The organism is uncultured Massilia sp., assembly GCF_913773735.1.
Taxonomy (GTDB): Bacteria; Pseudomonadota; Gammaproteobacteria; order Burkholderiales; family Burkholderiaceae_D; genus Telluria.
The window spans coordinates 171,448-227,816 of the sequence record NZ_CAJYEB010000010.1 but is presented as its reverse complement, the minus strand read 5'-3'; the positions used below and the strand labels follow the sequence as shown (position 1 = coordinate 227,816).

The window sequence follows — 56,369 nt, the reverse complement described above, 5'->3', positions numbered from 1 at the left end:
CCATCGCCGCGCCGGGCCATACGCCGGGCCACACGATCTACCTGGTGCAGAGCCGCGGCCAGAAGCTGTTGCTGATCGGCGACCTGATCCACGTGGCCGCCGTCCAGATGGACAACCCACAAGTGACGATCGGCTTCGACAGCGACGAAAAGGCCGCCTACGCCGCGCGCAAGAAGGCGTTCGACGCGGCCGCGAAGGACGGCGAACTGGTCGGCGGCGCGCACCTGCAGTTCCCGGGCCTGGGACACCTGGTCGCGCAGGGCAAGGGCTACAAGTGGGTGCCGGTGAATTACACGCAGATGCGTTGAACGACACATCACCGGCTCCATCGACCGGATGCGGCCCATGCGCCGCACCGCCGTCGCCCCGGCGCAGGCCGGGGCGACGGGCGGGTAGCGGGGAGCCGCCTATCCCCGCCCCGCCTCGCTCCCTCCCCCGCTCCCTGCCTCGCCTCCTGCCTCGCTCCCGGCTTCGCTCCCCGCCCCGATCCCCGCCAGCAGCCCCGCCAGCCGCTCCATGTCCACCGGCTTGACCAGGTGATGGTCGAATCCGGCCTCGAACGCCGCGCGCCGGTCCTGTTCCTGGCCGTAGCCGGTCACCGCGACCAGCACGATGCCCGCCGTGCGCGGATCGGCGCGCAGGCGGCGCGCCAGCGCGTTGCCGTCCATCTCGGGCAGGCCGATGTCCAGCAGCGCCACGTCCGGCGGCTGGCGCCGCGCCGCCGCCAGCGCGGCCGGCGAATCGTTTTCCACCGCGACCGCGTAGCCGCAGGCTTCCAGCAGCATGCCCAGCGTGGCGGCGGCGTCGGCGTTGTCGTCCACCACCAGCAGGCGCAGCGGGCGCGCGGCGCCGCCGGGCGACGGGGCGGCATCCGGCCCGCCCTGGTCCGGCGCCGACGCCATCAGCGGCAGCGCGACTTCGAAGCGGCTGCCCTGCCCCAGGCCGGGGCTGGAACAGGTCACCGTGCCGCCATGCAGCTCGACCAGGTGCTTGACCAGCGCCAGCCCCAGGCCCAGGCCGCCCTGCGAGCGGTCGGACGAGCGCTGCGCCTGGGTGAACAGGTCGAACACGTGGCGCGTCAGCGCGCGCTCCATGCCGATGCCCTGGTCGCGCACCGCCAGCAGCAGGCGGCCGGCGCGGCCGTCCGCGCCGGCGTCGACCGCGGCCGAGACGTCGATGCGCAAGCCTTCCGGCGTGTACTTGGCGGCGTTGTTGAGCAGGTTGGACAGCACCTGCACCAGGCGCGCCTTGTCGCCCAGCACCGTAGCGCGGGGGTCGGCCAGGCGCACGACCAGCGACTGGCGGCGCGCCTCGAACATCGGGCGCACCTGTTCGATCGCCTCGTCGACGATGGTGCGCGCCGCCACCGGCGACTGCGCCAGCGTCACCAGGCCGCGCGTGACGCGCGAGACGTCCAGCAGGTCGTCCACCAGGCTGGTCATGTGGCGCACCTGGCGCCCGATGATGGCGCTGCTCTGGCGCACGCGCGCCTCGTCCAGGCGGCCGATGCGCAGCAGGTCGGCGGCGGCGCTGATCGGCGCCAGCGGGTTGCGCAGCTCGTGCGCCAGCATGGCCAGGAATTCGTCCTTGCGCTGGTCGGCCGCGCGCAGCTTTTCCTCGGCCTGCCTGCGTTCGCCGATGTCGAGGAAGCAGCACACCAGGCCGCCGCCGCTGGTCGGATAGGCGCGCACTTCCAGCCAGACCGCGCCGCCGCCGGGCAGCGGATGCAGGTATTCGGTGCGCCCGGCCACGCGCTCGCGCATCGCGCGTTCGTACATGTGGCCGGCCGTCGTGTCGCGGGCCTCGGGCCAGACGTCCCAGTGGTGGCGCCCCAGCGCCTGCTCGGCAGTGCGGCCGGACAGGCGCTGGCCGGCGGCGTTCATCTGCAGCACGGTCCAGTCGGGGCCGATCAGCACGAAGCCCTCGGCGATGGTGTCGAACACCAGCCGGCTGCGGTCGCGCTCGGCGCGCAGCGCGGCGTGCGCATGGGCCACGTCGGCGGCGGTGCGGATGCGCTCGGCCAGGCTGCGCGCCAGCGCGATCTCGGCCGCGCTCCAGCGGTGCGCGTGCGCGTGGAGCAGCGCCAGGAAGGCCGGCTGGCGGCCCGTGCTCACCAGCGGCACCACCAGCAGCGCCGTCGCGTCCAGCGCCGCATAGGCGCCCTGGCAGGCGGCCGTGCGGTCGTCCTCGCGCACGTCGGCGATGGCGACGACGGCGCCGGCGCGCCCCGCGCGCACCACCTCCGGCCCGAACGCGTCGACGCCGAAGCCGCGCCCCTCCAGGGCCGCCAGCCCGTGCCGGCGCCAGTCGCGCGGCACGTGGAACGTGGCGCGCACGGCGTCGACCTCGCCGTACAGCACGCGCGCCAGGCCCAGCTCCTCGCCCAGCAGGCGGCTGGCGACGCCGATCGTCTCGCGCGCGCCGCCCGCCGTGCGCAGCGCGTCGGCCACCGCCAGCTCGAAGGCGGCGTGGCGCTCGGCCTGGACGCGCGCGGTGGTCTCGATGCAGGTGCAGTACATGCCGACGACGCATCCCTGCCCGTCGTGCAGCGGGGCGAACGACAAGGTGAAGCTGGCCGCCTCGGGGTAGCCGCGCCGCTCCAGCGTCAGCGCCAGGTTCTCGCAGTAGACGGGCTTGTCGGACAGGGCGCGGTCGACGAACGGCACCAGCACCGGCCAGACCTCGCTCCAGACGTCGCGCAGCGGCGCGCCGAGCGCGCGCGGGTGCTTGTCGCCCAGGATGGGGATGTAGGCGTCGTTGTACAGCAGGGTCAGGTCCGCGCCCCAGGCGACGAACATCGGGAAGGCGGAGCTGGCCGCCATCGATACGGCGGTCGCCAGCTCGGGCGGCCAGGCGTCGGGCGGACCGAGCGGCGACGCGCTCCAGTCGCGCGCGCGCAGGAGACGGCGGACTTCGCTGTCGCCGGCACCGGCGATGGTACGGAGAATGTCGGCCATGGCGTCATTCTCGCACACCGCCGGGGCTGGCGATACACAATTACAACATCGTGTCGCGCCAGCGGCAGGATTTTTACAGTTTGATGAAATGCTCGCGGTAGTAGCGCAGTTCCTCGATCGACTCGATGATGTCGGCCAGCGCGGTATGCTTCTGCGCCTTCTTGAAGCCCGACGCCAGTTCCGGCTTCCAGCGGCGGCACAGTTCCTTCAGCGTCGACACGTCCAGGTTGCGGTAGTGGAAGAACGCCTCCAGCTTGGGCATGCCGCGCGCCATGAAGCGGCGGTCCTGGCAGATCGAATTGCCGCACATCGGCGACTTGCCGGCCGGCACCCACTGCTTCAGGAAGGCGATCAGTTCCTGCTCGGCCCGGGCCTCGTCGACGGTCGACGCCTTGACGCGGTCGATCAGGCCGGACTTGCCGTGCGTGCCCTTGTTCCAGTTGTCCATCTTGTCCAGCGTCGCGTCGCTCTGGTGGATGGCGAACACCGGGCCCTCGGCCAGCACGTTCAGGTCCGGATCGGTGACGACGACGGCCACTTCGATGATGCGGTCGTTGTCCGGATCCAGGCCGGTCATTTCCATGTCGAGCCAGATCAGGTTGAACTCGTTGGGGCGGGGGGTGGCTTGTGACATAATTCTCTCTTTACGCTTTGAATATTGGCGGAACCGGGCGAGTCGTCATCGCCGCGCAGGCGGGGGCGACGCCGGGCGGATCGGTTCCCAAATGTTGGATTTTCTCACAGGCACAGAATGCTTTCATCCGGGTTTTCGCTCGTCTTCGTATTTTTCTTCTTGCTGACGCTGGCGCTGCGTTATTGGCTGGCGCGGCGCCACATCGGGCACGTGCTGCGCCACCGCGCCGCCGTGCCCGCGGAATTCGCCGCGAAGATCCCGCTGGCCGCGCACCAGAAGGCGGCCGACTACACGGTCGCCAAGACCCGCTTCGGGCTGCTCGCGGCGCTGTGGAGCGGCCTGGTGCTGGTCGGGTTCACGCTGCTGGGCGGGTTGCAGGCGCTGTCGCAGGCGCTGCTGGCGCTGGCCGGGCCCGGCATGGGCTACCAGATCCTGCTGGTGGTCGCCTTCTCCGTGATCTCGGGACTGCTCGACCTGCCGTTCTCGTACTGGCGCCAGTTCGTGCTCGAGCAGCGCTTCGGCTTCAACAAGATGCGCGTCGGGCTGTGGATCGCCGATGCGGTCAAGGGCAGCCTGGTGGGCGCCGTCATCGGCCTGCCGCTACTGTGGATCGTGCTGGTGCTGATGGACAGGACGGGCGCGCTGTGGTGGCTGTATGCCTGGCTGGTCTGGAGCGGGTTCCAGCTTTTGATGATGGTGCTGTATCCGAGCGTGATCGCGCCGCTGTTCAACAAGTTCACGCCGCTGCAGGACGCCACGCTGAAGGACCGCATCGAAGGCCTGATGGCGCGCGTCGGTTTCGCCTCGAAGGGCCTGTTCGTGATGGACGGCAGCAAGCGCTCGGCCCACGGCAACGCCTATTTCTCGGGCTTCGGCGCGAACAAGCGCATCGTGTTCTTCGACACCCTGCTGGAACGCCTGGCGCCGCCGGAGATCGAAGCCGTGCTGGCGCACGAACTGGGCCACTTCAAGCTCAGGCACATCGTCAAGCGCATCGTCGTCCTGTTCGCACTGTCGCTGGCCTTCCTGGCCCTGCTCGGCTGGCTCAAGCAGCAAGCCTGGTTCTATACCGGCCTGGGCGTGGAACCGCTGCTGAACGGCCCGAACGACGCCATGGCCCTGCTGCTGTTCGTGCTGGTGCTGCCGGTGTTCACCTTCCCGTTCTCGCCGCTGTCCTCGTTCACCTCGCGCAAGCACGAGTTCGAGGCCGACGCCTTCGCCGCGGAGCACAGCGATGCGCGCGACCTGGTCTCGGCGCTGGTCAAGATGTACGAGGACAACGCCTCGACGCTGACGCCGGACCCGGTCCACTCCGCGTTCTACGACTCGCACCCGCCGGCCTGGGTCCGCGTGCAGCACCTGCAGGCATCGGGGGCCGTATGAGCACGCTCCCGAACCTGCTGGAACGCCATTGCGCCCACGGCGCCCCCGCGCTGGACGCCGCCGCCGTCGCCGCCCTGCACGCCCAGGTGCCGGACTGGTCCATCGACGGCGACGCGCTGGCGCGCCGCTTCGCCTTCCGCGACTTCCACGAGACCATGGCGTTCGTCAACGCCCTGGCCTGGATCGCCCACCGCGAAGACCACCACCCCGACCTGCACGTGGGCTACGACCGCTGCACGGTGCGCTTCACGACGCACTCGGCCGGCAATGCCCTGAGCGCGAACGATTTCATCTGCGCCGCCAGGACCGATGCGCTGTTCGCCCAAGGGAGCGCGACATGAGCAAGGGGAGCAAGCCGGGCAAGCCGGCCGGCGCCGCGGAATTCACCGGCACCATCGTCGCCGCCCACGGCCGCCACTACCTGGCGGACGTCGACGGCGCCCTCCTGCAGTGCGTCACGCGCGGCAAGAAGACCAATGTCGCGGTCGGCGACCTCGTGCACCTGAAGCGCACCTCGGCCGACCAGGCCGTCATCGAGAAGATCGCCGAGCGCAGCACGCTGCTGTACCGCTCCGACCAGTACAAGAGCAAGCTGCTGGCGGCCAACATCACGCGCCTGTTCGTCGTCATCGCCACCGAACCCGGCTTTTCCGACGACCTCGTGTCGCGCGCGCTGGTCGCCTGCGAGGCGGCCGGCGTGGAGGCGCACCTGATCCTGAACAAGGTCGACGTCGAGGAACCGCTGGCGCGGGCGCGCGAACGCGCGGCGCTGTACACCGGCATGGGCTATCCGCTGCACGAGGTGTCGGCGCGCGCGCGGCCCGAGGAGGCGGTCGCCACGCTCATGCCGCTGCTGGCCGGCCAGTCGTCGATCTTCATCGGCCAGTCCGGCATGGGCAAGTCGTCCCTCATCAACCTGCTGGTGCCGGACGCCGACATCGCCACCCGCGAAATCTCGGAAGCGCTCGACACCGGCAAGCACACGACCACGTTCACCCGCCTGTACCGCCTGCCGGGCACGGCCGGCGGCAACATCATCGATTCGCCGGGCTTCCAGGAATTCGGCCTGTACCACCTGTCCGAGGGCATGCTGGAACGCGCGTTCGTCGACTTCCAGCCCTACCTGGGCGGTTGCAAGTACTACAACTGCCGCCACCTGGCCGAGCCGCAGTGCGCGATCCTCGAAGCGGTGGCGCAAGGCAAGATCGCCAGGCTGCGCCATACGCTGTATGCGCAGCTGCTGCACGAATCGGCGCAGACGCTGTATTGATCGCCGTCGATAATTTCTTGGAAGATAAACAAAACCGCTTATAATCAAAGAGATCGAAGACAAGGGATTCTTGCATCCCGAAGGTATAACATGGCTGTCAACACTCCCATCAAGCATTTCCTGCAGATTTCCGACTTCACCCGCGACGAGTTCGAGTACCTGATCGAACGCGCCACGGTCATCAAGCGCAAGTTCAAGGCCTACGAGGTGTACCACCCGCTGGTCGACCGCACGCTGGTGATGGTGTTCGAAAAGAGCTCGACCCGTACCCGCCTGTCCTTCGAGGCCGGCATGCACCAGCTGGGCGGCGCCGCCATCTACCTGAACACGCGCGACAGCCAGCTCGGCCGCGGCGAACCCGTCGAGGACGCCGGCCAGGTCATGTCGCGCATGTGCGACATCATCATGGTGCGCACGTTCGGCCAGGACATCATCGAGCGCTTCGCGGCGCACTCCCGCGTGCCGGTGATCAATGGCCTGACCAACGAGCACCATCCCTGCCAGGTGCTGGCCGACATCTTCACGTACTGGGAACACCGCGGCTCGATCGCCGGCAAGACGGTGGCCTGGGTGGGCGACGCCAACAACATGCTGTATTCCTGGCTGCAGGCGGCCGAGGTGTTCGGCTTCCACCTGAACGTGTCCACGCCCAAGGGCTACGACCTCGACCCGGCCCTGGTGTCGACGACGAACTACACTTTCTTCGAGAACCCGTCCGACGCCTGCGCCGGCGCGCACCTGGTCAATACCGACGTCTGGACCAGCATGGGCTACGAAAAGGAAAACGCCGAGCGCCTGAAGGCCTTCGACGGCTTCATCGTCGACCAGGCCAAGATGGCACGCGCCAGCAGCGACGCCCTGTTCATGCACTGCCTGCCGGCGCACCGCGGCGAGGAAGTGGCGGCCGAGGTCATCGACGGCCCGCAATCGGTCGTGTGGGACGAGGCCGAGAACCGCCTGCACGTGCAGAAGGCGCTGATCGAATACCTGCTGCTCGGTCGCATCGCCGACAAATAAACCCGTATCATCGCAAACGCTTGATCGTCGGCCCGGGACTGCCGGGCCGGCTGACCATCACCTCCTCCTCCACGTACCACATCATTGGAACTTCCATGAGCGACATCAAGAAAGTAGTCCTCGCCTACTCCGGCGGCCTCGACACCTCGGTCATCCTCAAATGGCTGCAGGACAACTACAAGTGCGAAATCGTCACCTTCACCGCCGACCTCGGCCAGGGTGAAGAGCTGGAACCGGCGCGCGCCAAGGCCATCAAGTTCGGCATCAAGCCGGAAAACATCTACATCGACGACGTGCGCGAGGAATTCGTGCGCGACTTCGTGTTCCCGATGTTCCGCGCCAACACCGTCTACGAAGGCGAGTACCTGCTGGGCACCTCGATCGCGCGTCCGCTGATCGCCAAGCGCCTGATCGAGATCGCCAACGAGACCGGCGCCGACGCCGTCTCGCACGGCGCCACCGGCAAAGGCAACGACCAGGTGCGCTTCGAGCTGGGCGCCTACGCGCTCAAGCCGGACGTCAAGATCATCGCCCCGTGGCGCGAGTGGGACCTGCTGTCGCGCGAGAAGCTGCTGAAGTACGCCGAGGACGCCGGCATCGAGATCGACATGAAGCACAAGAACGGCGGCGCGCCGTACTCGATGGACGCGAACCTGCTGCACATCTCGTTCGAAGGCCGCCACCTGGAAAACCCGAGCGCCGAAGCCGAGGAATCGATGTGGCGCTGGACCGTGTCGCCGGAAGCGGCGCCGGACCAGGCCGAGTACCTCGACATCGAGTACGAGCACGGCGACATCGTCGGCCTGAACGGCGTCAAGATGACCCCGGCGCAGGTGTTGACCGAGCTGAACCGCCTGGGCGGCAAGCACGGCATCGGCCGGCTGGACCTGGTGGAAAACCGCTACGTCGGCATGAAGTCGCGCGGCTGCTACGAAACCCCGGGCGGCACCATCATGCTGCGCGCCCACCGCGCGATCGAGTCGATCACGCTGGACCGCGAAGTGGCGCACCTGAAGGACGACCTGATGCCACGCTACGCTTCCTTGATCTATAACGGCTACTGGTGGGCGCCGGAACGCGTCGCCCTGCAGACGCTGATCGACCACACACAGAAGAGCGTCAACGGCTGGGTGCGCGTGAAGCTGTACAAGGGCAACGTGATCGTCGTGTCGCGCGATTCGAAGACCGACTCGCTGTTCGACATGAACATCGCCACCTTCGACGAAGACGGCGGCGCCTACAACCAGGCCGACGCCGGCGGCTTCATCAAGCTCAATGCGCTGCGCATGCGCATCGCGGCCAAGGCGCGCGCCAAGCGCGGTCAATGATGGTCGCCATATAACATAATCAAGCTGCTTGGTCTTGATTATTATCAACAAAACCGCCCTTGAGGCGGTTTTGTTGTTTTTACATCCGTGCAATTGTTTATGTAATATTTTTACATTAGTCTCCATTGGGCCGGATGCATAAATATTTCATCAAGGCATCAAAATGCGTGCTTGCCCGTGGCATGGAACGCAATGGATGCCGCATCCGGAGGTGCCCGCAGGGGTACCGGCGTGCCTCACTTCGACAGTTCGAAACGCATCCTTTTGGAGAACGACATGGAAATGCCCGTTGCAGGAAAAGACCCGTCCCCACCCGCCACCAAACGCCCCCTCGCCAAGCTCGCCGACGACACCGCCGCCCTGTACGCGATCGCCCAGGCGGCCGTCGAGGTCGAGCTGTTCACGATCCCGCTCTACATGAGCACGATGTACTCGATCCAGGGCACGCACCAGATCAATTCCAAGTGGCTCAGCTACTACAAGGGCCGCCAGTGGCCGGGCATGGGCACCGGCGTGCGCGCCGGCGCCGGCACCGACGCGCCGAACCAGAAAGCCTTCAACATCATCTTCAGCGTGTTCATCCAGGAGATGCTGCACCTGCAGATCGCCGCGAACCTCGCCACCGCGATCGGCGCCAGCCCCTGCTTCACCGGCAACGCGCTGCAGGACGACCAGCACGGCTGGACCTGCTACGGCCCGACCAAGACCTTGATCCCGCACATCGTCGACCTGCAGCACACCGAGAACTACAAGCACGTGCGCGTGGCGCTCGAGGAACTCAACGCCAACCAGTGCGACCTGTTCCTGGCGATCGAGCAGCCCGAGGACCAGTTCCAGGGCGAACTGGCGGCCTTCCACGCGGCCCATCCGCAGACCTACTTCCCGCAAGTGCCGTTCGAAAACTGGACCCCGGGCATGACGTCGGCCGACCTGCCGCTGTTCGGCACCATCGGCCACATGTACCAGTGCTACGCCCAGTACATCAGCATCGAGTACGAAGATGGCGAGACGTTGTGGGACAAGCTGTACAAGCCGGGCACCGTGCAGCAGGACATGTTCAACAGCACCGTGCCGGGCCACGCGAAGGCGGAATTCCCGCATTTCGCGACGCTGTTCGCCAAGGACGACCCCAACACCATCGCCACGTTCGACAAGGCGATCGACATGATGGCCGCGATCACCGACCAGGGCGAGGGCAACGAGAGCGCGATCAAGCGCTACCGCCGCGGTGCCATGCTCAAGGCCGTGCAACCCGACTACCGCGAAGACCGCGCGGCGCTCGAGGCAGACTACCCGTCCTACACCAATGCCGGCGGCCACGCGCGCTCGGCCGACGCCGCCGCGCGCGCCGACTACGCCGCCTACGACCACTACGAGCGCTTCGGCCAGGTCAAGGACATGCTCGCCGACGTGACGACCTGGGCGCACTGGCACGCCGATCCGGCCAGCACCTGGACCGACGCCATGCTGACCAACAGCGAGTACGACGCCGCCGCCGCGCCGGACAACATCCCGACGCCGGCGCAGGTGGCTACCGCGCTCAACAACCTCAAGCAGGGCACGGACACGCTGGCGATGCTGAGCACCGTCGCCACCGGGGCCGTGTACGGCATCACCTCGGTGCTGGACCAATACTGGAAGGACCAGGACCTCGGCTTCCCCTATCCGTCGATGGTCGGCGCCGGCGACCGCTTCTCGATCTGCTGGGCAGTGCTGGGCAAGTCGCCCGACCTGTCGGTGGGCGTGCCGCTGCCGGACCAGTCCACGCTGTACCACGCCTGCCAGGGCCTGAGCCTGGACGGCGACCCGCAGGGCAGCAACGGCAATGCCTGCGCGGCGCTGGCGGTCTACCACACCTGCCGCGGCTCGAACGGCTGCCACGCCCAGGGCGGCTGCGGCTTCGCCCAGCTGGATACCGGCGGCGGTTCCTGCGGCCACGCGGTGAAGGCGGCGCCGCTGCCCACCGCCGCCAACCTGTGCGGCGGCCCCAAGCCGACGCCCGTTCCCTCGTTCTACAGCGCGCCCTCGGACAACAAGTGCAAGACCTTCGGCGGCTGCGCCGTGCCGATCTCGGCCTCCCAGCTGTATCCGGCCGCCGGCACCATGACGCTGTACGAGTTCGGCGCCGCCCCGGACCACGGCGCCGTCTCGATCAAGGAGACGCTCAGCTTCTCGCTCGGCGACAGCGTCTACGACACCGCCTGGGAAGCCTACAGCAAGGTGATGAGCGCGCGCCACCAGGACCCCGGCGCGAAACCCGCGCCGAGCGACCTGCGCATCGCCCTGCCGCCGTCGACCTGATGGCGGCGCCGACCACCGGCGCGCCCGCGCGCCTGGGCCTCCCGAACCTGGGCCTGGGCGTGGGCCTGCGCAACGTGCACTTCCAGGACATCCTCGCGCATGGCCCGCGCGTCGACTGGTTCGAGATCATCAGCGAGAACTTCATCGACAACCACGGCTGGGCGCGCGCGGTGCTGGACCGCATCGCGGCCCGGGTGCCGATCGTCATGCACGGCGTCTCGCTGTCGATCGGCAGCAGCGATCCGCTCGACATGGCCTACCTGGCCAGGCTGCGCGCACTGGCGGCCGAGCTGCGTCCGGCGTGGGTGTCCGACCACCTGTGCTGGACCGGCGCTGCGTCCGTCAACAGCCACGACCTGCTGCCGCTGCCGCTGCACGAAGCCAGCCTGCGCCACGTGGCGGCGCGGGTGCGCGCGGTGCAGGATTTCCTGGGCCGCCCGCTGATCGTGGAAAACCCGAGCAGCTATGTGGAATTCGCCGGTTCCAGCATGCCGGAATGGGAATTCCTCGGCCGCCTGGCCGAGGACACCGGCTGCGGCCTGCTGCTCGACGTGAACAACGTCCACGTCTCGTCCGTCAACCACGGCTTCGACGCGGAGCGCTACATCCGCAGCCTGCCGCCGCGCCACATCGTGCAGATCCACCTGGCCGGCCCCACCGACTGCGGCGGCTACCTGGTCGACACCCACGACGCGCCGGTGCCGGCCGCCGTCTGGCGCCTGTATGCGCTGGCCCAGCGCCTGACCGGCGGCGTGGCCGCCATGCTCGAATGGGATGCGAACATCCCCCCCTACCCGGAGCTGCTGGCGGAACTGGACAAGGCGCGCGCGGCGCTGCGCGGCGAATTCGCCGAGGCGCCGGTGCGCCGCGCCGCGCCGGAGCGGGAGACCGTGCTGGCCGGGCCGCTGGGCTTTCACCTCGGGCCGGCGCACGCCGAGGCGGTGCCGCCATGACGGCGCCGCTGGCCGAGTCGCAGGCGTGGTTCCTGGCGGCCATCATGACACCGGGCGGCGCCGCGCGCGGCCTGGCCCTGGCCCAGGCGCGCCACGGGCTGGCCGAGCACGAGGTGCTGCGCCCCGCCCCCGGCCTGCCGGCATCGCGCCTGCACGTCTACGCCGACGGCTACGTGCTGCGCCTGCTCGAATGCATGCGCGCCGACTTTCCGGTGCTGCACCGGGTCATGGGCGGCGCGCTGTTCGACTTCTTCGCGAAGGCCTATGTCTGGCGCCACCCTTCGCGCTCGCCGACGCTGTACGACCTGGGCGCCGGCTTCGCCGGCTTCCTGGCGGCCAGCCAGCCTGCGACGCGGGACCCCGAGGCCACCCGGCGCTTCGCCTTCCCGGCCCAGCTGGCGCGGCTGGAACGGGCGCTGGGCGAAGCGGGGCGGGCGCGCGGCCTCGAAGGCGCCGCCCCGGCGGACCGCCCCGGCATGCTGGACTGGCTGTGCCGCCCGGATGCGCGCGTGACGCCGGCGCAGTGCACCCGCCTGCTCGCGCTGGACTATCCAGTGCACGCCTACTGGCAGGCGGCGGCGCGCGCGCGGGACGACGCCGACCTGCCGCTGCCGCCCGCACCGGCGCCGACGCGCCTGGCCGTGGGCCGGCTGCACTACCGCACCGCCGTGCACGTGCTCGAACCCTGGCAATTCCACTTCCTGCAGGCCGCGCAGGAAGGCGCGCCGGCCCACGCCTGCGCCCTGCACGCCGCGACGGCCTGCGCCCTGGCGCCGGAACGGGTGCTGGCCGATGCGCTGCTGTGGGTGCCGCTGGCGGCCGGGGCCGGACTGGTGGCTGTCGGCTGACATGAAAAAAGCCGCCCTTCCCCGACGGGAAAGGGCGGCGCGGACCCGGGCTGCACGGTCCCGGGAGCGTCCGGGACCGGCTACGGTCAGAAGTGGAAGTTGGCGGTCAGGCTGGCCCAGCGCGGCGCGCCCGGCGTGTAGCGGTAGCCGCTCTTGTTGATCGCCGCGACGTACTCCTTGTCGCCCACGTTGTACACGTTCAGCTGCAGGTCGACGTGGCGGTTGATGCGGTAGGCGGCCATCAGGTCCACCACCGTGTAGTCTTCCGCGTACGCCGGGGTGCCAACGGCGCCGTCGGTGCCGCGCAGCAGCTTGCCCTGGTAGCGCACGCCGCCGCCCACCTTCAGGCCGAACGGGAACTGGTACGTGGTCCAGCTGGTGAAGGCGCTCTTGGGCGTGTAGCTCAGCGCGTTGGCCGCGGCCGCCGTGACCAGCTTGCCCGATTCGATGCTGGTGTCCATGTAGGTGTAGCCCGCATTGACCATCCATTCGCGGGTGATCTCGCCCGTCACGCTCAGCTCGATGCCCTGCACGCGCTTCTTGCCGGTCTGGTAGTACTTCAGGTCGACCGGATCCTGCTCGACCTCGTTCTTGACGTCGGTGCGATAGATCGCCGCGTTCAGGCCCAGCTTGCGGTTCATCAGCTCGAGCTTGCCGCCGATCTCGGTCGTGGTGCTGACCTGCGGATCGTAGATCGGATTCGACGCGCTGTTGGCGCCGGTGCTCAGCGTCAGGTTCGAACCCGGCGGCTGCTTCGAGTTGGCCCACAGCGCGTACACGCTGCTGTTCTCGGTCGGCTTGTACAGGGCCGAGACCTTGCCGCTGACCAGGTGGTCGGACAGCTCGACGTGGTTCGGGATCTGGGTGCCCACCGGCAGCGTCGGGTTGGCCGTCGCCGTCGACAGCGTCACGGCATCGTATTCGGTGTCGAAGCGGTCCACGCGCACCGAGGCGCCGAACAGCCACTTGTCGCCCAGCTTGACGGTGTCGAGCAGGTAGCCGGACTGGGTGGTCGTCTGGCCCTGGGTGCGGGCGCCGCTGCGCACCAGGTTCAGGCCGACCGGCTGGATCGACGGGTCCGGGTGATAGAAATTGGCCGGGGCCAGCGTGCCGCCGCCGGTATAGCTGAAGTTCTTCTGCTTCTCGTCGGTCAGGTCGAGGCCGGCGACCAGCGTGTGGTCCAGCGCGCCGGTGGCGAATTCGCTGGTCAGCGTGGTCTGGTTGGCCAGCACCGTGTTTTCCTGGTCCTTGATGGTGCGGTTGGTGCGCGCCAGCGTCCAGGTCGACGGGTCGCCGGTCGTCACCAGGTTGGCGGCGGTGCCCATGAAGGCGCTGAGCAGGTAGTCCTGCTTGGTCTTGCCGTAGCGGCTGGTGTTGCGCAGCTTCATGCGCGGGCTGAACTCGTGCTCGATGATGGCGGTGGCCATGTCGGCCTTGACCTTGTCGTAGTCGGCCGTCGAGCCGTAGAAGTTGCGCGGATCGACGCGCGCCGCCGTGTTCAGCGCCGGATCGGTCTTCGCGTCCGGGCTGGTGTAGCCCGGCAGGCCGACGGTCGGCACGCCGCCGTCCGGGGTATTGTCCTGCTTGACGTGCAGGTAGTCCAGGTACAGGCGGGTCGCGCCGTTCAGGCCGAACGCCAGCGACGGCGCCACGCCCCAGCGCTTGTCGCGCACGACGTCGCGGCCCGGGGCGCCGTTGTCCTGGTCCAGCAGGTTCAGGCGGAAGGCGGTGCCGCTGGCGTGGTCGATCACCTGGTTGATGTCGGCGGTGGCGCGGCGGCGGTGTTCCTCGCCGACGGTGACGCTGGCGCCGGCCGCGCTCTTGAGCGTCGGCTGCTTGGTGTTCAGGTTGATCGAGCCGGTCGGCGCGCCGCGGCCGGTGTCGGTGCCCGCCGGGCCCTTCAGGACGTCGATCTGCTCGATGTTGAAGACGTCGCGCGAGATCGAGCCGATGTCGCGGATGCCGTCGACGAACAGGCTGCCCGAGGTGTCGAAGCCGCGCATGTAGATCGCGTCGCCGGTGTTGGTGCTGCCGTTCTCGCCCAGGAAGAAGGTGCCGACGCCCGGCGTGTTGCGCAGCGCCTCGGTCAGCGTGGTCGCGCCCTGCTGCTCGAACAGTTCCTTCTTGATGACGATGACGGTCTGCGGCGTGTCGACCAGCTTTTCGGTGTACTTGGCGGACTGGGCGTGGTCGGCCTTGAAGTCGTTTTCCTTCTCGCCGCGGATGTGCACGCGGCGCGGCACGTCGCGGCCCTCGTTGAATTCGGGCGCCGGCGTGGCGGCCGCGCTGGCCGTGGCGGTCGCGGTCGCGGTGGCGGCAGTGGCGGCGGCGGCGGCATCGTCGGCCGCATGCGCGGCCAGCGGCAGTACCAGCATCGACAGCGCGAGCTGGGCGGCGCTGGCGGGACGGCGGATCGGGGTGGAATGCTTGCGGCTCTTGATCATGGCTTTCATGGAATGGTCTGGCATCCTGCTTGGAAGTTTTTTATGAAATGTTTCCGGCAACGCAAAGACTTTACCAAACTTTATGCCTTAAGTAAACGCGAATCATTCTCATTTGTTTTATCAGTACTTGCGCTTTGCATGTTGTTGCGTCCGCGCTACTATTCTTCATCCACCTTGCATTCATTCGACCGTGCCGATGGACGACAATCCCTGCCTTGCCTGCGGCGCCTGCTGCATGCGTTATCGCGTCTCGTTCTACTGGGCCGAGGCCGACGAGCGCGGCCTGCCGGCCGGCTGGACCGAGCAGGTCAACGCCCACTACGCCTGCATGGCCGGCACGCATGCCGCGCAACCGCGCTGCGCGGCGCTGGAGACTGGCCCCGGCGGCGCCGTGGCGTGCCGCGTCTACCCGCACCGTCCGTCCCCCTGCCGCGAGGTCGAGCCCGGCGACGAGACATGCCGGCGGGCGCGGGCGCGCCACGGGCTGGCCCCGCTGCCGGTCGCCGCCCTTTCGTAGCACCGGGCAACATGCTACAGTCGGCCCGAATCCAGACACAGGAGCCTCCATGTTTCGCAACCTGAGCATCAAGAACAAGCTGGTCGCCGGCTTCGGCGCGATCGTCGCGATCATCCTGTTCCTGCTCATCCTCGCCTACCAGAACTTCGCCCGCCTGTCCGAGGCCAACGGCTGGAACCGCCACACGCTCGAAGTGCTGCTGGAAACCGACCAGGTCGCGACCTCGGTGCTGCAGGTGCAGGCGTCCACGCGCGGCTACCTGATCACTGGCAACGAGACGCTGGTCGCCCCGATCCGCACCGAATACGCGAGCGCGCGCGGCCATCTCAAGCGCGCCCAGGACCTCACCGTCGACAACCCCGTGCAGCGCCAGCGCCTGGACCGGCTGGACGCGATGATGACGGCCTGGATGGACCAGCTGATCGGCCCGCAGATCGAGGCGCGGCGCGCGAACGGCGCGGCCGGCGTGGCGTCGAACGAGGCCGCAGTGCTCAAGGGTACGGCCACCGTGGCCGCGATGCGCGCGCTGCTGGGCGACGTCGAGGGCGAGGAAAGCCGCCTGCTGGCGCGCCGCCAGCAGGACACCGCAGCGTTGCGCGAATCGATGAACCTGCTCATCACCGGCGGCGGCGTCACCTGCGTGGTGCTGGCGATCCTGATCGCCACGCTGCTGGTGCGCGCGATCTCGCGCCCGCTGGCCAGCCTGGCCGACGCCAGCCGCCAGATCGCCGGCGGCGCCGGCGGCGCGCGCGCCGAGGTGATGTCGGGCGACGAGGTGGGACGGGTGGCGCTCGAATTCAACCGCATGGCCCAGGCCATCGAGGACAACCAGGCCAAGGAACTCGCGGCCTCGCGCGAACTGCGCGCCAAGGTCGACGCCCTGCTCGACACCGTGTCGAAGGCGGCGCGCGGCGACCTCACCGGCGCCATCACCGTGCGCGGCGAGGATGCCATCGGCCGCATGGGCGAAGGCCTGGCGGCGATGTTCGGCAACCTGCGCAGCCTGCTCAACAACGTCCAGCGCGCCGGCATCCAGGTGACCACGTCGGCGACCCAGATCGCGGCGTCCGCGCGCCAGCAGGAGGCGACCGGCATCGAGCAGGCCCAGACCAGCGTCGAGGTGCTGTCGACCACGCGCGAGATCTCGGCCAACACCTCGCAGCTGCTGCGCACGATGGAGGAAGCCACCGAGGTCGCCGACTACACGACCAACGCCACGGCCGAGGCGCAGGACAACCTGGAGCGCATGGACCAGACCATGCAGCAGATGGTGGCGGCCACCGACTCGATCGGCGCCAAGCTGGCCGCGCTGTCCGAGAAGGCCAACAACATCACCGGCGTGCTGGTCACCATCACCAAGGTGGCCGACCAGACCAACATCCTGTCGCTGAACGCCGCCATCGAGGCGGAAAAGGCCGGCGAGGCGGGACGCGGCTTCGCCGTGGTGGCCGCCGAGATCCGCCGCCTGGCCGACCAGACCTCGGTGTCGACCTGGGACATCGAGCAGATGCTCAAGGAGATGCAGTCAGCGGTGGCGGCCAGCGTGATGGGCATGGACAAGTTTGCCGAAGAGATCCGGCGCAGCGTGGGCGAAGTGCGCCGCGTGGCCGGGCAGCTGTCGGGCATGACCGACCAGGTGCGCAAGCTGGCGCCGCGCTTCGACCTCGTGCTGCAGGGCATGCAGTCGCAGGCCGTGGGCGCCTCGCAGATCACCGAGACGATGACGCAGCTGTCCGACGCCAGCCAGCAGACCGTCGAATCGCTCAAGGCCACCAGCGAGGCGGTGCACCAGCTGCAGTACGCCGCCGGCGACCTGCAGCAGTCGGTCGCGACCTTCGCGGTCACGATGTAGGGCGGCGCATGAAGGCGATGCTGTTCCACATCGGGCGCGAGCGCTATGCGCTGCCGCTGGCGGCCGTGCAGCGGGTGCTGCCGGTGGCGCGCCTGAAGGCTCTGCCCGGCGCGCCGCACTACGTGCCCGGCCTGCTGGACCTGCATGGCGAGCCGGTGCCCGTGATCGACCTGTCGCGCCTGGCCGGCAGCCCGCCGGACGCCGTGCGCTACGACACCCGCATCCTGCTGGTCGAGGTGGCGGCGCTCGGGCGCATGCGCCGCCTGGGCCTGAAGGCCGAACGCGTCGCGGGCGTGGCCGACCTCGGCGCCCGGCTGGCCGAGGGCGGCGTGGCGGCGGCGCCCTGGCTGGGCCGCATCGCCGCCGTCGAACCCGGCCTGGTGCAGCTGCTCGAGCCCGCGCGCCTGCTGGCGCCCGAGGTCGAGCGCCAGTTGTTCGGGGATGCCGCCCCATGAGCCTGCGCCACGCGCTCGAACAGGCCACCGGCCTGCTGCTCGACGCGGCCAGCGTCGAACGCGCCGTGCGCGAGCGCCTGGCCTGCGGCGCGGCGCCGGCGCGCGCGGCCTATTCGCCGCAGCCCGGCACGGCGGAATTCGACGCCCTGGTCGACCTGGTGGTGGTACCGGAATCCTGGCTGTTCCGCGATCCCGCCGTGTTCGACGCCGCCCTCGCCTTCGTGCGGGTGCGCCTGCAGGCGCGCCCGGGCCAGCCGGTGCGCATCCTGTCCCTGCCCTGCGCCGGCGGCGAGGAACCGTATTCGATGGCGATGGCCCTGCTCGACGCCGGCATCGATGCCCGCCAGTGCCGCATCGACGCCGTCGACCTGTCCGCCGGCGCCATCGCGCGCGCCCGCGCCGGCCGCTACGGACGCAATGCCTTCCGTGGCGCCGACCTCGAGTTCCGCGCGCGCCACTGCGTGCGCGACGGCGACGAATGGGTCGTCTCGGCGGCGGCGCGCGCCTACGTCGACTTCGCCCAGGGCAACCTGTTCGCGCTGGACACGCTGGCGCAGGCGGGCCGCTACGACCTGGCGTTCTGCCGCAACCTGCTGATCTATTTCGACGCCGCCGGCGGCGCCCGCGCCGCCGCCGTGCTGCACGCGCTGCTGGCGCACGACGGCCTGCTGCTGTCCGGCTACGCCGAGGCGCCGACGTTCTGCCGCAACGGCTTCTTGGCCGATGCACCCGAGGCGCCGTTCGCCCTGCGCCGGCTGGCGGCCGGCGCCGCCGCGCGGCCGCGCCGGCCCGCGCCGTCCGCCGCGAACGATGCCGCGCCCGCCGCGCCCATGGTTGCGCCGGCCGCGCCGGGGTCCGCGCCGGAGTTTGCACCGACCCGGCCAGCGCCGCGCCCGCGCCCGGCACCGGCCGACCTGCTGGCCCAGGCCCAGCGCCACGCCGACGCCGGGCGCCTCGCGCAGGCGGAGCAGGCCTGCCGCGAGGTGCTGGCGCGCCTGCCCGAGCATGCGGGCGCCTGGTTCCTGCTCGGCATGGTGCACGAATGCGCGCACGATGCGCGCGCGGCGGAACGCTGCTGGCGCCGCTGCATCTACCTCGACCCGGACCACTACGAGGCGCTGTGCGGCCTGGCGCTGCTGCACGAACGGCTCGGCGACGCGGCCCGGGGCGCCGACCTGCGCCGGCGCGCCGCGCGCATCTTCGAACGGCGCCGGAGCGGCGCGGCATGAGCGCCATGGACACCACGGGCGCCATCGATCCCGGCCGCGACGACTGCTGGCGCCGCATCGGCGTGAGCGGCGACCGCAGCTGCCCCGAACTGGAGCGCCACGCCCACTGCCGCCACTGTCCGGTGTACGCCCAGGCGGCCCAGCGCAGCCTGCAGCGCCCCGTCGACCAGGGCTACCGCGACGCCTGGGCGCGCGAACTGGCGCGCCAGGCGCCGCCCGCGCCGCACACCGACAGCGCGGCCATGGCCTTTCGCATCGGCCACGAATGGCTGGCGGCGCCACTGGCACTGGCCGCCTCGGTCGCCCCGCTGGCCCCGGTGCACCGGCTGCCGCACCGCAGCCGCGGCGCGCTGCTGGGCATCGTCAACGTCGGCGGGCGCCTGCTGCCGGCCGTGTCGCTGGCGCGCCTGCTCGAGATCGACGCGGCGGCGCCGCCGCCGCTCGGCCGCCACGCCTTCCCGCGCCTGCTGGTGCTGTCCACCGGCGCGCACGGCTTCGCCCTGCCGGTGGACGAGGTGCACGGGGTGCTGCGCCACGCCGCCGCCGACATGCGCCCGGCCGCCGCCACCGTCGGCCACGCCCCGTCGCCGCTGCTGGCCGGCGTGATCCGCGACAGCGCGCTCGAGGCCGGCCTGCTCGACGCCGCGCGCCTGCGCGAACGCCTGGAAGGATTGCTGCGATGAGCCGCGACCACGACGGCAACGGTCCGGGCGACCTCAGCGGCGACCTGAGCGGCATGTCGATGCTGGACCTGTTCCGGCTCGAGGCCGAGGACCAGGCGCGCGCCCTGACCGACGGCCTGCTGCTGCTCGAGCGCGGCGCCGCCGGCCCCGACACGCTGGAAGCGCTGATGCGCGCCGCCCACTCGATCAAGGGCGCGGCCGCCATCGTCGGCCTGGAGACGGCCGTGCGGCTGGCGCACGCGATGGAAGACGTGTTCGTCGCCGCCCAGCGCGGCCGCCTGCGCCTGGGCGCGGCCGACGTCGACGCGCTGCTGGCCGGCGTCGACCTGATGCAGCGCCTGGCCGCGGGCACGGACGCCGCCGCCGCGACCGCCGTCGACGCCGCGGTGGCGGCACTGGGCCGCCTGCGCGGGCGCGGACCGGGCCCGCTGCTGCGCCCGACCGCCGCGCCCGATGCCGCGCCGGCGGCGATGGCGCCACCGACCGCCACGCCGGCGCCCACGCCAGTCCCGCCCGCCCCCGCCACCCCGATCCCCGCAGCGCCCGCAGCGCCCGCCGCCGCGCCGGCCACGCCCGCCGCCGCCGCGGCCAGCGACGAGCTGCTCGCGCTGGCCAGCCAGGCGCGCCTGCACGCCGGCCAGATGCGGCCGTGGATCGCGGCCCTGCAGCGCGACAAGCGCCAGCAGCGCCTGCTGGCCGAGACGCTCGGGCAGTTGCAGGAGGCGGCCGCCGCGTCCGGCGATCCGGCCGTGCTGGAACTGGTGCGCCAGGCCCTGGAGCGCGCCCGCCCGCTGCAGGGCGGCCTGCAGCGCGCCATCGCCGATGCCGAGACCTACGAGCACCGCGCGCTGAACCTGTCGGCGCGCCTGGCCGACGGGCTGCTCGGCCTGCGCATGTGCCCGTTCCGCGAGGGCGTGCACGCGCTGCCGCGCATGGTGCGCGACCTGGCGCGCGGCCTGGGCAAGGACGTGCGCGTGGAAATCGCCGGTGCCGGCACGCTGGTCGACCGCGCGGTGCTGGCGAAGGTCGAGGGGCCGCTGAACCAGTTGCTGCGCAACGCCGTCGACCACGGCATGGAGGATCCGGACGAGCGCCGCGCCGCCGGCAAGCCGGCGCACGGCACCATCCGCCTGGAGGCGCGCCACCGCGGCGGCATGCTGGCGATCGAGGTCGCGGACGACGGGCGCGGCGTCGATCCCGCGCGCATCCGCCAGGCCGTGCTGGCGCGCGGCCTGGCGGCGCCGGCGGTGGCGGAGGCGCTGTCCCAGGCCGAGCTGATGGAATTCCTGTTCCTGCCCGGCTTTTCGCTGAAGGACGGCGCCACCGAACTGTCCGGGCGCGGCGTCGGCATGGACGTCGTGCACGAGGCAGTGCGCGCGCTGAACGGCAGCGTGCGCGCCGAATCGCAGCCGGGCCGGGGCTTCTGCACGGCCATGACGCTGCCGCTGACGCAGTCGATCGTGCGCGCCCTGGTCGTCGACGTGGCGGGCGAGGCCTATGCGCTGCCGATCGCGCGCATCGGGCGCGTGCTGCGCGTGGCGCGGTCGGCGGTGCGCACGCTGGCGGGACGCCAGTACCTGGAACTGGACGGCGGCCAGGTCGGCCTGGCGCCGGCCGCCCAGGTGCTCGACCTCGGCGAGGCCGCCGCCGCCGACCTGCTCGACGTGGTCGTGATCGGCGCGGCGCGCGAGCGCTACGGCCTGGTCGTGGATGCCGTGCGCGGCGAGCAGAGCCTGACGGTGCAGCCGCTCGAACCGACCTTCGGCAAGCTGCGCGACGTGGCCGCCGCCGCCCTGCTCGACGACGGCGCCCCGGCGCTGGTGCTGGACGTGCCCGACCTGCTGCTGTCGATCGCGCGCCTGCTCGGCGAGGGCGCGCCGCTGCGCCTGGCCGCGGGCGCGGCGACGCGCCAGGGACGCCGGCGCGTGCTGGTGGTCGACGACTCGCTCACGGTGCGCGAGATGCAGCGCAAGCTGCTGGCCGCGCGCGGCTACGCGGTGGAGGTGGCGCTGGACGGCATCGACGGCTGGAACCAGTTGCGCGCAGGCGCCTTCGACCTGGTCGTCACCGACGTCGACATGCCGCGCCTGGACGGCATCGGCCTGCTGGAACGGATCCGGCGCGACCCGCGCCTGCACAAGCTGCCGGTGATGATCGTGTCGTACAAGGACCGCCCGGAAGACCGCGCGCGCGGCATGGAGGCCGGCGCCGACTACTACCTGGCCAAGGGCGCCTTCCACGACGCCACGCTGCTGGAGGCGGTGCAGGACCTGGTCGGCGGCCCGTCCTTCGACACCGGGGAGGCGCCGTGAGGATCGGCATCGCCAACGACAGCCCGACCGCCGCCGAGGCCCTGCGCCGCGCGCTGCTGGCCGGCGGCGAGCACCAGCTGGCGTGGACCGCGCGCACCGGCATCGATGCCGTGCGCCTGTGCGCCGACCTGCCGCCCGACCTGGTCCTGATGGACCTGGCCATGCCGCTGCTGGACGGCGTCGAGGCCACCCGGCGCATCATGGCCGCGTCGCCGTGTGCGATCCTGGTGGTGACGGCGCGGCCGCAGGACAACGTCAACATGGTGTTCCGCGCGCTCGGCGCCGGCGCCCTCGACGTCACCGCCACGCCGGTGCTGCTGGGCCAGGGCGGCGACGACGCGCTGCTGGCCAAGATCCGCACGATCGGCAAGCTGATCGGCAAGAACCTGCCGCAGCCGGGCACGCCGGGCCATCCCGCCGCCGTGGTCAACCACCTGGTGGCGATCGGCGCCTCGACCGGCGGACCGGTGGCGCTGGCGCGCCTGCTGGAACGCTGGAAGCCGCCGGCCGACACCGCGGCCGTGATCGTGCAGCACATCGATCCCGCCTTCGCCGTCCACCTGGCGCGCTGGCTGGGCGACCAGTGCCGCCTGCCGGTGCGCGCGATCGCCGACGGCGACGCGCTCGAGGGCGGCGTCGTGCAGGTGGCGGCCACCGACGACCACCTGCGCCTGGCGCCCGACCGCAGGCTGTGCTACGACGAGCATCCGCGCGACGAACTCTACCGCCCGTCGATCGACGTGTTCTTCCATTCGGTGGCGCGCCACTGGCAGCGCACGGCGACCGGCATCCTGCTCACCGGCATGGGCCGCGACGGCGCCAACGGCCTGCTGGCGATGCGCCGCGCGGGCCACGCCACCATCGCCCAGGACGAGGCCAGCAGCGCCGTGTACGGCATGCCGCGCGCGGCGGCGCAGGTGGGCGCCGCGGCCAGGATCCTGCCGCTGGATGACATTTCATCCGCGTTGTTGGGTAAAATGGTTGATTCGCCATGATTCCGCCGGCTTCTTTTTGTTTTTATCGAATTTCCGATGCTTGAAACCCGCCAAAGCGCACCCGATACCGTGGAACACGCCGACGACCAGGTGCGCGTGCTGCTGGTCGACGACCAGCGCATCATCGCCGAGGCCGTCCGCCGCATGCTCGCCGCCGACCCCGACATCGCTTTCCATGCCGTCGCCGACCCGCGCGCGGCGGTCGCCGCGGCGCTGGCGCAGCGCCCGACCGTGATCCTGCAGGACTTGGTGATGCCGGACGCCGACGGCTTCGAGATGATCGGCGCCTACCGCGCCGAGGAAGCCCTGCGCGACGTGCCGGTGATCGTGCTGTCGACCAAGGACGAGCCGAGCCTGAAGGCGCACGGCTTCGCGGTCGGCGCCAACGACTACCTGGTCAAGCTGCCGGACCGCCTGGAACTGGTGGCGCGCATCCGCCACCATTCGTCCGGCTACATCAGCCGCCTGCAGCGCGACGCCGCCTACCGCTCGCTGCGCGCGAGCCAGGAAGCGCTGGCGCGCGCCAACGAGGAATTGCAGAAGCTGGCCGCGCTGGACGGCCTGACCGGCATCGCCAACCGCCGCCGCTTCGACGAGGCCGCGCGCTACGAATGGCAGCGCGGGCGGCGCCACGGCATGCCGCTGTCGCTGCTGCTGTGCGACGTCGACAGCTTCAAGCTGTACAACGACCATTTCGGCCATCCGGCCGGCGACCTGTGCCTGAAGAAGGCGGCCGCCGTGCTGACCAACCAGCTCAAGCGCCCGGCCGACCTGGCGGCGCGCTACGGCGGCGAGGAATTCGCCCTGCTGCTGCCCGAAACGGACCTGGACGGCGCGCTGGCGCTGGCCGAGGCCTGCCGCGCCGAGCTGGAACGGCTGCTGCTGCCGCACCCGCGCGCCGAATGCGGCGTGGTCACCATGTCGATCGGCGTGGCCTGCACCGTGCCCGGCGAGAACCGCTCGCTGGAAGACCTGATCGAGGCCGCCGACGCGGCGCTGTACGCGGCCAAGCGCGGCGGACGCAACCGGGTGCAGGCGACGATCCGGGGCCAGGCGGTGCCGGGGTGACGCTCAGCGGTCGCCCTGGCGCACCGACCCCAGGCCCGACGCCTTGTTGTTGACCACGCGCGGCCGGCCGAAATAGGTCAGGCTGCCCATGCCTTCGACCTGCGCATCGAGCCGGTTGCGCGCATACACGCGCGCCTCGCCCACGCCCTGGAAACGGATGTCGACGTCGTCGGCGATCAGGTCCTTGGTGTCGACCACCCCGACGCCCTCGGCGCGGATGCGGAACGCCTTGACCTCGCCGGTGATGCGCAGCTCGCCGGCGCCGCGGTAGCCGACTTCGAAGCGCTCGCCGCGGATATGGTTCAGCCGGATCTCGCCGGCGCCTTCGGCCTTGAACGCGCGCAGCTGCGGCACGGTGACGACGACGTGCTGGTCGCCGCGCAGCGTGCCGTAGTTGCGGTCGCGCATGCGCACCACTAGTTCGCCATCGACGACGTCGCTGGCCACGCCGCCCACGAACTTGTCGCTGCCGCGCACGGACAGCGACTGCGCCTTGCCGGCTTCGACGATGACGTTGAACGGTCCCTGCACGCTGATCGCGGTGAACGGCGGCACGGTGCGCGCCTGCTCGGCGGCGTGGGCGGCGCCGGCGCCGAGGCAGGCGAGGGAGACAGCGAGGGCGAAGGCGATTCTTGGCATGGTCGTTCCCGGTGTGGTGAAAGTGAAACCATTGTAGGCAATGGCTTCCGGCGGGGAGTCGCTTTTGCGATGGACGGCAGGAAACGCCGCCTGGGCCGTCGCGCCGCCCGCTCAGACCATGACGGGTTCCGGCTCCAGCTCCACGCCGAAGCGCGCACGCACGTCGTCCTGGATCGCGCGCGCCAGCGCCCGCACCTCGGCGCCGCTGGCGCCGCCGAGGTTGACCAGCACCAGCGCCTGCTGCGGATAGACGCCGGCGCGGCCCAGGTTCCTGCCCTTCCAGCCGCAGCGGTCGATCAGCCAGCCGGCCGCCAGCTTTTCGGCGCCGTCGGGCTGGCGATGGTGCACCAGGTCCGGCCACGCCTGCAGCAGGCGCGCGCACTGCGCGGCCGACACCACCGGATTCTTGAAGAAGCTGCCGGCATTGCCGATCTCGGCCGGATCGGGCAGCTTGCGCCGCCGGATCGCGATCACGGCGTCGGCCACGGCGCGCGGCGTCGGGGCGGCGGTGCCGGCCAGCGCATTGGCCAGCTCGGCGTAGCGCAGGTTCGGCGCCCAGGCGCGCGGCAGCGCGAAGGTGACGTCCAGCACCACCAGCTGCGCGCCTTCCGGGTGCTTGAACACGCTGTCGCGGTAGCCGAAGCGGCAGTCGGCCGCGGTCATCGTGCGCACCGCGCCGGTGGCGAAGTCGAACGCGCTCAGCGAATGGAACAAGTCCTTCGTCTCGGCCCCGTAGGCGCCGACGTTCTGGATCGGCGCCGCGCCCACCGTGCCCGGGATCAGGGCCAGGTTCTCCAGGCCGCCCAGGCCCCGGGCCAGCGTCCACTCGACGAAGCCATGCCAGGACTCGCCGGCACCGGCGCGCACGAGGATGGCGTCGGACGTCTCGCCCACGACCTCGCGGCCGGCCAGGCCCATGTGCAGCACCAGCGCCGCGACCTCGTCATTGACGAGCAGCAGGTTGCTGCCGCCGCCCAGCACCAGGCGCGGCAGCGCGGCCAGGCGCGGGTCGGCCGCCACCTGCGTCAGCTGCGCCGGGTCGGTCACGCGCAGGTAGTGGCGCGCGCGCGCCGCGATGCGGAAGGTGTTGAAGGGCTGGAGCTGGACGTCGCGGGAAAGGGGCAGGTCGGCTGGCATGGCTGGGGACGGAAGTTTTCCGCGATTATAGAGGACGGCCTCGGGCACGGGCGTTGTCCGTTAAAATATCGCCATCCCGTATTTGCAAAACAAAGGAACAACAAGATGCCATCGTTTGATGTGGTCTGCGAAGCAGACATGGTCGAAGTCAAGAACGCCGTCGACCAGACCAGCAAGGAAATCGAGACCCGCTTCGACTTCAAGGGCAGCTCGGCCAGGGCCGAGCAGAAGGAACGCGAGATCACCCTGTTCGGCGATTCCGACTTCCAGATCGGCCAGGTACGCGACGTGCTGCTGAACAAGATGACCAAGCGCAAGGTCGACGTGCGCTTCCTGGACGAAGGCAAGATCGAGAAGATCGGCGGCGACAAGGTCAAGCAGGTGCTCAAGGTGCGCAACGGCATCGAGACCGAGGACGCGAAGAAGATCACCAAGCTCATCAAGGAGAGCAAGCTGAAGGTGCAGGCCTCGATCCAGGGCGATGCCGTGCGCGTCAGCGGCAAGGACCGCGATATCCTGCAGGAGGCGATCGCCCTGCTGCGCAAGGACGTCAAGGACCTGCCCCTGCAGTACAACAACTTCCGCGACTGACCGCGCAAGTCCTTGTCCGCACGGTCTTTTTCGAACGATCGTGCGGACCGCGTGGGACAAAAAGCCCTCTCGACCCGGCCCCGCACTGGGGTAGAATGCGGGCTTGCGCAGTCACGCCATCCGTGGGCGAACGCGCGCCGGGAGCGAATTTGTGGTGTTAAGGAGTGCAATGAAACGTGTTGATGATTTCTGCCTGCGTCTGGGCAACAAGGACTACGTGCCCATCATGATCGGCGGAATGGGCGTGGACATTTCGACGTCCGAGCTGGCCCTCGAGGCGGCCCGCCTGGGTGGTATCGGCCACATTTCCGACGCCATGGTCCAGGACGTGTCGGACCGCAAGTTCGACACCACCTTCGTCAAGGACAAGACCAAGCTGTACAAGGCGAACATCAACAACATGGACAAGTCGGCGGTCAAGTTCGACCTCGACCGGCTGGCCGAGGCGACCCGCCTGCACGTCGGCGCCACCATGGCGGCGAAGAAGGGCGACGGCCTGATCTTCGTGAACTGCATGGAAAAGCTGACCATGAACGCGCCCAAGGAAACCCTGCGCACGCGCCTGTCGGCGGCGTTGGACGCGGGCATCGACGGCATCACCATGTCGGCCGGCCTGCACCTGGGCTCGTTCGAGCTGATCAAGGACCACCCGCGCTTCCGCGACGCCAAGCTGGGCACCATCGTGTCGTCCGTGCGCGCGCTGCAACTGTTCCTGCGCAAGGTCTCGCGCCTGGATCGCCTGCCCGACTTCCTCGTCGTCGAAGGCCCGCTGGCCGGCGGCCACCTGGGCTTCGGCATCGACGACTGGCAGGAGTACGACCTGCACACGATCATGGACGAGCTGCACGCGTTCATGAAGCAGGAACAGCTGGACATCCCGCTGATCGCGGCCGGCGGCATCTTCACCGGTACCGACGCGGTCGGCTTCCTGGAAAAGGGCGCCGGCGCCGTGCAGGTGGCGACGCGCTTCACCGTCACGCACGAGTGCGGCCTGCCGGACAGCGTCAAGCAGGAATACTTCCGCGCTTCCGAGGACGACATCATCGTCAACGGCGTCTCGCCGACCGGCTATCCGATGCGCATGCTCAAGCAGACGCCGGCGATCGGCTCCGGCATCCGCCCGGGCTGCGAATCCTACGGCTACCTGCTGGACGCCACCGGCAACTGCGCCTACATCAATTCGTACAACCGCGAAGTGATGGCGAACCCGGACAAGAAGGCCATCCAGGTGTTCGACAAGACCTGCCTGTGCACGCACATGCGCAACTTCAACTGCTGGACCTGCGGCTCCACTACCTACCGCCTGAAGGACACCACGCACAAGCTGGCCGACGGCAGCTATCAGGTACTGTCCGCCGAGCATGTGTTCAAGGACTACCAGTTCAGCGTCGACAACCAGATCGCCCTGCCCCCGCGCCAGGACGAAGCGGCGGCCTGAGCGGCCTGTCCCCACCGCAGACGGCGTGCCACGGCACGCCGTTTTTTTTGGCGCTGTTCGCGTTCATTGTGCGAACCATCCGCTGCGCTGGCAGTCTCACCCATTGTCGAGGTAACTCATGGGGAGGCAGCAATGCAGGCTCTGGCGTTCGACGACGTGCTTGCCGCAATCAAGGCGTTGCCGCTGTGCACGCGGGATCTCGCACGCCTGCGCAGTTTGCTGGCCTCCATCGCGGATCCCGGCGAATGCATCGCGCTGATCGAACAGGCTGCCGGCCGTCCACCTTGCCCACGTTGCCGCCATACGCGCGTCCACCGCTGCGGCAGCGCCAGCGGCTTGCAGCGCTATCGCTGCTGCCGCTGCGGGCGCAGCTACAACGCCTTGAGCGGCACGCCGCTGGCGCGCCTGCGCCTCAAGGAGAAATGGCTGGCGTACCTGCAGTGCGTGCTGGAATCGCGTACCGTGCGCGACGCCGCGGCCGTCACCGGCGTGCACCGCACCACCAGCTTTCGCTGGCGCCACCGCTTCATTCCGGGCGCCATGCACGAACGCGTGCCGACGCTGTCGACCATCGTCGAGGCGGACGAAACTTACCTGCTCGAATCGCAGAAGGGATCGCGCACGCTGGACCGCCCAGCGCGCAAGCGTGGCGGCATCGCCAGGCGCCGCGGCATCAACCGCGACCATGCATGCCTGCTGGTAGCGCGCGACCGCAGCGGACAAACGCTCGATTTCCATACCGGGCGTGGGCCGGTGACGGCGGCGCAGCTGGAACGGTGCCTGCGGCCCGTGCTGGCGCCGGATGTGCTGCTGGTCAGCGATGCGGCGCAAGCCTACAAGACCTTTGCTGCCAGGGCGGGCATCACGCACGAGGCGGTCAACTTGCGGGCGGGCATCCGCACGCGCGGCGTGATCCACCTGCAGAACGTGAACGGCTGGCACAGCCGGTTCAAGACCTGGCTGTTGCGCTTTCGCGGCGTGGCCAGCCGCTACCTGATCGACTACTCGGGCTGGCAGCGGATGCTGGACGACAAACGGCTGACGACGCCGGCGCTGCTGTTGCGGGCAGCGGTCCAGTTCGGCAAGCGGCTGGACAGGAAACGCAATTAACGCGAACAGCGCCTTTTTTTTGGTGATGTGGTTTCGGATGGAACACGAAGCGCCTGCCGCTGTCCAACGGCAGTTGACCCCGAAACAGGAGCCTGACAGCATGGCCGAGACCGAATCTCCCATCCGGGTCGTATTCCTGACCGACGAAGCGGGCCACATCCTGACCTGGAACACGGCGTGCGCGACCCTGTTCGGCCTGGCGCCCGCGCAGGCGCTGGGGCGCCCCGTCACCACGCTGTTCTCGCCGTCGGGCCGCGACGCCTGGCATGCCGGCTGGGCGGCGCTGACGCGCAATCCGGACGGCGCCGAAGTGCGCGTCGACATCGACTGCGCCGGGCGCATGCTGGCCGCCTGCCTGACCCTGGCGCCGCAGCGCGACGCCGCCGACGGCTTGCGCGGCTGGGCCGTCGCGATGGACACCGGCGGCGCGCGCGACGCGCCGGAAGCGGCGCGGGTCGCGCGCACGCCGCTGTCGTCCATCGTCAACATGTTTCCTGGCACCTTTTACGTGGTCAACCGCGACGGCCGGCTGGTGCTGTGGAACCGCAACCTGGAACGCCTGACCGGCATGGCGCCCGAGGAGCTGGCGGCGGCGCGCACCACCGACATGCTGGAACTGGACGAGCGCGCGCTCTGGGAAGGCGCGATGCGGCGCGTGTTCGACACGGGCGCCGAGTTCAGCCTCGAGCTCGACTACGTGTCGCGCAGCGGCCGCGAGACACCGCTGCTGCTGTGCGGCGCGCGCCTGCGCTGCGACGGCGACGACTACCTGGTCGGCATGGGCATGAACATCGCCGAACGGCGCGCGCGCGAACAGCGCCTGCGCCTGCGCGAGCGGGCGCTGCACGCGGCCAGCAACGGCATCCTGATCACGCGCTGCGACGACAGCCGGAACGTGATCGAATACGTCAACCCGGCGTTCGAGCGGATCGCCGGCTACCCCGAGGCGGACGTGCTCGGGCGCGATCCGCGCATCATGGCCGCGCCCGGCATGGATACCGTTGAGCGCGCCCAGCTGCGCGACGCCATCGCCGCGCGCCAGGGCGCCAGCGTGGTGCTGCGCAACCTGCGCAAGGACGGCGAACCGTACTGGGCGGACCTGAGCATCACGCCGGTGCAGGACGAGCACGGCGCGGTGACGCACTACATCGGCGTCATCACCGACGTCACGGCGGCGCGGCTGCGCACCGCCCACCTGGAGCACGAGGTCAACCACGATCCGCTGACCGGCCTGGCCAACCGCAACCTGCTGTGGGACCGCCTGGAGCAGGCGCTGCACCTGGCGCAGCGCCAGAAATCGCTGGTGGCGACCGTGCTGATCGACCTCGACAAGTTCAAGGCCATCAACGACACCCACGGCCACGAGGCCGGCGACGTGGTGCTGAAGGTGGTGGCGCGGCGCCTGCAGGCGTCGGTGCGCGACAGCGACACGGTGGCGCGCATGTCCGGCGACGAGTTCGTGCTGGTGCTCGCCAACCAGCCGTCGCTGCGCTTCACGCTGCGCATGGTCGAGCGGCTGCGCCAGAGCTTCGCGGTGCCGGTCTCGTTCAACGGCCAGGACATCCCGGTCGGCGCCAGCCTCGGCGTCGCCATGTACCCGCACGACGGCGCCACCGCGCCCGAACTGGTGCGGGCGGCCGACCTGGCGATGTACCAGGGCAAGGCGAACGGCCGCAACGACGTCCACTATTTTTCCGCCGACATGCGCGCCGGCACCGAAGCCAAGCGGCGCCTCCAGGCGGCGCTGCGCGAGGCGCTCGACCGGAACGAACTGTTCCTGGTCTACCAGCCGCGCATCGCCGTGCGCAGCGGCAAGGTCAGCGGCTTCGAGGCGCTGCTGCGCTGGCGCCACCCGGAACAGGGCGTGCTGCCGCCGGCCGGCTTCCTCGCCGAGGCGGAAGAAATGGGCATCATGGTCCAGATCGGCGGCCAGGTGCTGGACCAGGCCTGCGCCTTCGCCGCCGCGCTGCGCGCGTCACACCTGCCCGACGTGCCGGTGGCCGTCAACGTTTCCTACCGCGAATACAGCCAGCCGGGCTTCCTGGCCGGGCTGGCGGAACGCCTGGCGCGCCATGGCCTGCCGCCGCACGCGTTGCAGCTCGACCTGCAGATCGACGGCCTGATCCGCAACCCGTCGCTGGGCCGCGAGCTGGCCGGGCAATTGCGCGACATGGGCGTGGACCTCTCGGTGGACGGGTTCGGCGCCGGCTTGTGCGACCTGGGTTTCCTGCAGCAGCTGGCGGCCCGCCAGGTGCGGCTGGCGCAGAGCGCCGTGCACGCGATCGCCGACGGCGGCGCGGCGCTGGCCAAGAGCCTGATCGACATCGGGCACAACCTCGACATGGAAGTGATCGGCGCCGCCGTGGAAACCCGGCCGCAGCTGGACTTCCTGGCGTCCAACGGCTGCGACCAGGTGCAGGGGATGTGGTTCAGCGAGCCCCTGCCGGAAGACGCGGCGCGGCAGATGCTGAAGGAGCATCTGCCGGCCTGACGGACCGGGGGACCGGGGAACCGGCGAACCGGGGCGCCGCGCAACCGCGAGGGGGCGCGACGGCCCGCGCCCTACCCTTCGCTGGTGATGCGCTTGACCAGCGCGCCCAGCACGTCCTCGGCCATGTCGTTCGACACCTGGCACGTGCCCGCGTTCTCGTGCCCGCCGCCGCCGTATTCCAGCATCAGCGCGCCGATATTCGTCTTCGACGTGCGGTTCAGGATCGACTTGCCGGTGGCGAACACGGTGTTCTGCTGCTTCAGGCCCCATAGCACGTGGATCGAGATGTTCGTGTCCGGGAACAGCGCATAGATGATGAAGCGGTTGCCGGCATAGATCGTCGGTTCGTCGCGCAGGTCGAGCACGACCAGGTTGCCGGACACCTGCGCGCAGCGGCGGATCTGGTCCTTGCACAGGGCATCGTGCTCGAAGTACAGCTTGACCCGTTCCTGCACGTCCGGCAACGCCATGATCTGGTCGATCGTGTGGTTGCGGCAGTAATCGATCAGGTCCATCATCAGCTGGTAGTTCGAGATGCGGAAGTCGTGGAAGCGGCCCAGGCCGGTGCGTGCGTCCATCAGGAAATTCAGCAGGTTCCAGCCTTTCGGATCGAGCACCTCCTCCTGCGAGAAGCGCGCCGCATCGCCCTTGTCGACGGCATCCATCATGTCGCGCCAGGCCGCCGGGAAGGCGCGCGTGCCGCCGTAGTAGTCGTAGACGACGCGCGCCGCCGACGGCGCGCGCGGGTCGATCACGTGGTTCGCGCGCGGGCCGCCGGTGCGCAGGGTTTCCGACAGGTGGTGGTCGAACGCCAGGTGGGCCCCGGCCACGTACGGCAGGTTGGTCGTGATGTCGTCGGCATGGATGGCGATCTTGCCGTCCTGCATATCCTTCGGGTGGACGAACAGGATCTCGTCGATCAGGTCCAGGTGCTTGAGCAGGACCGCGCAGACCAGTCCATCGAAGTCGCTGCGGGTGACCAGGCGGTAACGTTTCGGAACGGCGGACATCGGCATACCCCTTTCATGGATGGGAAGAACGATGGGCTGGCGCGGCCAGGAAGTCTTCCATCATACGCTGCAATATTTCCAATTGACAGTTTTTCCACATCTGGCGGTCATGGCATGCGCGGCGCATGCCGTGCGTGCCGCCGTCCAGTCGCCGATTTCTGCAGGCTGTCGCACGGGGATGGCGGCGCGGCGCCGCCCGTCCTAGAGTTGCAACATGCCAAAGGATTTCCTCAGGCCCGCGTGCCAGCGGTTACACTCGCCCTGTCGTCCCCGTTCATTACCGTCTCGTTCAACCGGCTTTTCATGCAAACTCGGCAATCCTCGACCCAGCAAGTCATCTCGAACAGCCTGTCCTCGGCCTACCGCGTTTTCGATGCGGTCGCGACCTGGGTGACGCAACTGTCGTGGTGGAAGTTTTTCCTGTTCGCCGCGCTGATGCTGATCGCCGGCCAGATCCTGCAGGACGAACTGTTCTCCGGCAGCGAGGAGGACATCGCCAACATGGAGCGCAGCACGCGCCGGGACGAGCCCAGCATCATCATCGACGACAACGGCATCCACATCAATCCGCGCAAGGGCCAGCGCCACGGGGCCACGATCAACATCGATCCACAGGTCGAGGCCGCCAAGGCCGAGGCGCTGGCGAAGACCGAAGCGGCGCGGGCGGCCAGGGACGCCGGGGCGGCGGCCGCGGACGGCGCCGAGACCGGGCGCACCCTCCCGCCGCCGCTCACGCCGGCCACCCCGGCCACCCCGGCCACCCCGGCCACCCCATCGGGCCACACGATCACCAAGACCATCCGCGGCGCCAACGGCGAGGAAGTCCACATCGACCTGCCGCCGCAGATCGGCGAGGAACTGTCCGACGCGATCGAGGCGGCCGTCGACGACGCCGCCGAGGCCAAGGCGCGCAGCTACCACAAGCAGGCGTCGACCTGGTTCACCAGCTTCGTCTGGCTGCTGGTGCTGGCGCTGTTCGGCACCAAGGCGCTGGTCGGCGGCAAGAAGCGCGCCGAGGCCGAGATGCAGACGGCGACCGCCGCCGCCGAGCGCGAATCGATGCAGCGCCAGCTGTCCGAGGCGCGCATGCAGGCCATGCAGGCCCAGGTCGAGCCGCACTTCCTGTTCAATACCCTGGCCTCGGTCGAGCACCTGATCGAGACCGACCCGCCGCGCGCCTCGGCCATGCAGCGCACGCTGATCCAGTACCTGCGCGCCGTGATCCCGCAGATGCGCGACGCCAACCTCACCACCAGCCTCGGGCGCGAGCTCGACATGGTGCGCGCCTACCTCGACCTGCTCAAGATGCGCATGGAAGAGCGCCTGACGGTCACGCTCGACGTGCCGGACGGCCTGCGCAGCGCCGCCTTCCCGCCGATGATGCTGCAGTCGATGGTCGAGAACGCCATCAAGCACGGCCTCGAGTGCAAGCCCGAGGGCGGCCGGCTGGCGGTCGGCGCGGAAGTGGTCGACAGCCGGCTGCGCGTCACCGTCACCGACGACGGCGTCGGCTTCGGCGTCGTGCCCAGCAAGGGGACCGGCCTGGGCCTGTCGAACATCCGCGAACGCCTGAAGTTGCTGCACGGCGAAGCCGGCCAGCTGCACATCGCCGCCAACAGCCCCAGCGGGGTGATCGCGACGATCGAGGTGCCTTACCAGCTCGCACCGAAATAAGCGCCCCGGGTATTGCCTGGCGCGCCGAATCGTTGAATAATCGACACTCTGCCACTGGCGCCACCGAAGCGATCCGACCATGCCTACCGCAATCATTGCCGACGACGAAAGACTGATGCGCGACCTGCTGCGCACCCGCCTGTCCCAGGTGTGGCCGGAACTCGAGATCCTCGGCGAAGCCAAGAACGGCGACGAGGCGGTGCAGCTGGTCGACGAGCTGAAGCCCGACCTCACCTTCCTCGACATCCGCATGCCGGGCAAGACCGGCATGGAAGCGGCGCGCGACATCGGCGCGGCCAGCCAGGTGGTATTCGTCACCGCCTACGACCAGTACGCCGTCGAGGCCTTCGAGCGCGGCGCCATCGACTACGTGCTCAAGCCGCCCGAGCCAGAGCGCCTGAAGATCACCGTCGAGCGCCTCAAGGAACGGCTGGCCTCGCCGGCCGCCGTGGCGGCCGCGCCGGTCGCCATCAACGACACCGTCACCGCCATGCTGTCGCAGCTGGCCGAGAAGATCGCGGCGCCCAAACCCAAGTACCTGCAATGGATCCAGGCCAGCATCGGCCAGGACCTGCGCATGATCCCGGTCGAGGAAATCCTGTTCTTCCGCTCCGACGAAAAGTACACCTGCGTGCAGACCGAGAAGTTCGAGGCGCTGATCCGCAAGCCGGTGCGCGACCTGGCCGAGGAACTCGACCCGTCGCTGTTCTGGCAGATCCACCGCGCCACCCTCGTCAACGTGAATGCGATCGAAGGCGTGACGCGCGACATCCGCGGCCGCCACCTCGTGCTGGTCAAGGGCCGCCCGGAAAAGCTCGAAGTCAGCCGCAGCTTCCTGCACCTGTTCAAGCAGATGTAGCCTGCCCGCCCGGCACGATTGTCGGGCCTCAATTCCCGCCGGCGCGCGGCGCGTAAGGTAGATGCCGGACCCATGCCGGGTCCCCGATCGCCTTTCGAATGAACCGACCGCGCCCCCGTCGTCCCGGCAGGCCAGCCTTGCGCCCCGCGGCATCGCGCGCCCTCGCGTGCGCGGCCTGCCTCGCGCTTGCGGCGGCGGCCGGCTTCCGGCTGGGCAGGCGCCCACGCCAGGAGCCAGAAACCGTGCCGGCCAGCCGCCAGATCGTCCACCACGCCAGCGACGCCATCATTTCCGCCGACCAGTCCAACGTCATCGTCATGGCCAACCCGGCGGCCGCCGCGCTGTTCGACACCAGCGTCGAGCAGATGGTCGGCAGCCCGCTGGGGCGCTACATCGAGGCGGCCGACGGCGATGCCGGCGAACCGGCCGGGTATTTCCGCGCCGGCAGCGGGCGCGCGGGCCGCCGCGCCACCGACTACGCCGTCACCGGCCTGCGCAGCGACGGCCGGCGCTTCCCGATCGAAGGCTCGATCTCGCGCACCAACGAGGGCGCCCCGTTCTACACCGTGATCATGCGCGACGTCTCCGAGCGCCGCCGCGTGCAGGAAAAGCTCACGCGCTCGCACGACCAGCTGCGCCAGCTCTCGGCCGCGCTGCAGACCATCCGCGAGGAAGAACGCACCCATATCGCGCGCGAGCTGCACGACGACCTCGGCCAGCTGCTGGCCTCGCTGCGCATGGACCTGGCGCTGCTGCAGCAGGCCGCGGGGACGCCGCCCGACAGCCTGCACCTGATGCGCGGCATGGACGCCAACCTGCTGACGGCCATCGCCTCGCTGCGCCGCATCGCCAGCAACCTGCGCCCGCGCGCGCTCGACGAAGGCGGCCTGTACTTCGCGCTGCAGGGCCTGCGCGACGACTTCGTCGAGCGCTACGGCATTCCCTGCACCCTGCTCGCCGACGAGGCCGAGCTGCGCCTGGACGACGCGGCCAGCACCGCGATCTTCCGCATCGTGCAGGAAGCGTTGACCAATATCGCCCGCCATGCGGATGCCACCAGCGTCCACATGAACCTGTTCCGCCTGAACCACGAACTCTTGATCACGATCCGCGACAACGGCCGCGGGATCCACCCCGGGGACATGGAAAAGGCCGAGTCGCTGGGGCTGGTCGGCATGCGCGAACGGGTCTGGGCCATGCACGGCGACATCGGCATCGGTCCCGACGACGAGGGTGGCACGCGCATCGACGTCGTGCTGCCACTCGAAGGCCACCTCGTCCAGGCATGAGGGATACCGACGTTCCGGCCGTGACGACAAGGCAAATGTGGCGCATTAACAACATTTCGTTTTGTCATTAAAACGACATACTGCTCCGATAAGATGCCTGCCGATGACAGGGATCGTGACAAAAAGAAACGATCCCGGACGATCGAACGACATCCAAAGGAGAATCCTGAATGCAAGTCAAACGTCTGGCAGTTGCCCTGGTAGCCGCCGCCCCCCTGTTCGCCGCCGCCCAAACCAATGTGACCCTGTACGGCATCCTGGATGCCGCCATCTCGTCGCAGGATACCGGCGGTCCGGAAGGCCGCACCACCGTGGTCAACTCGGGCAACCAGTCGAGCAGCCGTTTCGGCTTCCGTGGTAGCGAAGACCTGGGCAATGGCTTGAAAGCCATCTTCAACCTGGAAGCCGGTACCTCGATCGACACCGGCGCCGGCGACTCGGCCCTGTTCGGCCGCCGCGCCGTGGTCGGCCTGGAAGGCGACTTCGGTACCATCACGCTGGGCCGCGAATACTCGCCGATCGCCGCGATCGCCGCCGCCAGCGACGCCTTCGGCCAGGGCTTCTACGGTTCGAACCTGTCGGCCTTCTCGAACGCCTTCCCGAACGCCAGCGCCACCACCACCAACCGCCTGACCCGCCGCCTGGGCAACTCGGTCAACTACAAGAGCGCCTCGTTCGGCGGCCTGAAAGTGCTGGCCGCCTTCGCCGCCGGCGAAACCGCCGAGACGGCCACCCTCGAGAAGGGCAACCTGTGGGGCGGCGGCGTCGAATACACGCTGGGCGGCCTGTACCTGGGCGCCGCCTACCAGCAGATCAAGCGCGTGCCGGCCGACGAAGACAAGGAAACCGCCATCGGCGGTGCCTACAAGTTCGACCAGCTGGGCGGCTTCGAGATCAAGGCCAACTGGATGAAGGCCGAGCGTCCGGCCCTGGTCGACTACAAGCAGACCAACATCGGCGGCTCGATGCCGTTCGGCGCCAGCCGCGTGTACGCCAACTTCCAGCAGCAGAAGCAGGGCGCGGCCAAGGGCAACACCTGGGCGCTGGCCTACTCCTACTCGCTGTCGAAGCGCACCAACCTGTACGCGTCGTACGCCGACCTGAACAACAACGGCGCCGCCCTGTTCGGCCTGACCTCGTCGTCGGTCAGCGTGACCCCGCCGGCCGGCCGCAACGGCGCGGATCCGAAGGTGCTGTCGCTGGGCCTGCGTCACTCGTTCTGATGGCGTGAATGGGCACATGGTGCCCATTCCGCAAAACAACGCGGCGGCGGGGTATTTCCCGTCGCCGCGTTTTCATTTGCTATATCGGTCAGGCATGGGCGGCGCCAACCTCGCGTATCACCGCGTGGACGGCAAAGCCGTCCACCCTACTTCAACCGGCAGGTCAGCACCCACACCGTGTCCCAGCGCGCCACGCGCACCTCGCGCGCCACATTGCCCAGGCGCTTCTTGAGCGTGCTGTCGGTCGGATAATTCTTCGGCAACTCCATGCGCTCGCCATCCGGCGTCGTCACCATCTGCCAGGTATTGCCTTGCGCATCGGTACGCGCCACCGGCAGGCGCACGCCTTCGATGTCGTTATCGTCCAGCACGACCAGCAGCACGTCCTTGCCCAGCCGCGCGCGCAGCGCCGCCAGCAGGCCTTCCTGGTGGGCCCGGGTCAGGTGCGACCACCAGAAGCCGATGAACACCGCCTTCACCGGCGCCACGCCCTCGGGCACCAGGTCAGCCGGCAGGTCGAGCGCGTCGGCCTGCACGAAGGTCACCAGGTCTTCGTCCAGGCCGCGCGCGCGCGCCTGGTCCAGCATCGCCGCGTTGATGTCGACGGCGATCACGTGGCCGGCCACGTCGGCCAGGATCTCGGTCCAGCGGCCGGTGCCGCAGGCCAGTTCCAGCACGGTCATGCCTTCCACCAGGCCGGCGACGCCGTCCGCGACCTCGTCCAGGTCCTCGGTGCGCTCCTCGTCTTCCTCGATGGCGTCGTAGCCGTCGGCGACGAGGGCATAGTAGCGGGCGACCGCGGCGCGGTCCTTGTCGTTCATATCGTTCATTGCTCGTGACTCGTTGATGCGTTAAAGCTCGTAGTTGTCGCTGCTGCCGCGCATGGCCGCCTCGACCATCTTGCGGTTGAGCGTGGGGGCCAGCAGCTCGATGAAAGTATAGATATAGCTGCGCAGGTAGGCGCCCTGCTTGACGGCGACGCGCGAGACGTTCATGCCGAACAGCTGGCCCACGGAAATCGCGCGCAGGTTGCGGTCGCGCTCGGGATCGAAGGCCATGCCGGCGATGATGCCGACGCCCATGCCCAGCTCGACGTAGGTCTTGATCACGTCGGCGTCGATCGCTTCCAGCAGCACGTCCGGCTTCAGCTGGCGCAGTTCGAAGGCATGGTCGACCTTGCTGCGCCCGGCGAAGGCGGCGTCGTAGGTGATCAGCGGGTATTCCGCGATCTCTTCCAGCGAGATCGCCTTGGAGCGCGTCAGCGGGTGCTCGTGCGGCACCACCAGCACGTGTTCCCACTGGTAGCACGGCAGCGTGATCAGGCCGTCGACGGCCGCGATCGACTCGGTGGCGATGGCAAGGTCGGCCTGGTCGTTCTTGACCATGTCGGCGATCTGGCGCGGATTGCCCTGCAGCAACGACAGGCGCACCTTGGGGAAGCGCTGCATGAACGCCTGCACGACCTTGGGCAGCATGTAGCGCGCCTGGGTGTGCGTGGTGGCGATCGTGAAGCTGCCGCTGTCCTGGGCCGCGTACTCCTTGCCGATGCGCTTGAGGCTGTCGATCTCCTGCATGATCAGCTCGACCGAGCCCAGCACGAGCCGGCCCGGCTCGGTCAGGCCGCGGATGCGCTTGCCGTGGCGGGTGAAGATGTCCACGCCGAGCTCTTCCTCCAGCTCGATGATGGCTTTCGACACACCGGGTTGCGACGTGAACAAGGCCTTGGCGGCATCGGTCAAATTGAAGTTCTGGCGAACCGCTTCCCGAACGAAGCGTAATTGATGGAGGTTCATTGCTCTTATGTATTGATCAAGCCCTACCCGCCATTTTACAAGCTTGCTTATGCCGCAGGCTCATATAAGCAAATAAATTCTCGGTAGTTTGGAATAAAGCTCCATTTTATTAATATTCAGGTAGTCAGGGTCAGGATTGGCCCGCCCCCACAGGATTTCCACGCAAGGCTCCCGACCATGTATCGCTACGACCAGTACGACCACCTCATCGTCCGCGAGCGCATCGCCCAGTACCGCGACCAGGTACGGCGCCGCCTCGCCGACGAGCTGACCGAAGAGGAATTCCTCCCGCTGCGCCTGCAGAACGGCCTGTACATGCAGCGCCACGCCTACATGCTGCGCATCGCGGTGCCCTACGGCCTGCTGTCGACGGCGCAGATGCGCATGTTCGCCCACATCGCCCGCAAGTACGACCGCGGCTACGGCCACTTCACGACGCGCCAGAACATCCAGTTCAACTGGATCGAACTGGAGCGGACGCCGGACATCCTGGCCGACCTGGCCTCGGTCGAGATGCATGCGATCCAGACCTCGGGCAATTGCATCCGCAACATCACGACCGACGAATTCGCCGGCACGGCCTTCGACGAGCTGATCGATCCGCGCCCCTTCGCCGAGATCCTGCGCCAGTGGAGCACCTTCCACCCCGAATTCATCGCCCTGCCGCGCAAGTTCAAGATCGCCATCAACGGCGCCGTCGAGGACCGCGCCGCCATCGCCGTGCACGACATCGGCCTGACCGCGGTGCGCAACGCCGCCGGCGAGATCGGCTTCAAGTTCATGGTCGGCGGCGGCATGGGCCGCACCCCGATCCTGGGCAGCGTCATCAACGAGTTCGTGCCCTGGCAGGACCTGCTGACCTATACCGAAGCCGTGATGCGCGTGTACAACCAGTTCGGCCGCCGCGACAACAAGTACAAGGCGCGCATCAAGATCCTGGTGAAGGCCGTGGGCGCCGAGGAATTCGCGCGCATGGTCGAGCAGGAATTCGCCGACCTCCGGGGCGGCCCGGAAACGCTGACCCAGGACGAGCTCGACCGCGTCGCCGCCTGGTTCAACCCGAAGCCCTACCGCACGCTGGACGCGATCGACCCGCGCGCCGCCCACGAGGGCGACCGCGCCTTCGCCAACTGGCTGCAGCGCAACGTCAAGCCGCACAAGGTGCCTGGCTACGCGTCCGTCATCCTGTCGCTGAAGAAGACCGGCGTGCCGCCGGGCGACGCCACCGCCGAGCAGATGGACTTCGTGGCCGACCTGGCCGACCAGTACAGCTTCGGCGAACTGCGCGTCACGCACGAGCAGAACCTGGTGCTGGCCGACGTCGAGCAGTCCCGGCTGTACGACGTCTGGCAGCTGGCCAAGGCGCGCGGCCTGGCCACGCCGAACATCGGCCTGCTGACCGACATCATCGCCTGCCCCGGCGGCGACTACTGCTCGCTGGCGAACGCGAAGTCGATCCCGATCGCCGCCGCCATCGCCGAGCGCTTCGACGACCTCGACTACCAGCACGACATCGGCGACATCGAACTGAACATCTCGGGCTGCATCAATGCCTGCGGCCACCACCACGTCGGCCACATCGGCGTGCTCGGCGTCGACAAGGACGGCGCCGAGTGGTACCAGGTGTCGATCGGCGGTTCGCAGGGCAACCAGGCCGCGATCGGCAAGATCATCGGCCCGTCGTTCTCGGCGCCGCAGATGCCCGAAGTCGTCCAGCGCCTGCTCGACGTCTACGTCCGCGAACGCATCGAGGGCGAGCGCTTCGTCGACGTCGCGCAGCGCCTCGGCATCGCGCCGTTCAAGGAACATGTGTATGCCACGCCGATCCCGGCCGGCGAACTCGTCGGAGAAGACCACTATGCTTAATGCCCATCCACAGATCATCAAGGGACGCGAGGTGGTCGCCGACGACTGGAGCGTGCTGTCGCTGGACGACGGCCAGGCGCCGGACACGGTGGACGTCCCCGCCGGCAAGGTCATCGTCCCGCTGGCCGTCTGGCAGGCGCAGCGCGAACACCTGCTGCAGCGCGCCGACGTCGGCGTCTGGTTCGCGCCGGACGAGCTGGCGCATACGGTCAAGGACGACCTCGACAAATTCAAGGTGGTGGCCGTCAGCTTCCCGAAATTCACCGACGGGCGCGGCTATTCGATCGCCTACAACCTGCGCCGCCGCCTGGGCTACGCGGGCGAGCTGCGCGCCATCGGCGACGTGCTGCGCGACCAGCTGTTCCAGATGCAGCGCTGCGGCTTCGACGCCTACGCGACGCGCCCGGACCGCGATATCCACGATGCGCTCAAGGGCTTGACCGTGTTCTCGCAGACGTACCAGGCTTCCGTCGACACGCCGCTGCCGCTGTTCCGCCGCGCCGAGCGCGGCCTGGCGCCCGAGCACACCGACGTCGGCGCCGGCATCTAGGGGGGGCCATGAGCGAACCGAACGCACGCGTCGCGGCCACCCGCGCCATCCTGGCACGCATCGCCGGCGAATTCGCGCCGGCCACGTTCGCGTCCAGCCTGGCGGCCGAGGACATGGTATTGACCGACCTGATCCTGAAGGCCGGCCTGCCCATTTCCATCTTTTCGCTGGAAACCGGGCGCCTGCACCAGGAAACCCTGGACGTGCTGGACAAGGTCAAGGCCCATTACGGCCACGACATCGCACTCTACCGGCCGCAGCCACAGCTGGTCGACGACTACGTGGCGCAGCACGGCCTGAACGCCTTCTACGACAGCGTCGAGCTGCGCAAGGGCTGCTGCTCCGTGCGCAAGGTCGAGCCGCTGGGCCGCGCGCTGGCCGGCAAGCGCGCCTGGATCACGGGCCAGCGCCGCGCCCAGTCCAGCACCCGCGCCGACCTGGCGGTGCAGGAACACGACGCGGCCCACGGCCTGGAAAAATTCAATCCGCTGGCCGACTGGTCCGAGCAGGACGTCTGGGACTATCTCCGCGCCGAGGGCGTGCCGTACAACGCCCTGCACGACCGCGGCTACCCGTCGATCGGCTGCGCGCCTTGCACCCGCGCCGTCGCGCCGGGCGAGGACGTGCGCGCCGGCCGCTGGTGGTGGGAAAACCCGGAATCCAAGGAATGCGGCCTGCACCTCGTGGACGGCAAACTCATCCGTATCAAATCCGTGGCCGCCTGAAGCGACGGCCCGCAACGACATCGACAGGCACCGCCATCATGACGACTCTCTTTGACAATCCGCAGGCGCTGGGCGACGTGAACGCGCGCCACCTCGACGCCCTCGAATCGGAATCGATCCACATCCTGCGCGAGGTGGCGGCCGAATGCGCCAACCCCGCCCTTCTGTTCTCGGGCGGCAAGGATTCCGTGGTGCTGCTGCGCCTGGCGGAAAAGGCTTTCCGCCCGGGCAAGTTCCCCTTCCCGCTGGTGCACATCGACACCGGCCACAACTTCGACGAAGTGATCGCCTTCCGCGACGCCCGCGTGCGCGAGCTGGGCGAACGCCTGATCGTCGGCTCGGTCGAGGATTCGATTCGCAAGGGCACGGTGCGCCTGCGCAATCCGCAGACGGATTCGCGCAACGCCGCCCAGGCCGTGACGCTGCTGGAAACCATCGCCGAGCACGGCTTCGATGCCTGCATCGGCGGCGCCCGCCGCGACGAGGAAAAGGCGCGCGCCAAGGAACGCATCTTCTCGTTCCGCGACGAGTTCGGCCAGTGGGACCCGAAGGCCCAGCGTCCGGAGCTGTGGGACCTGTACAACACCCGCGTGCACCCGGGCGAGAACATGCGCGTGTTCCCGATCTCGAACTGGACCGAGCTCGACGTCTGGCAATACATCGCCCGCGAACGGCTGGCCCTGCCCTCGATCTACTACGCGCACGAGCGCCAGGTCATCCCGCGCAACGGCCTGCTGGTGCCGCTGACCCCGCTGACCCCGGCGCGCGAGGGCGAGACGGTCGAGACCCGCACGGTGCGCTTCCGCACCGTCGGCGACATCTCCTGCACCTGCCCGGTGGCCTCGGACGCCGACACGGTGGGCGCCATCATCGCCGAGACCGCGATCACCCAGGTCACCGAGCGCGGCGCCACCCGCATGGACGACCAGACCTCGGAAGCCTCGATGGAAAAACGCAAGAAGCAAGGATATTTCTGATGAACGCCCTGATTGACCCCAGCGCCCAGGCGCACGACCACGACGGCCAGGCCGGCCTGCTGCGCTTCATTACCGCCGGTTCCGTCGACGACGGCAAGAGCACCCTGATCGGCCGCCTGCTGTACGACAGCAAGGGCATCTTCGCCGACCAGCTGGCGGCCGTCTCGCGCGCGAAGCACAAGCGCACCGTGGGCGACACCATCGACCTGTCGCTGCTGACCGACGGCCTGGAAGCCGAGCGCGAACAGGGCATCACGATCGACGTGGCCTACCGCTACTTCGCCACCCCGAAGCGCAAGTTCATCATCGCCGACACCCCCGGCCACGAGCAGTACACGCGCAACATGGTCACAGGCGCCTCGACGGCGGACGCGGTCATCATCCTGGTCGACGTGTCGAAGGTGACGCTGCGCGAAGACGGCGGCGTCGATCTGCTGACCCAGACCAAGCGCCACTCGACCATCGCGAAGCTGCTGCAGATCGAGCACGTGATCGTCGCCGTCAACAAGATGGACCTGGTGGGCTACGACCGCGGCGTCTACGAGCGCATCGTGGCGGCCTACGGCGCCTTCGCGGACAGCCTGGGCCTGAAGGACATCACGGCGATCCCGCTGTCGGCGCTGGCCGGCGACAACGTCGTCGAGCGCGGCGACAACATGCCGTGGTACCAGGGTCCCACGCTGATCGAACTGCTCGAGGGCCTGTCCGTCTACGACGAGGCGCACGCCGCCCCGTTCCGCTTCCCGGTGCAACTGGTGGCGCGCCACAACGGCCACGCGGCCAACGACTTCCGCGGCTACATGGGCCGGGTGGAGTCGGGCAAGGTGGCGGTGGGCGACAAGCTGGTCGTGCAGCCGTCCGGCCAGGCCGCGACCGTCAAGGAGATCCTCACCTTCGACGGCCCGCTGCAGGCCGCGGTGGCGGGCCAGTCGGTCACGCTGCTGCTGAACGAATACGTCGACGTCTCGCGCGGCGACGTGCTGGCGTCGAGCGCCCAGCCGGCCACGCTGCTGAAACAGGTGAGCGCGGACGTGTGCTGGATGGCGGACGAGGCGCTCGACCTGCGCCGCAAGTACTGGCTCAAGCACGGCACGCGCCAGACCATGGCGAAGGTGACGAAGGTCGACAGCATCCTCGACGTCAACACCCAGCAGCGCCGCAGCGTCGACGATCCGGCCGAGGGCCTGGCCCTGAACGACATCGCGCGCATCGCCATCACCGTGCAGCAGCCGCTGGCCGCCGACGCCTACGACGACATCCGCGCCACGGGCGCCTTCATCCTGATCGACGAGGTTACCCACCAGACCGTCGCCGCCGGCATGATCCGTTTGATATGATCCGCGGGGTATGATCCGCTTGCACGCCCGACTCGAAAGGAACCCATGCCGGCGCTGGGAAAAGTCTACCTGATCGGCGCCGGTCCCGGCGCGGCCGACCTCATCACCGTACGCGGCGCGCGCCTGCTCGCGCAAGCCGACGTGGTGCTCTACGATGCGCTCGTCACGCCCGAGATGCTGGCCCTGTGCCCGCAGGCCGAGCTGATCTCGGTGGGCAAGCGCTCGGGCCAGCGCTCGACGGCGCAGGCCGTCATCAACGCGCGGCTGGTCGAGTGCGCGCGCCGCCACCGCCTGGTGGTGCGCCTGAAGGGCGGCGACCCGATGCTGTTCGGTCGCGCTGACGAGGAATTGCGGGCGCTGGAAGCGGAGGGCATCGAGGTCGAGGTCGTTCCCGGCATCACCACGGCCGTCGCGGCCGCGGCGGCCACCAGGCAGCCGCTGACCCGGCGCGGCCTGGCGCGCAGCGTCGCCTTCTTCACCTCGAGCACGGCGCCGGACCAGCCCGACCATCCGGCGCTGCCGGAAACCGACACCCTGGTGCAGTACATGGGCGGACGCGAAGCGGCCGCCACCGCCGAGCGCCTGCTGGCCGAGGGCCGCCGCCCGGACCTGCCGGTGGTGGTGGTCGAGAACTGCAGCCGCCCCGACCAGCGTATCCTGCGCCTGCCCCTGGCCGCGCTGGCGCACGGCCTGGAGACGGCGCACGGGCCGGTGCTGGTGATGATCGGCGAAGCCTTGCAGCGGCGCGAGCGGCAGCCCGAGGATCCGGCGCCGGGGTGAGGCCGCTTTGATCGTGGCCAAGTCCAGATCAGTCGCAGCGACCAGGACGACAACCGTCGTCCCGGCGGAGGCCGGGACCCAATATCGCGGCGCCGTCGAGGCGCGTCAACATTGGGCCCCGGCCTGCGCCGGGGCGACGTACGGAACAGTCCGGCGCCCGCATCACAACCACGGCGTGAACGCGATGCCGTCCTGGATGCTGCCGATCACCTGCGCCTGGTTTTCCACGCTCTCGCTGAAGGCCACCAGCACGTCGGCCCGCGTCGTGTTGTCGATATTGTCCAGCCAGAAGGCATAGCCGGCCGCGTCGGGGCTGCGGTGCAGCACGTTCTGGTACAGCGCCTGGACGAACTGCGTATCGGTGCTGTTAGCGCCGTACAGCCTGGCGAATTCCGCACTCGCCACGAAGCCCCGGGCCGCCTCCAGCAGGCCGTGGCCCGCATCCAGCGCATCGATCCAGAATCCCAGTCCGGTCTTGTCCGGCGCGCGGTTGAACGCGGCCTGGTACAGGCGGTAGGCTTCGCCGGCATTGCCGTCGATGTCGAGGGCGATCGACTGGTCGCTGAACTTGAGACGCTCGACGTTGCTGAGCAGCGTGCTCAGGCCGGACGTGTCCGACACCAGCACGTCGGCGCCGCTCCTGGCGATCGTGTACGCCGAACGCGCGCCGCCGTACACGACGGTGTCCAGGCCATCGAGGCCGTCCAGCGCCGACACGCCCGCCGGCGCCGCCAGGATGTCGTGGCCGGCGCTGCCCAGGACCTTGGTGGGGGTCGACGGCGTGGCCGGGGTGGACGGCGTCGTGCCGACCGGCGTGCTGGGCGTACTGGGCGTACTGGGCGTGCTGGGCGTGCCGGGCGTCGTCACCGGCGGCGTGGTGGCCGGCGGCGGCGTCGCGACGTTGCCCGATCCGCCATCCTGCGTGCCGCCCGAGACCGGCGGCGCGGCCTCGCCCGGCAGCACGCGCACCTCGATGCTGGCGCTGCCGTCGGCGGCCGTGTCGACCCAGGCCGCGGCGAAGCCGCCGCCGGCCAGCGCCTTGACGTCCGGGCTGGTCTGGTCGCCGCCGCGCAGCTGGTTGAGCGCGAACTCGGTGGCGTCGGCGGCGCTGCCGTCGGGGCCGAAGCGGCGCCCATGGACGCCGTTGGCGTCGCCGTCGGCGCCCTGCCAGGCGACCAGGAAGCCGCCGTCGGACAGCGCCGTGACGGCGGCATCGTAGCGGCCGCCGCCGGATTCGACGTTGGCCTGGACCGCCCCGCCGAGCGCGCGGCCGGCGTCGTCGAAGCGCTGGAAAAAGATGTCGCTGATCGAAAAGCCGCGCGGATCGTTGATGTAGCTGTCCCAGGCGACCACGAAACCGCCGCCGGCCAGCGCCGTCACGTGCGGCAGCGGGGCCGCCGTCGTGTAGCTGGCCGCATAGCCGTCGCCGTTGGCGACGAAGGCCCCGCCCCCGTCGAGGGCGGCGTAGACGTTGCCGTCGCCTATTTCTCCCCAGGACACCACCCAGCCGCCGTGCGCCAGCGCCGTGACGCTGGGGCTGTAGGCCGTGCCCAGCGCCACGAAGGCCTGGGCCGCGCCGAGCGGATTGCCGTCGGCGCCGGCATGCTGCACGTGCACCGCGCCGCCGCTGCGCCAGCCGATCACGAAGCTGCCGTCGGACAGCGTCGCCAGCGTGGGCATGGCCGCGTCGGCGGCGGCGTCCAGCACGTGCTCGGTGCCGACGCTGCCGTCCGCGCCCACCACGCGGTAGGCGATCTTGCCGGCGTCGCCCGCCTGCACCGTGTAGGCGACGGCGAAGCGGCCACCCGACAGCGCGGTCACGGCTGGTTCGCCCTCGGCCACGCCGTCGCCGGCCGGAGTCACGGCGAAGGCGCCGCCGAGCGCGTTGCCGGCCGCGTCGCGCAGCTGCGCCTGGATCGCGCCGCCGGCCTGGTCCGGCGCCTGCCAGACGGCGACGAAGCCGCCGCCGCCGAGCGTCGCCAGGGCCGGCGCGCCGGCGTAGGCGCCGCTGGCGGCGCCGGCCCTGGCTTCGTTCGACAGGCCGGCCAGCGAACCGGCATTGCCGTCCTCGATCGCATAGTGCAGCGTGCGCGTGACGCCGCCGGTGCCGATCGGATTGCCGTTGGCGTCGACCTGGTAGCGGTCGTAGTAATGGATCGTCACCGAGGCGGCCGTGCCCGCGGCCGGGATCTGCGCCGGGTCGGCGATCACGAGCCTGGCCGCGGTATCGACGGCGGCATCGTAGACGACCTTGAACAGGCCCCGCTGCGACTGGCCGTCGATCGCCCAGCGCCCGCCGGTCTGGGAACCGGTGTCGACGGCGGACAGCAGGTCGACGACGGCGCCTGCCGCCATGGTCGTGAACATGGTGTCGCTGGCGCCGGTCAGGCCGACGGGCTGGGTGTCCGGCACCACCGTCGCCACCGCCGTGACCGTGCTGCCGTCGGCCAGCAGGTAGCGGGCGTTGAAGCCGTCCGGCGTGACGGTATCGCCGCCGCTGCGGTCCTGGAAGCGCCACAGCGTGCCGCTGGCGGCGACGTAGGCGCCGTCGCCGTCGACCGGCAGCGCATAGGCATTCCAGGTCCTGCCGTTGTCGAAGCTGTACTGCAGCTCGCCGCGCGCGGCTTCCTGGCCCAGCAGGCTGGAGGCGTCGAACGCGACGCGCGTGACGGCGGACGATGCGGCCGAGGCGGCGGACGGCAGCGAGGTGCCGGCATAGCTCCAGGTGTAGCTGGCCAGGCCGGGACGAACGTAGATGGTGGAAGTCGGGGTGGGCATGGTCGGTCTTCGGGTGGGCGGCCGCGGGACATGGCCGGCCTGACGGATAATTATGATTCCCCACGGCAAGTCGAAATGCAATGGAGAAATAACTTTACCGACAGAAATACCACCGAAAACCAACGTTTTATTGCGGAGAATGCAATGCAGTTGGCATTAAAAGATACATCCAGAGCAATAAAAATGACGGAAAAAGTAGACGCTGGCGCTACCTTTTCAAAAATGCAATGCTGCTGGATTCAGGGCGCCGGCGCACTGGCCGCAGCGCAATAAGCGGCCATCGCGGCCAGCACGCCGGGATCCTCGCCCACCGCGGGCACGGTCTCGACCTGCAGCTGCGGCCAGGCGGCGCGCAGCGCGTCGACGATGCGCGGGAGGTCGCGCAGCAGGTGCCCGCCCTGCCCCAGGAAGATGGGCACGACGACGAGCTCGCGCACGCCGAGGGCGGCGAGGCGCGCCGCCTCGTCCGGCAGGCTGGGCGTCATCAGCTCGAGGAAGGCGAGCGACACGGCGCAGTCGGGACGCTGCTGCGCGACCAGCGCGCGCAGGCGCTCGAACGGCGCCGCCCAGGATGCGGCGCGCGCGCCGTGGGCGAACAGGACCAGGGCTTTGGTGGGCGTCGTCATCAGTGTCGCTCCACCCAGCGCAGGGCGCCGATCGCCATCAGCAGGTACAGCAGGCTGGGCGCCACGGCGGTGAGGAAGGCCGGCCAGGTCGACAGCATGCCCAGGTGCGAGAACAGCGAGTTGACCAGCAGGAAGCTCACGCCGATCATGATGCCCACGAAAATCTTCAGGCTGATGCCGCCGCTGCGCGTGTGCAGGTAGCCGAACGGCAGCGCCAGTCCCATCAGCACGAAGATCGACAGCGGGTCGACGATCTTCTTCCAGAACGCGATCTTGAAGCGCTCGGTCTCCTGGCGGTTCTCGGCCAGGTGGCGCGTGTAGACGGCCAGTTCGTTGGCCGACATGCGCTCGGGATCGGAGCGCGACACCGACAGGATCTTCGGCGTGATTTCCGACACGAGGTCGAGGCTGGCCACCTTGCGCGTGGCGACCGCCGCCGTGTCCTGGGCGAAGGTGCTCTGGATGGTCTGGCCGCGCGGCACCGGCGTGCCCGGCACCGGCAGCGTGCGGCTGTTGGTGAACAGGGTCTCGGTCACGTCCTGCAGGCGCCAGATGCCGTTGCCGCTGAAGGTGGCGGCGGCGGCCGTGATCAGCGCGCGCATGCGCATGTGGTTGTCGAATTCGTACAGCTGCACGTCGACCAGCTGGCCGTCCGGGCGGATCTGGCGCGCGTTGAAGAAGCGCGAACCCGTCACGGGGCCGCGCAGGCCGCCGTTGTGGATGGTGTCCTTGGTCCACATGCCGGAGCGGAATTCGGCCGACACCGTGGCGCCCTTGGCCGACAGGCGCACGCGCTCGGCCAGCGGCGCGGTGCGCGGCGTGACCAGTTCGCCGAAGATGAAGGTGATCGCGACGAACAGGATGCCGATACGAAACAGCATGCCGGCCGCCATCCGCGTCGACATCGACGAGGCGCGCATGATCGTGAATTCCGAACTCTGGGCGAACTGCGCCAGCGTGTAGATGGTGCCGATCAGCGCGGCCACCGGCATCACCTCGTACATGTGGCCCGGGATCAGGAGCAGCACGTACAGCACCGCGTGCTGCATCATGTAGCCGCCCTTGCCCACCGCGGGCAGCTCGCTGGTGAGATCCATGAAGGCGATCAGGCCCAGCAGGGCAACCAGCACGAAGGCCACGGCCTGCGAAATATTGACCAGGAAATAGCGCTGCAAGATCCTCATCGCGCGCCCTCCGCGGCCGCGCCGTCCTTGAGCATGCGGCGGCGCTTGAACGCGCTCCACAGCACGGCCGGATGCCAGCGGTGGTTGACGTTCAGGCGCCAGGCGAACAGTGCGAGCACGGTCAGCAGCCCGAACAGGTGCAGCGGCCACCAGCCCATTGCGAAGCTGAGCTTGCCCTGCTTGACGCTGTTCTCGAACAGCTTGGTCAGGTTGTTGTACGTGAAGAAGATCAGCAGCGCCAGGATCAGGTTGGCCGAGCTGCCGGCGCGCGGATTGACGAAGCCGAGGGGGATCGCCAACAGCATCAGCACCACGCAGGTGATCGGCGCGGAGATGCGGTACAGCAGTTCGGCATCGGCGAAGCGGTTATCCGGAAACGCCAGGAGGGTCTGGGTCGACATCGCCTCGGGCGGCGTGTCGATGCCGATCACGGGGACCTGGTTGCCCACGCGCATGCGGTAGCGCTCGAATTCCATCGACTGGAAATCGGCCTGGCCCGGATGGCCCAGGTAGCGCCGGCCGTTCTTCAGCACGAGGTAGGAACCGCCCTTGCCGTCCGGCTCGATCACGCCTTCCTTGGCGACGACGACGGAATTGCCATTGGCGTCGACGCTGTTGACGAACACGTTCTGCACGACCGTCGAGCCGCTGGTGGAGCCTTCGACGAAGAACACGCGGTTGGCCGACGTCGATTCGCGGAACTGGCCCGGTGCCACGCGCTTGAGGTCTTCGCGCTTCTCGAAGCGCTGGATGTATTCGACACTCTTGCCCTTGGCCCAGGGCGTGGCGAACAGGGCCAGCAGGGCGACCGCGATCACGAGCGGCAGGCCGGCCAGCAGCACCGGCTTGATCCAGCGCGCCAGCGACTGGCCGGAGGCGAACCACACGACCATTTCGGAATCGCGGTAGCTGCGCGTGACGGTGGCGATCACGGCGATAAAGCTGGTCAGAATGAGGATGGTTGGCAGATAATTCAGCACGGAAAAACCGATCAGCGCCAGCACGTCGCCCGAAGCGACCTTGCCGCCCGCGGCCTTGCCGAGGATGGAAATCAGGGTCCAGGTGACGAAGATCGAAAACAGGACGGTGAAGGTTGCGCCGGCCACGCTGGCCAATTCACGCTGTAGGGCGCGTTGGAAAATCATTCGATAGTTATAATTGCAGGTTTATGGGAACGTCAAGGAACCGCCGCCTGGCGCAGGTTTCCGGAAGTTTCCCGAGGCGTACGCGCGTCACAAACACGAAACGGAGAATCAAATGGACTTTAGCATAAAAGCATTCGACACAAAAAACACGCTGGCCGCCGCCAAATCGGGCTGCGTCGCAGTCGCGGTGTTCGAGAACAAGAAACTGTCGGAGGCAGCGAAGGCCCTCGATGCGAACGGCGACATCGCCGCCGCCGTCAAATCGGGTGATATCTCCGGCAAGCCGGGCTCGACCCTGCTGCTGCGCGGCGTGGCCGGCGTGACCGCGGCGCGCGTGCTGCTGGTCGGCATGGGCGCCGACGACGTCGTCAGCGAGAAAAGCTTCACCGGCGCCGTGTCCGCCACGCTGAAGGCCTTCGCCACGCTCGGCGCAGCGGATGGCATTATCGCATTCCCGCTGGAGAATGTGAAAGGCCGCGACCTGGCATGGGCCGTGCGCGCGATCGTCGTCGGCGCCAACGAGGCGGAGTTCCGCACCGACGGGCAGAAGAGCAAGAAGGATCCGGCGCCCGCGGGCGTGCGCAAGCTGGCCATCGCCGTGGCCCAGGCGACGCCGCAACTGAAGGCCGTGCTGGCCCAGTCGATCGCCATCGCCAACGGCATGAACCTGACCAAGGAACTGGGTAACCTGTCGCCGAACGTCTGCACCCCGACCTACCTGGCCAACACCGCCAAGAAGCTGGCCGGCGACTACGGCTTCGACATCGAAGTGCTGGAACGCAAGCAGCTCGAGGCGCTGAAGATGGGCAGCTTCCTGTCCGTCACCCGCGGCAGCGACGAACCGCCGAAGTTCATCGTCCTGAAGCACAACGGCGGCAAGAAGAACGATGCGCCGGTCGTGCTGGTCGGCAAGGGCATCACCTTCGACACCGGCGGCATCTCGCTCAAGCCGGGTCCGAACATGGACGAGATGAAGTACGACATGTGCGGCGCCGGCTCGGTGCTGGGCACCTTCCGCGCGATCGGCGAGATGGGCCTGAAGCTGAACGTGGTCGGCATCGTCGCCGCGTGCGAGAACATGCCGTCGGGCCATGCCACCAAGCCGGGCGACATCGTCACGGCGATGAACGGCACCACCATCGAGATCCTGAACACGGACGCCGAGGGCCGCCTGATCCTGTGCGACGCGCTGACCTACGCCGAGCGCTTCAAGCCGGCCGCCGTGATCGACATCGCCACGCTGACGGGCGCCGTCATCGTCTCGCTGGGCCACCACAACTCGGGCATCTTCACCCGCCACGACGACGCCCACGACGCGCTGGCCGAGGAACTGCTGGACGCCGGCAGGCAGGCGGGCGACACCGCCTGGCGCCTGCCGATCGGCGAGCAGTACAACGAGCAGCTGAAGTCGAACTTCGCCGACCTGGCGAACATCGGCACCCCGGGCGGCGCCTCGATCACGGCGGCCTGCTTCCTGGAAAACTTCACCCGCAACTACACCTGGGCCCACGTCGACATCGCCGGCACCGCCTGGAAGAGCGGCGCGGCGAAGGGCGCCACCGGCCGTCCGGTGCCGCTGCTGACCACGTTCCTGCTGAACCGCGTGTGATGCGCGCCGTGCGCGCCCGCGGGCGCGCACGGCAACGCTGGAAGACGGACGCCCCTGGCGTCCGTTTTTCATTGGCGGGTCAGAACACCAGGTTGTCGGCCGCCACCGGCGGCTGCCCGTCGCCGCCCTGCCGCGCCGGCGCGCCGCGCAGGATCACGGTCAGCGTGGCCGGATAGGAAAAACCGGCGCCGGAGCGGCGGTCGAGGTAGTAGCCGACGCCGGCGCTGGCGACGCCGCCGACCAGGTTGTCGTTGGCGTAGCGCGAGCCGACCCGTTCGCTGGATTCGCCCACGCCGTCGCGGCGGCAATCGACGGTGAGCGGCAGGCGGCTGCGCTCGACCGTCACCCGCCCCGGCGCCACGACGAACCAGCGCCCCGCATCGTTCTCGAGCACGCAGCCGACGCCCGCGACCTCGCGGTTGTCGAGGATCGTGTGCACTTCGAGCTGCTGCTGGGTGGAATCGCCGGTGGTGGCGCAACCGCCGGCCAGGACCGGCAACAGCACCGCGCAGGCGCTACGTAGAAAGAAATGGGACATGGACGGAACCGGAATGACGTTCCGCTAGTTTACGGCAAGATCAACCCAGACATGAGAGCGCAAGGCAAACATTACCTCCCCTTGCGCCCCCTCAAACCGGGGTCAGAGCCGGGCTCTGACCCCGGTTTGAGGTCGATCATCCGTTGGGGGCATGTCAGGCCGGCGCGAAGCGCGGCACCGGGGCGCCGCCGTCTGCGGGGTCGACCGTCTCGAAAAACGCGTCCCTGGGCCGCACCCAGGTCTTGCCGTCCTGCCCGCGATAGACGATCACGGGCGTGTGGTCCGCCTCGAGCACGGCTTCGCAGACGAGCTCGTAGAGGCCGCCCTTGTAGTGGCGGTAGCGCATCAGGCCTTTTCTTCGGCCGCTTCGCGCTTTTTCTTCTTCAGGCCCTGGATGACCTTGACGAAACCTTCGATGCCGGTGCTTTCGTCGAGCTCGCTGAATGCGTCCAGCACTTCATTGAGCACGCGGTTGCGCACCGAGGCCTCGTCGGCCATCATCTTCTGCGGCTGGCCTTCGCCCGGCACGAATTTCTGCTGGGCTTCGACGGCGGCCTTCTGGCCGTGCGTCAGCGCAGCCTGCCAGATCAGCCAGCGGCGCTGGGTTTCGTACACCAGATACTCTTCCGGCTTGTCTTCACGACGCCGGACAATGTGGCCATCGCGTTGGGCCCATGCTTCGAATGCTTGGCGCATTGTTGTCCTTTACTAAAGCTGGTGCAAATCCTGGTGCGGATCCGCGATCGTTACACACGCCACCGGCCGGTCGACGCCGGCCCTGGCTCCATGAAAGCCCGCTTGCGCGGGCTTGTCAAAGCAAGGAATCACAACAGATTACTTGATTCCCAGGAAATATGTTAATACTACAATGTGAGTTGGCCTACTGCAACTTTTTTCTACTGAGAAGGAAACGATACGTAAACGCTCACTGTCTTACCGCGAATGTTACATCTTGTCACAGTTAAGCCCGGGTTGCCAGGGCAAGCTATGAGTTTTTATTCACTAGGCAATAATTCTACGACAAGTTTATTGTAATTTGAGCAAATTTCTCCAATCGTGCGCGGGGTGTGGCGCGATTGTGCCAGCCGTTTGCGATCGAAAACCATTGGATTCTGATCAGCAAAAAACCGATCGGGTATCATGCCGGCGCTGCTGTCTCCCGCGCGGGATGGCATTCCCGGAATTCCCGTATGAAGGCAACGATGAAAATAGCATCATGGAACGTCAATTCGCTGAAGGTACGCCTGCCGCACCTGCTGCAATGGCTGGACGCCAACCCGGTCGACGTGCTCTGTATCCAGGAGACCAAGCTCACCGACGACAAATTCCCGGTCGCCGAGATCGAGGCGGCCGGCTACCAGGTCGCGTTCAGCGGCCAGAAGACCTATAACGGCGTGGCGATCCTGTCGCGCCACCCGCTCGCCGACGTGGTGCGCAACAACCCGCACTATCCGGACGCGCAGCAGCGCCTGATCGCCGCGACGGTCCGGGGCGTGCGCGTCATCTGCGCCTACGTGCCCAACGGCCAGGCCGTGGGGTCCGACAAGTACGCCTACAAGCTCGGCTGGCTGGAAGCGCTGCGCACGTGGGTGCGCGACGAGATGGCGCTGCACCCGCAGTTCGCGATCCTGGGCGACTACAACATCGCGCCGGAAGACCGCGACGTCCACGACCCGGCCGAATGGGCCGGCCAGATCCACTGCTCGGACCCGGAGCGCGAGGCGCTGCGCGCGCTGTTCGGCCTGGGCCTGGTGGACGCGTTCCGCCTGTTCGAGCAGCCCGACAAGCAGTACAGCTGGTGGGACTACCGCCAGATGGCGTTCCGCCGCAACCGCGGGCTGCGCATCGACCACATCCTGCTGTCGTCGGCGCTGGCGGCGCGCTGCACGGCGTGCGTCATCGACCGCGAGACGCGCAAGTGGGAGCAGCCGTCGGATCATGCGCCGGTGGTGGCGACGATCGATTGATCGGGCGTTTTGCCGGTGGCCGAGGGGGCGCTGCCGCTACGCCAGCAATCCCGCCACGTGTTCCGCCGCCATCGGCCGCGCGAACAGGTAGCCTTGGGCGAACTGGCAGCCATGGCGGCGCAGGATCGCCAGCTGCTCCCCGGTCTCGACGCCCTCGGCCACCACGGCCAGCTGCAGGCTGCCCGCCAGCGCCATGATGGCGGCGACGATGGCCTGGTCCTCGCTGCTGGCCTCGAGGTCGCGCACGAAGGCGCGGTCGATCTTGATCTTGCGGACCGGGAAACGCTTCAGGTACGCCAGGCTCGAATAGCCGGTGCCGAAGTCGTCGATCGACAGGCGGATGCCCATGCCGTAGATCTGCGCCAGCGTGTCCAGCGTCAGGCCGCCGTGCTGCATCAGCGCCGTCTCCGTGATCTCGAATTCCAGCAGCGCCGGGTCGACGCCGGTCTCGTCGACGATGCGGCGGACCGCCTGCACCAGGCCGCGGTGCATGAACTGGCGCGCCGACAGGTTAATCGCCAGCGGCACCGGGCGCAGGCCGGCGCGCTGCCAGGCCATGGCCTGCTCGCAGGCGGCGCGGATCACCCATTCGCCGACCGGCACGATCAGGCCGTTCTCTTCCAGGATCGGAATGAAGTCGTCCGGCGCCACCAGGGCGCCGCCCTGCTGCGCGTCGCGCCAGCGCAGCAGCACCTCCAGCGCGCGCACCCCGCCGTCGGCGGTGGCGACGATCGGCTGGTAGAACAGCACGAACTCGTTGCGCAGCTGGGCGCCGCGCAGGCGCGTC

General features: G+C 69.0%; 50 protein-coding genes (2 of these 50 only partly in view). 34 read left to right on the top strand and 16 right to left on the bottom strand.

Going from position 1 to position 56,369, the window contains the following annotated elements; translation table 11 throughout:
* Positions 1–308 carry the final stretch of an MBL fold metallo-hydrolase gene (locus QZ749_RS04420; RefSeq protein ID WP_296943684.1) on the top strand. Its footprint begins 649 nt before the window's first position, so only the last 308 of its 957 coding nucleotides appear in the window; its start codon lies off the left edge, out of view; the stop codon is at positions 306–308.
* Positions 309–407: 99 nt separating this feature from the next.
* Here the strand turns inward: QZ749_RS04420 and QZ749_RS04415 are convergent, their stop codons facing one another.
* Positions 408–2,957: an ATP-binding protein gene (locus tag QZ749_RS04415; protein ID WP_296943682.1), complete on the bottom strand. Its 2,550-nt coding sequence runs from the start codon at positions 2,955–2,957 to the stop codon at positions 408–410.
* A gap of 73 nt (positions 2,958–3,030) precedes the next feature.
* Entirely contained in the window at positions 3,031–3,591 is a 561-nt protein-coding gene (gene orn / locus QZ749_RS04410; RefSeq protein ID WP_296943679.1) for an oligoribonuclease, read from the bottom strand.
* Positions 3,592–3,708: 117 nt separating this feature from the next.
* Between orn and QZ749_RS04405 the strand changes: the two genes are divergently transcribed.
* The 8 genes from QZ749_RS04405 to QZ749_RS04370 all read left to right on the top strand — a co-directional run bounded on the left by QZ749_RS04405 (position 3,709) and on the right by QZ749_RS04370 (position 12,691).
* Entirely contained in the window at positions 3,709–4,974 is a 1,266-nt protein-coding gene (locus QZ749_RS04405; protein ID WP_296943677.1) for a M48 family metallopeptidase, read from the top strand.
* Positions 4,971–5,315 carry a 4a-hydroxytetrahydrobiopterin dehydratase gene (locus tag QZ749_RS04400; RefSeq protein ID WP_296943676.1) on the top strand — a complete coding sequence of 115 codons (345 nt, stop codon included), beginning with the start codon at positions 4,971–4,973 and terminating at the stop codon, positions 5,313–5,315. Before QZ749_RS04405 ends, QZ749_RS04400 begins: the two co-directional genes overlap by 4 nt.
* A complete protein-coding gene (rsgA, locus tag QZ749_RS04395) occupies positions 5,312–6,244 on the top strand; it encodes a ribosome small subunit-dependent GTPase A (RefSeq protein ID WP_296943673.1) in 933 nt (310 codons plus the stop codon). Before QZ749_RS04400 ends, rsgA begins: the two co-directional genes overlap by 4 nt.
* Before the next feature lie 90 nt (positions 6,245–6,334).
* Positions 6,335–7,261 (top strand): ornithine carbamoyltransferase, encoded by a 927-nt coding sequence (gene argF, locus QZ749_RS04390; RefSeq protein ID WP_296943671.1) that lies wholly within the window; start codon positions 6,335–6,337, stop codon positions 7,259–7,261.
* Between the two features lie 95 nt (positions 7,262–7,356).
* The gene (locus QZ749_RS04385) at positions 7,357–8,589 is read left to right on the top strand and encodes an argininosuccinate synthase (protein WP_296943669.1); all 1,233 of its coding nucleotides are present in this window, start codon (positions 7,357–7,359) and stop codon (positions 8,587–8,589) included.
* A gap of 276 nt (positions 8,590–8,865) precedes the next feature.
* On the top strand, positions 8,866–10,890 hold the full coding sequence (locus QZ749_RS04380) for a ferritin-like domain-containing protein (protein WP_296943667.1): 2,025 nt from the start codon (positions 8,866–8,868) through the stop codon (positions 10,888–10,890).
* The gene (locus QZ749_RS04375; protein WP_296943665.1) at positions 10,890–11,843 is read left to right on the top strand and encodes a DUF692 domain-containing protein; all 954 of its coding nucleotides are present in this window, start codon (positions 10,890–10,892) and stop codon (positions 11,841–11,843) included. Before QZ749_RS04380 ends, QZ749_RS04375 begins: the two co-directional genes overlap by 1 nt.
* Entirely contained in the window at positions 11,840–12,691 is an 852-nt protein-coding gene (locus QZ749_RS04370; RefSeq protein ID WP_296943663.1) for a DNA-binding domain-containing protein, read from the top strand. Before QZ749_RS04375 ends, QZ749_RS04370 begins: the two co-directional genes overlap by 4 nt.
* Positions 12,692–12,777: 86 nt before the next feature.
* Here QZ749_RS04370 and QZ749_RS04365 read toward each other — a convergent pair whose 3' ends face one another.
* Entirely contained in the window at positions 12,778–15,144 is a 2,367-nt protein-coding gene (locus tag QZ749_RS04365) for a catecholate siderophore receptor Fiu (protein WP_373896780.1), read from the bottom strand.
* 187 nt (positions 15,145–15,331) lie between these two features.
* Here QZ749_RS04365 and QZ749_RS04360 point away from each other — a divergent pair, with 187 nt between their 5' ends.
* From QZ749_RS04360 to QZ749_RS04325, 8 genes are read left to right on the top strand one after another with little or no spacing between them, the layout of a single operon-like run.
* Positions 15,332–15,652: a YkgJ family cysteine cluster protein gene (locus QZ749_RS04360; protein WP_296943661.1), complete on the top strand. Its 321-nt coding sequence runs from the start codon at positions 15,332–15,334 to the stop codon at positions 15,650–15,652.
* Positions 15,653–15,701: 49 nt separating this feature from the next.
* A complete protein-coding gene (locus QZ749_RS04355) occupies positions 15,702–17,504 on the top strand; it encodes a methyl-accepting chemotaxis protein (protein ID WP_296943658.1) in 1,803 nt (600 codons plus the stop codon).
* 8 nt (positions 17,505–17,512) lie between these two features.
* Positions 17,513–17,959, top strand: a complete 447-nt coding sequence (locus QZ749_RS04350; RefSeq protein ID WP_296943656.1) for a chemotaxis protein CheW — start codon at positions 17,513–17,515, stop codon at positions 17,957–17,959.
* Positions 17,956–19,188, top strand: coding sequence for a CheR family methyltransferase (locus QZ749_RS04345; RefSeq protein ID WP_296943653.1), 1,233 nt, complete (start codon positions 17,956–17,958; stop codon positions 19,186–19,188). Before QZ749_RS04350 ends, QZ749_RS04345 begins: the two co-directional genes overlap by 4 nt.
* Positions 19,185–19,871 carry a chemotaxis protein CheW gene (locus tag QZ749_RS04340; RefSeq protein ID WP_296943650.1) on the top strand — a complete coding sequence of 229 codons (687 nt, stop codon included), beginning with the start codon at positions 19,185–19,187 and terminating at the stop codon, positions 19,869–19,871. Before QZ749_RS04345 ends, QZ749_RS04340 begins: the two co-directional genes overlap by 4 nt.
* Complete coding sequence (locus tag QZ749_RS04335; protein WP_296943648.1) at positions 19,868–22,183, top strand: hybrid sensor histidine kinase/response regulator; 2,316 nt, start codon at positions 19,868–19,870, stop codon at positions 22,181–22,183. Before QZ749_RS04340 ends, QZ749_RS04335 begins: the two co-directional genes overlap by 4 nt.
* Positions 22,180–23,178 (top strand): chemotaxis-specific protein-glutamate methyltransferase CheB, encoded by a 999-nt coding sequence (gene cheB, locus QZ749_RS04330; protein WP_296943647.1) that lies wholly within the window; start codon positions 22,180–22,182, stop codon positions 23,176–23,178. The genes QZ749_RS04335 and cheB overlap by 4 nt, the downstream gene beginning before the upstream one ends.
* 36 nt (positions 23,179–23,214) lie before the next feature.
* Positions 23,215–24,246, top strand: coding sequence for a diguanylate cyclase (locus tag QZ749_RS04325; RefSeq protein WP_296943646.1), 1,032 nt, complete (start codon positions 23,215–23,217; stop codon positions 24,244–24,246).
* 3 nt (positions 24,247–24,249) lie between these two features.
* On the opposite strand, the gene QZ749_RS04320 is transcribed toward QZ749_RS04325, so the two are convergent.
* Together QZ749_RS04320 and murB are read right to left on the bottom strand one after the other, a co-directional pair.
* On the bottom strand, positions 24,250–24,885 hold the full coding sequence (locus tag QZ749_RS04320; RefSeq protein ID WP_296943644.1) for a head GIN domain-containing protein: 636 nt from the start codon (positions 24,883–24,885) through the stop codon (positions 24,250–24,252).
* Positions 24,886–24,996: 111 nt separating this feature from the next.
* Positions 24,997–26,022 (bottom strand): UDP-N-acetylmuramate dehydrogenase, encoded by a 1,026-nt coding sequence (gene murB, locus QZ749_RS04315; protein WP_296943643.1) that lies wholly within the window; start codon positions 26,020–26,022, stop codon positions 24,997–24,999.
* 105 nt (positions 26,023–26,127) lie between these two features.
* Here murB and QZ749_RS04310 point away from each other — a divergent pair, with 105 nt between their 5' ends.
* The 4 genes from QZ749_RS04310 to QZ749_RS04295 all read left to right on the top strand — a co-directional run bounded on the left by QZ749_RS04310 (position 26,128) and on the right by QZ749_RS04295 (position 31,652).
* Positions 26,128–26,613, top strand: a complete 486-nt coding sequence (locus QZ749_RS04310) for a YajQ family cyclic di-GMP-binding protein (RefSeq protein WP_296943642.1) — start codon at positions 26,128–26,130, stop codon at positions 26,611–26,613.
* A 169-nt stretch (positions 26,614–26,782) separates the two neighbouring features.
* Complete coding sequence (locus QZ749_RS04305) at positions 26,783–28,051, top strand: nitronate monooxygenase (RefSeq protein WP_296943640.1); 1,269 nt, start codon at positions 26,783–26,785, stop codon at positions 28,049–28,051.
* Positions 28,052–28,183: 132 nt separating this feature from the next.
* A complete protein-coding gene (locus QZ749_RS04300; RefSeq protein WP_296943638.1) occupies positions 28,184–29,161 on the top strand; it encodes an IS1595 family transposase in 978 nt (325 codons plus the stop codon).
* A 100-nt stretch (positions 29,162–29,261) separates the two neighbouring features.
* Entirely contained in the window at positions 29,262–31,652 is a 2,391-nt protein-coding gene (locus QZ749_RS04295; protein ID WP_296943637.1) for a bifunctional diguanylate cyclase/phosphodiesterase, read from the top strand.
* 71 nt (positions 31,653–31,723) lie between these two features.
* On the opposite strand, the gene QZ749_RS04290 is transcribed toward QZ749_RS04295, so the two are convergent.
* Complete coding sequence (locus tag QZ749_RS04290; protein WP_296943636.1) at positions 31,724–32,662, bottom strand: exopolyphosphatase; 939 nt, start codon at positions 32,660–32,662, stop codon at positions 31,724–31,726.
* Positions 32,663–32,965: 303 nt separating this feature from the next.
* Here QZ749_RS04290 and QZ749_RS04285 point away from each other — a divergent pair, with 303 nt between their 5' ends.
* The 4 genes from QZ749_RS04285 to QZ749_RS04270 all read left to right on the top strand — a co-directional run bounded on the left by QZ749_RS04285 (position 32,966) and on the right by QZ749_RS04270 (position 37,707).
* Entirely contained in the window at positions 32,966–34,336 is a 1,371-nt protein-coding gene (locus QZ749_RS04285; protein ID WP_296943635.1) for a sensor histidine kinase, read from the top strand.
* A 79-nt stretch (positions 34,337–34,415) separates the two neighbouring features.
* Positions 34,416–35,195 carry a LytTR family DNA-binding domain-containing protein gene (locus tag QZ749_RS04280; protein WP_296943633.1) on the top strand — a complete coding sequence of 260 codons (780 nt, stop codon included), beginning with the start codon at positions 34,416–34,418 and terminating at the stop codon, positions 35,193–35,195.
* Positions 35,196–35,437: 242 nt separating this feature from the next.
* Positions 35,438–36,484, top strand: a complete 1,047-nt coding sequence (locus QZ749_RS04275) for a PAS domain-containing sensor histidine kinase (RefSeq protein ID WP_296943632.1) — start codon at positions 35,438–35,440, stop codon at positions 36,482–36,484.
* Between the two features lie 170 nt (positions 36,485–36,654).
* Positions 36,655–37,707, top strand: a complete 1,053-nt coding sequence (locus QZ749_RS04270; protein WP_296943631.1) for a porin — start codon at positions 36,655–36,657, stop codon at positions 37,705–37,707.
* A 146-nt stretch (positions 37,708–37,853) separates the two neighbouring features.
* Here the strand turns inward: QZ749_RS04270 and QZ749_RS04265 are convergent, their stop codons facing one another.
* A complete protein-coding gene (locus QZ749_RS04265) occupies positions 37,854–38,537 on the bottom strand; it encodes a class I SAM-dependent methyltransferase (RefSeq protein ID WP_296943630.1) in 684 nt (227 codons plus the stop codon).
* A 21-nt stretch (positions 38,538–38,558) separates the two neighbouring features.
* Positions 38,559–39,500: a CysB family HTH-type transcriptional regulator gene (locus tag QZ749_RS04260; RefSeq protein WP_296943627.1), complete on the bottom strand. Its 942-nt coding sequence runs from the start codon at positions 39,498–39,500 to the stop codon at positions 38,559–38,561.
* Between the two features lie 177 nt (positions 39,501–39,677).
* Here QZ749_RS04260 and QZ749_RS04255 point away from each other — a divergent pair, with 177 nt between their 5' ends.
* Genes QZ749_RS04255 through cobA form a run of 6 tightly spaced genes read left to right on the top strand, consistent with a single transcriptional unit; the run spans position 39,678 to position 45,735 of the window.
* Positions 39,678–41,366: a nitrite/sulfite reductase gene (locus tag QZ749_RS04255; protein WP_296943626.1), complete on the top strand. Its 1,689-nt coding sequence runs from the start codon at positions 39,678–39,680 to the stop codon at positions 41,364–41,366.
* Complete coding sequence (locus QZ749_RS04250) at positions 41,359–41,916, top strand: DUF934 domain-containing protein (protein ID WP_296943625.1); 558 nt, start codon at positions 41,359–41,361, stop codon at positions 41,914–41,916. Before QZ749_RS04255 ends, QZ749_RS04250 begins: the two co-directional genes overlap by 8 nt.
* Positions 41,917–41,924: 8 nt before the next feature.
* Positions 41,925–42,641: a phosphoadenylyl-sulfate reductase gene (locus QZ749_RS04245; protein ID WP_296943623.1), complete on the top strand. Its 717-nt coding sequence runs from the start codon at positions 41,925–41,927 to the stop codon at positions 42,639–42,641.
* Positions 42,642–42,679: 38 nt separating this feature from the next.
* Positions 42,680–43,618, top strand: a complete 939-nt coding sequence (cysD, locus tag QZ749_RS04240; RefSeq protein WP_296943621.1) for a sulfate adenylyltransferase subunit CysD — start codon at positions 42,680–42,682, stop codon at positions 43,616–43,618.
* Positions 43,618–44,955 carry a sulfate adenylyltransferase subunit 1 gene (locus QZ749_RS04235; RefSeq protein WP_296943620.1) on the top strand — a complete coding sequence of 446 codons (1,338 nt, stop codon included), beginning with the start codon at positions 43,618–43,620 and terminating at the stop codon, positions 44,953–44,955. The genes cysD and QZ749_RS04235 overlap by 1 nt, the downstream gene beginning before the upstream one ends.
* A 45-nt stretch (positions 44,956–45,000) precedes the next feature.
* Positions 45,001–45,735 (top strand): uroporphyrinogen-III C-methyltransferase, encoded by a 735-nt coding sequence (cobA, locus tag QZ749_RS04230; protein ID WP_296943619.1) that lies wholly within the window; start codon positions 45,001–45,003, stop codon positions 45,733–45,735.
* A gap of 162 nt (positions 45,736–45,897) precedes the next feature.
* Here the strand turns inward: cobA and QZ749_RS04225 are convergent, their stop codons facing one another.
* Positions 45,898–48,513: a DUF4214 domain-containing protein gene (locus QZ749_RS04225; RefSeq protein ID WP_296943618.1), complete on the bottom strand. Its 2,616-nt coding sequence runs from the start codon at positions 48,511–48,513 to the stop codon at positions 45,898–45,900.
* Between the two features lie 30 nt (positions 48,514–48,543).
* Between QZ749_RS04225 and QZ749_RS04220 the strand changes: the two genes are divergently transcribed.
* Complete coding sequence (locus QZ749_RS04220; protein ID WP_296943617.1) at positions 48,544–48,786, top strand: hypothetical protein; 243 nt, start codon at positions 48,544–48,546, stop codon at positions 48,784–48,786.
* On the opposite strand, the gene QZ749_RS04215 is transcribed toward QZ749_RS04220, so the two are convergent.
* The 3 genes from QZ749_RS04215 to lptF are packed head-to-tail and all read right to left on the bottom strand — an operon-like array spanning position 48,753 to position 51,468.
* Positions 48,753–49,139, bottom strand: a complete 387-nt coding sequence (locus QZ749_RS04215) for a sirohydrochlorin chelatase (RefSeq protein WP_296943616.1) — start codon at positions 49,137–49,139, stop codon at positions 48,753–48,755. The two genes, QZ749_RS04220 and QZ749_RS04215, sit on opposite strands and share 34 nt — an antisense overlap.
* Positions 49,139–50,323, bottom strand: coding sequence for an LPS export ABC transporter permease LptG (gene lptG, locus QZ749_RS04210; RefSeq protein WP_296943615.1), 1,185 nt, complete (start codon positions 50,321–50,323; stop codon positions 49,139–49,141). Before lptG ends, QZ749_RS04215 begins: the two co-directional genes overlap by 1 nt.
* Positions 50,320–51,468, bottom strand: coding sequence for an LPS export ABC transporter permease LptF (lptF, locus tag QZ749_RS04205; protein WP_296943614.1), 1,149 nt, complete (start codon positions 51,466–51,468; stop codon positions 50,320–50,322). Before lptF ends, lptG begins: the two co-directional genes overlap by 4 nt.
* A 112-nt stretch (positions 51,469–51,580) precedes the next feature.
* Between lptF and QZ749_RS04200 the strand changes: the two genes are divergently transcribed.
* Positions 51,581–53,077, top strand: a complete 1,497-nt coding sequence (locus QZ749_RS04200; RefSeq protein ID WP_296943612.1) for a leucyl aminopeptidase — start codon at positions 51,581–51,583, stop codon at positions 53,075–53,077.
* Positions 53,078–53,156: 79 nt separating this feature from the next.
* Here the strand turns inward: QZ749_RS04200 and QZ749_RS04195 are convergent, their stop codons facing one another.
* The 3 genes from QZ749_RS04195 to QZ749_RS04185 form a co-directional block, all read right to left on the bottom strand.
* Positions 53,157–53,615: a hypothetical protein gene (locus QZ749_RS04195; protein ID WP_296943611.1), complete on the bottom strand. Its 459-nt coding sequence runs from the start codon at positions 53,613–53,615 to the stop codon at positions 53,157–53,159.
* Positions 53,616–53,769: 154 nt separating this feature from the next.
* A complete protein-coding gene (locus tag QZ749_RS04190; RefSeq protein ID WP_296943609.1) occupies positions 53,770–53,961 on the bottom strand; it encodes a DUF1653 domain-containing protein in 192 nt (63 codons plus the stop codon).
* The gene (locus QZ749_RS04185) at positions 53,961–54,311 is read right to left on the bottom strand and encodes a hypothetical protein (RefSeq protein WP_296943608.1); all 351 of its coding nucleotides are present in this window, start codon (positions 54,309–54,311) and stop codon (positions 53,961–53,963) included. The genes QZ749_RS04190 and QZ749_RS04185 overlap by 1 nt, the downstream gene beginning before the upstream one ends.
* A gap of 506 nt (positions 54,312–54,817) precedes the next feature.
* Between QZ749_RS04185 and xth the strand changes: the two genes are divergently transcribed.
* Complete coding sequence (gene xth / locus QZ749_RS04180) at positions 54,818–55,582, top strand: exodeoxyribonuclease III (RefSeq protein ID WP_296943606.1); 765 nt, start codon at positions 54,818–54,820, stop codon at positions 55,580–55,582.
* 36 nt (positions 55,583–55,618) lie between these two features.
* Here xth and QZ749_RS04175 read toward each other — a convergent pair whose 3' ends face one another.
* Positions 55,619–56,369, bottom strand: the 3' portion of a protein-coding gene (locus tag QZ749_RS04175; RefSeq protein WP_296943603.1) for an EAL domain-containing protein. 2,114 nt of this gene lie beyond the right edge of the window; 751 of the gene's 2,865 nt are visible here — the last part of the coding sequence; its start codon lies off the right edge, out of view — the gene reads right to left on this strand; its stop codon occupies positions 55,619–55,621.

Bases quoted from the DNA above. Each gene is read 5' to 3' on its own strand.
- QZ749_RS04295 (WP_296943637.1), top strand. From the start codon at position 29,262: ATGGCCGAGACCGAATCTCCCATCCGGGTCGTATTCCTGACCGACGAA.
- QZ749_RS04290 (WP_296943636.1), bottom strand. From the start codon at position 32,662: ATGTCCGCCGTTCCGAAACGTTACCGCCTGGTCACCCGCAGCGACTTC.
- QZ749_RS04285 (WP_296943635.1), top strand. From the start codon at position 32,966: ATGCAAACTCGGCAATCCTCGACCCAGCAAGTCATCTCGAACAGCCTG.
- QZ749_RS04350 (WP_296943656.1), top strand. From the start codon at position 17,513: ATGAAGGCGATGCTGTTCCACATCGGGCGCGAGCGCTATGCGCTGCCG.
- QZ749_RS04405 (WP_296943677.1), top strand. From the start codon at position 3,709: ATGCTTTCATCCGGGTTTTCGCTCGTCTTCGTATTTTTCTTCTTGCTG.
- QZ749_RS04365 (WP_373896780.1), bottom strand. From the start codon at position 15,144: ATGAAAGCCATGATCAAGAGCCGCAAGCATTCCACCCCGATCCGCCGT.
- QZ749_RS04195 (WP_296943611.1), bottom strand. From the start codon at position 53,615: ATGTCCCATTTCTTTCTACGTAGCGCCTGCGCGGTGCTGTTGCCGGTC.
- QZ749_RS04335 (WP_296943648.1), top strand. From the start codon at position 19,868: ATGAGCCGCGACCACGACGGCAACGGTCCGGGCGACCTCAGCGGCGAC.
- QZ749_RS04400 (WP_296943676.1), top strand. From the start codon at position 4,971: ATGAGCACGCTCCCGAACCTGCTGGAACGCCATTGCGCCCACGGCGCC.
- QZ749_RS04200 (WP_296943612.1), top strand. From the start codon at position 51,581: ATGGACTTTAGCATAAAAGCATTCGACACAAAAAACACGCTGGCCGCC.
- cobA (WP_296943619.1), top strand. From the start codon at position 45,001: ATGCCGGCGCTGGGAAAAGTCTACCTGATCGGCGCCGGTCCCGGCGCG.
- QZ749_RS04255 (WP_296943626.1), top strand. From the start codon at position 39,678: ATGTATCGCTACGACCAGTACGACCACCTCATCGTCCGCGAGCGCATC.
- QZ749_RS04260 (WP_296943627.1), bottom strand. From the start codon at position 39,500: ATGAACCTCCATCAATTACGCTTCGTTCGGGAAGCGGTTCGCCAGAAC.
- QZ749_RS04280 (WP_296943633.1), top strand. From the start codon at position 34,416: ATGCCTACCGCAATCATTGCCGACGACGAAAGACTGATGCGCGACCTG.
- QZ749_RS04310 (WP_296943642.1), top strand. From the start codon at position 26,128: ATGCCATCGTTTGATGTGGTCTGCGAAGCAGACATGGTCGAAGTCAAG.
- QZ749_RS04305 (WP_296943640.1), top strand. From the start codon at position 26,783: ATGAAACGTGTTGATGATTTCTGCCTGCGTCTGGGCAACAAGGACTAC.
- QZ749_RS04245 (WP_296943623.1), top strand. From the start codon at position 41,925: ATGAGCGAACCGAACGCACGCGTCGCGGCCACCCGCGCCATCCTGGCA.
- cysD (WP_296943621.1), top strand. From the start codon at position 42,680: ATGACGACTCTCTTTGACAATCCGCAGGCGCTGGGCGACGTGAACGCG.
- QZ749_RS04380 (WP_296943667.1), top strand. From the start codon at position 8,866: ATGGAAATGCCCGTTGCAGGAAAAGACCCGTCCCCACCCGCCACCAAA.
- QZ749_RS04265 (WP_296943630.1), bottom strand. From the start codon at position 38,537: ATGAACGATATGAACGACAAGGACCGCGCCGCGGTCGCCCGCTACTAT.
- QZ749_RS04360 (WP_296943661.1), top strand. From the start codon at position 15,332: ATGGACGACAATCCCTGCCTTGCCTGCGGCGCCTGCTGCATGCGTTAT.
- QZ749_RS04345 (WP_296943653.1), top strand. From the start codon at position 17,956: ATGAGCCTGCGCCACGCGCTCGAACAGGCCACCGGCCTGCTGCTCGAC.
- QZ749_RS04325 (WP_296943646.1), top strand. From the start codon at position 23,215: ATGCTTGAAACCCGCCAAAGCGCACCCGATACCGTGGAACACGCCGAC.
- rsgA (WP_296943673.1), top strand. From the start codon at position 5,312: ATGAGCAAGGGGAGCAAGCCGGGCAAGCCGGCCGGCGCCGCGGAATTC.
- QZ749_RS04340 (WP_296943650.1), top strand. From the start codon at position 19,185: ATGAGCGCCATGGACACCACGGGCGCCATCGATCCCGGCCGCGACGAC.
- lptG (WP_296943615.1), bottom strand. From the start codon at position 50,323: ATGAGGATCTTGCAGCGCTATTTCCTGGTCAATATTTCGCAGGCCGTG.
- argF (WP_296943671.1), top strand. From the start codon at position 6,335: ATGGCTGTCAACACTCCCATCAAGCATTTCCTGCAGATTTCCGACTTC.
- QZ749_RS04355 (WP_296943658.1), top strand. From the start codon at position 15,702: ATGTTTCGCAACCTGAGCATCAAGAACAAGCTGGTCGCCGGCTTCGGC.
- murB (WP_296943643.1), bottom strand. From the start codon at position 26,022: ATGCCAGCCGACCTGCCCCTTTCCCGCGACGTCCAGCTCCAGCCCTTC.
- lptF (WP_296943614.1), bottom strand. From the start codon at position 51,468: ATGATTTTCCAACGCGCCCTACAGCGTGAATTGGCCAGCGTGGCCGGC.
- QZ749_RS04220 (WP_296943617.1), top strand. From the start codon at position 48,544: ATGGCCGGCCTGACGGATAATTATGATTCCCCACGGCAAGTCGAAATG.
- QZ749_RS04190 (WP_296943609.1), bottom strand. From the start codon at position 53,961: ATGCGCTACCGCCACTACAAGGGCGGCCTCTACGAGCTCGTCTGCGAA.
- QZ749_RS04320 (WP_296943644.1), bottom strand. From the start codon at position 24,885: ATGCCAAGAATCGCCTTCGCCCTCGCTGTCTCCCTCGCCTGCCTCGGC.
- QZ749_RS04235 (WP_296943620.1), top strand. From the start codon at position 43,618: ATGAACGCCCTGATTGACCCCAGCGCCCAGGCGCACGACCACGACGGC.
- QZ749_RS04385 (WP_296943669.1), top strand. From the start codon at position 7,357: ATGAGCGACATCAAGAAAGTAGTCCTCGCCTACTCCGGCGGCCTCGAC.
- QZ749_RS04370 (WP_296943663.1), top strand. From the start codon at position 11,840: ATGACGGCGCCGCTGGCCGAGTCGCAGGCGTGGTTCCTGGCGGCCATC.
- QZ749_RS04300 (WP_296943638.1), top strand. From the start codon at position 28,184: ATGCAGGCTCTGGCGTTCGACGACGTGCTTGCCGCAATCAAGGCGTTG.
- QZ749_RS04250 (WP_296943625.1), top strand. From the start codon at position 41,359: ATGCTTAATGCCCATCCACAGATCATCAAGGGACGCGAGGTGGTCGCC.
- orn (WP_296943679.1), bottom strand. From the start codon at position 3,591: ATGTCACAAGCCACCCCCCGCCCCAACGAGTTCAACCTGATCTGGCTC.
- QZ749_RS04225 (WP_296943618.1), bottom strand. From the start codon at position 48,513: ATGCCCACCCCGACTTCCACCATCTACGTTCGTCCCGGCCTGGCCAGC.
- QZ749_RS04415 (WP_296943682.1), bottom strand. From the start codon at position 2,957: ATGGCCGACATTCTCCGTACCATCGCCGGTGCCGGCGACAGCGAAGTC.
- QZ749_RS04270 (WP_296943631.1), top strand. From the start codon at position 36,655: ATGCAAGTCAAACGTCTGGCAGTTGCCCTGGTAGCCGCCGCCCCCCTG.
- QZ749_RS04375 (WP_296943665.1), top strand. From the start codon at position 10,890: ATGGCGGCGCCGACCACCGGCGCGCCCGCGCGCCTGGGCCTCCCGAAC.
- xth (WP_296943606.1), top strand. From the start codon at position 54,818: ATGAAAATAGCATCATGGAACGTCAATTCGCTGAAGGTACGCCTGCCG.
- QZ749_RS04185 (WP_296943608.1), bottom strand. From the start codon at position 54,311: ATGCGCCAAGCATTCGAAGCATGGGCCCAACGCGATGGCCACATTGTC.
- QZ749_RS04215 (WP_296943616.1), bottom strand. From the start codon at position 49,139: ATGACGACGCCCACCAAAGCCCTGGTCCTGTTCGCCCACGGCGCGCGC.